General features: G+C 71.5%; 49 protein-coding genes (2 of these 49 only partly in view). 16 read left to right on the top strand and 33 right to left on the bottom strand.

All coding sequences use genetic code 11. The features are described 5' to 3' along the window. From ABZ642_RS17745 to leuA, 7 genes are all read right to left on the bottom strand, one after another. Nucleotides 1–870 carry the 5' portion of an ABC transporter permease gene (locus tag ABZ642_RS17745; RefSeq protein WP_360484150.1) on the bottom strand. It extends 90 nt beyond the left edge of the window, so only the first 870 of its 960 coding nucleotides appear in the window; its start codon is at nt 868–870; the stop codon falls past the left edge of the window. Nucleotides 871–874: 4 nt separating this feature from the next. Next, complete coding sequence (locus ABZ642_RS17740; RefSeq protein ID WP_360484147.1) at nt 875–2,470, bottom strand: ABC transporter substrate-binding protein; 1,596 nt, start codon at nt 2,468–2,470, stop codon at nt 875–877. 298 nt (nt 2,471–2,768) lie between these two features. Further along, the gene (locus ABZ642_RS17735; protein WP_360484144.1) at nt 2,769–3,710 is read right to left on the bottom strand and encodes a hypothetical protein; all 942 of its coding nucleotides are present in this window, start codon (nt 3,708–3,710) and stop codon (nt 2,769–2,771) included. Next, a complete protein-coding gene (locus ABZ642_RS17730) occupies nt 3,707–4,240 on the bottom strand; it encodes a SigE family RNA polymerase sigma factor (RefSeq protein WP_360484141.1) in 534 nt (177 codons plus the stop codon). The genes ABZ642_RS17735 and ABZ642_RS17730 overlap by 4 nt, the downstream gene beginning before the upstream one ends. A gap of 148 nt (nt 4,241–4,388) precedes the next feature. Next, entirely contained in the window at nt 4,389–5,552 is a 1,164-nt protein-coding gene (locus ABZ642_RS17725) for a sialidase family protein (protein WP_360484376.1), read from the bottom strand. 138 nt (nt 5,553–5,690) lie between these two features. Beyond that, the gene (locus ABZ642_RS17720) at nt 5,691–6,386 is read right to left on the bottom strand and encodes a TerB family tellurite resistance protein (protein ID WP_360484138.1); all 696 of its coding nucleotides are present in this window, start codon (nt 6,384–6,386) and stop codon (nt 5,691–5,693) included. A gap of 185 nt (nt 6,387–6,571) precedes the next feature. Further along, nucleotides 6,572–8,293, bottom strand: a complete 1,722-nt coding sequence (gene leuA / locus ABZ642_RS17715; RefSeq protein ID WP_360484135.1) for a 2-isopropylmalate synthase — start codon at nt 8,291–8,293, stop codon at nt 6,572–6,574. Nucleotides 8,294–8,664: 371 nt separating this feature from the next. On the opposite strand from leuA, the gene ABZ642_RS17710 reads away from it, so the two are divergent. The 4 genes from ABZ642_RS17710 (at nt 8,665) to ABZ642_RS17695 (ending at nt 12,733) form a co-directional block, all read left to right on the top strand. Further along, nucleotides 8,665–9,729, top strand: a complete 1,065-nt coding sequence (locus ABZ642_RS17710; RefSeq protein WP_360484132.1) for a M4 family metallopeptidase — start codon at nt 8,665–8,667, stop codon at nt 9,727–9,729. A gap of 21 nt (nt 9,730–9,750) precedes the next feature. After that, entirely contained in the window at nt 9,751–10,017 is a 267-nt protein-coding gene (locus ABZ642_RS17705; protein WP_360484129.1) for a protealysin inhibitor emfourin, read from the top strand. Between the two features lie 71 nt (nt 10,018–10,088). Further along, on the top strand, nt 10,089–11,483 hold the full coding sequence (locus ABZ642_RS17700; protein WP_360484126.1) for a GH1 family beta-glucosidase: 1,395 nt from the start codon (nt 10,089–10,091) through the stop codon (nt 11,481–11,483). Next, the gene (locus ABZ642_RS17695; RefSeq protein ID WP_360484123.1) at nt 11,480–12,733 is read left to right on the top strand and encodes an MFS transporter; all 1,254 of its coding nucleotides are present in this window, start codon (nt 11,480–11,482) and stop codon (nt 12,731–12,733) included. Before ABZ642_RS17700 ends, ABZ642_RS17695 begins: the two co-directional genes overlap by 4 nt. Before the next feature lie 4 nt (nt 12,734–12,737). Here ABZ642_RS17695 and ABZ642_RS17690 read toward each other — a convergent pair whose 3' ends face one another. Then, on the bottom strand, nt 12,738–13,595 hold the full coding sequence (locus ABZ642_RS17690; RefSeq protein WP_360484120.1) for an NAD(P)-dependent oxidoreductase: 858 nt from the start codon (nt 13,593–13,595) through the stop codon (nt 12,738–12,740). A 131-nt stretch (nt 13,596–13,726) separates the two neighbouring features. Between ABZ642_RS17690 and ABZ642_RS17685 the strand changes: the two genes are divergently transcribed. The 3 genes from ABZ642_RS17685 to ABZ642_RS17675 all read left to right on the top strand — a co-directional run bounded on the left by ABZ642_RS17685 (nt 13,727) and on the right by ABZ642_RS17675 (nt 19,632). Then, nucleotides 13,727–14,575 (top strand): helix-turn-helix transcriptional regulator, encoded by an 849-nt coding sequence (locus ABZ642_RS17685; RefSeq protein ID WP_360484117.1) that lies wholly within the window; start codon nt 13,727–13,729, stop codon nt 14,573–14,575. Nucleotides 14,576–14,642: 67 nt separating this feature from the next. Next, nucleotides 14,643–19,133, top strand: a complete 4,491-nt coding sequence (locus ABZ642_RS17680) for a DUF6531 domain-containing protein (RefSeq protein ID WP_360484114.1) — start codon at nt 14,643–14,645, stop codon at nt 19,131–19,133. A gap of 7 nt (nt 19,134–19,140) precedes the next feature. Next, nucleotides 19,141–19,632, top strand: a complete 492-nt coding sequence (locus tag ABZ642_RS17675; protein WP_360484112.1) for a hypothetical protein — start codon at nt 19,141–19,143, stop codon at nt 19,630–19,632. Between the two features lie 60 nt (nt 19,633–19,692). On the opposite strand, the gene era is transcribed toward ABZ642_RS17675, so the two are convergent. Further along, complete coding sequence (gene era, locus ABZ642_RS17670) at nt 19,693–20,661, bottom strand: GTPase Era (RefSeq protein WP_360484109.1); 969 nt, start codon at nt 20,659–20,661, stop codon at nt 19,693–19,695. Nucleotides 20,662–20,803: 142 nt separating this feature from the next. Here era and ABZ642_RS17665 point away from each other — a divergent pair, with 142 nt between their 5' ends. Further along, the gene (locus ABZ642_RS17665; protein WP_360484106.1) at nt 20,804–22,114 is read left to right on the top strand and encodes an ammonium transporter; all 1,311 of its coding nucleotides are present in this window, start codon (nt 20,804–20,806) and stop codon (nt 22,112–22,114) included. Continuing rightward, nucleotides 22,111–22,449 carry a P-II family nitrogen regulator gene (locus ABZ642_RS17660; RefSeq protein ID WP_360484103.1) on the top strand — a complete coding sequence of 113 codons (339 nt, stop codon included), beginning with the start codon at nt 22,111–22,113 and terminating at the stop codon, nt 22,447–22,449. Before ABZ642_RS17665 ends, ABZ642_RS17660 begins: the two co-directional genes overlap by 4 nt. On the opposite strand, the gene ABZ642_RS17655 is transcribed toward ABZ642_RS17660, so the two are convergent. The 8 genes from ABZ642_RS17655 to ABZ642_RS17620 all read right to left on the bottom strand — a co-directional run bounded on the left by ABZ642_RS17655 (nt 22,343) and on the right by ABZ642_RS17620 (nt 29,559). Beyond that, nucleotides 22,343–23,401 (bottom strand): DUF916 domain-containing protein, encoded by a 1,059-nt coding sequence (locus ABZ642_RS17655; protein WP_360484100.1) that lies wholly within the window; start codon nt 23,399–23,401, stop codon nt 22,343–22,345. The genes ABZ642_RS17660 and ABZ642_RS17655 overlap by 107 nt on opposite strands. An 80-nt stretch (nt 23,402–23,481) precedes the next feature. Continuing rightward, nucleotides 23,482–24,816: a beta-xylosidase gene (locus tag ABZ642_RS17650; protein WP_360484097.1), complete on the bottom strand. Its 1,335-nt coding sequence runs from the start codon at nt 24,814–24,816 to the stop codon at nt 23,482–23,484. A 154-nt stretch (nt 24,817–24,970) separates the two neighbouring features. Then, nucleotides 24,971–25,438 (bottom strand): hypothetical protein, encoded by a 468-nt coding sequence (locus tag ABZ642_RS17645; RefSeq protein ID WP_360484094.1) that lies wholly within the window; start codon nt 25,436–25,438, stop codon nt 24,971–24,973. Nucleotides 25,439–25,902: 464 nt separating this feature from the next. Next, complete coding sequence (locus ABZ642_RS17640) at nt 25,903–26,253, bottom strand: cytidine deaminase (protein WP_360484091.1); 351 nt, start codon at nt 26,251–26,253, stop codon at nt 25,903–25,905. Nucleotides 26,254–26,303: 50 nt separating this feature from the next. After that, nucleotides 26,304–26,663: an MmcQ/YjbR family DNA-binding protein gene (locus tag ABZ642_RS17635; RefSeq protein ID WP_360484088.1), complete on the bottom strand. Its 360-nt coding sequence runs from the start codon at nt 26,661–26,663 to the stop codon at nt 26,304–26,306. Then, entirely contained in the window at nt 26,660–27,961 is a 1,302-nt protein-coding gene (locus ABZ642_RS17630; protein WP_360484086.1) for a hemolysin family protein, read from the bottom strand. Before ABZ642_RS17630 ends, ABZ642_RS17635 begins: the two co-directional genes overlap by 4 nt. Before the next feature lie 18 nt (nt 27,962–27,979). Continuing rightward, nucleotides 27,980–28,477 carry an rRNA maturation RNase YbeY gene (gene ybeY, locus ABZ642_RS17625; RefSeq protein ID WP_360484083.1) on the bottom strand — a complete coding sequence of 166 codons (498 nt, stop codon included), beginning with the start codon at nt 28,475–28,477 and terminating at the stop codon, nt 27,980–27,982. Between the two features lie 14 nt (nt 28,478–28,491). Continuing rightward, nucleotides 28,492–29,559 carry a PhoH family protein gene (locus tag ABZ642_RS17620; RefSeq protein WP_360484080.1) on the bottom strand — a complete coding sequence of 356 codons (1,068 nt, stop codon included), beginning with the start codon at nt 29,557–29,559 and terminating at the stop codon, nt 28,492–28,494. A gap of 251 nt (nt 29,560–29,810) precedes the next feature. Between ABZ642_RS17620 and ABZ642_RS17615 the strand changes: the two genes are divergently transcribed. Further along, nucleotides 29,811–30,500 (top strand): FAD binding domain-containing protein, encoded by a 690-nt coding sequence (locus tag ABZ642_RS17615; protein ID WP_360484078.1) that lies wholly within the window; start codon nt 29,811–29,813, stop codon nt 30,498–30,500. A gap of 66 nt (nt 30,501–30,566) precedes the next feature. On the opposite strand, the gene ABZ642_RS17610 is transcribed toward ABZ642_RS17615, so the two are convergent. The 3 genes from ABZ642_RS17610 to ABZ642_RS17600 form a co-directional block, all read right to left on the bottom strand. Further along, on the bottom strand, nt 30,567–31,742 hold the full coding sequence (locus ABZ642_RS17610; RefSeq protein ID WP_360484075.1) for a PfkB family carbohydrate kinase: 1,176 nt from the start codon (nt 31,740–31,742) through the stop codon (nt 30,567–30,569). Nucleotides 31,743–31,838: 96 nt separating this feature from the next. Continuing rightward, nucleotides 31,839–33,128 carry a glucarate dehydratase family protein gene (locus ABZ642_RS17605; RefSeq protein ID WP_360484072.1) on the bottom strand — a complete coding sequence of 430 codons (1,290 nt, stop codon included), beginning with the start codon at nt 33,126–33,128 and terminating at the stop codon, nt 31,839–31,841. After that, nucleotides 33,125–34,075 (bottom strand): 5-dehydro-4-deoxyglucarate dehydratase, encoded by a 951-nt coding sequence (locus tag ABZ642_RS17600; RefSeq protein WP_360484069.1) that lies wholly within the window; start codon nt 34,073–34,075, stop codon nt 33,125–33,127. The genes ABZ642_RS17605 and ABZ642_RS17600 overlap by 4 nt, the downstream gene beginning before the upstream one ends. A 99-nt stretch (nt 34,076–34,174) precedes the next feature. On the opposite strand from ABZ642_RS17600, the gene ABZ642_RS17595 reads away from it, so the two are divergent. Continuing rightward, the gene (locus tag ABZ642_RS17595; RefSeq protein ID WP_360484066.1) at nt 34,175–34,951 is read left to right on the top strand and encodes an IclR family transcriptional regulator; all 777 of its coding nucleotides are present in this window, start codon (nt 34,175–34,177) and stop codon (nt 34,949–34,951) included. 289 nt (nt 34,952–35,240) lie between these two features. Next, nucleotides 35,241–36,422: an MFS transporter gene (locus tag ABZ642_RS17590; RefSeq protein WP_360484063.1), complete on the top strand. Its 1,182-nt coding sequence runs from the start codon at nt 35,241–35,243 to the stop codon at nt 36,420–36,422. On the opposite strand, the gene ABZ642_RS17585 is transcribed toward ABZ642_RS17590, so the two are convergent. The 10 genes from ABZ642_RS17585 to hrcA form a co-directional block, all read right to left on the bottom strand. Next, nucleotides 36,419–37,411, bottom strand: coding sequence for an adenosine deaminase (locus ABZ642_RS17585; RefSeq protein ID WP_360484060.1), 993 nt, complete (start codon nt 37,409–37,411; stop codon nt 36,419–36,421). The genes ABZ642_RS17590 and ABZ642_RS17585 overlap by 4 nt on opposite strands. A gap of 20 nt (nt 37,412–37,431) precedes the next feature. Beyond that, the gene (locus ABZ642_RS17580) at nt 37,432–38,337 is read right to left on the bottom strand and encodes a ribonuclease Z (protein ID WP_360484058.1); all 906 of its coding nucleotides are present in this window, start codon (nt 38,335–38,337) and stop codon (nt 37,432–37,434) included. 6 nt (nt 38,338–38,343) lie between these two features. Then, nucleotides 38,344–38,697 (bottom strand): histidine triad nucleotide-binding protein, encoded by a 354-nt coding sequence (locus ABZ642_RS17575; protein ID WP_360484055.1) that lies wholly within the window; start codon nt 38,695–38,697, stop codon nt 38,344–38,346. 142 nt (nt 38,698–38,839) lie between these two features. Then, entirely contained in the window at nt 38,840–42,064 is a 3,225-nt protein-coding gene (locus ABZ642_RS17570; protein WP_360484052.1) for a S41 family peptidase, read from the bottom strand. 46 nt (nt 42,065–42,110) lie between these two features. Then, the gene (locus tag ABZ642_RS17565; RefSeq protein WP_360484373.1) at nt 42,111–42,605 is read right to left on the bottom strand and encodes a hypothetical protein; all 495 of its coding nucleotides are present in this window, start codon (nt 42,603–42,605) and stop codon (nt 42,111–42,113) included. Between the two features lie 205 nt (nt 42,606–42,810). After that, entirely contained in the window at nt 42,811–43,203 is a 393-nt protein-coding gene (locus tag ABZ642_RS17560) for a VOC family protein (protein ID WP_360484050.1), read from the bottom strand. A gap of 48 nt (nt 43,204–43,251) precedes the next feature. Next, on the bottom strand, nt 43,252–44,010 hold the full coding sequence (locus ABZ642_RS17555; protein WP_360484047.1) for a 16S rRNA (uracil(1498)-N(3))-methyltransferase: 759 nt from the start codon (nt 44,008–44,010) through the stop codon (nt 43,252–43,254). Then, a complete protein-coding gene (locus ABZ642_RS17550) occupies nt 44,007–45,158 on the bottom strand; it encodes a nitronate monooxygenase (protein ID WP_360484044.1) in 1,152 nt (383 codons plus the stop codon). Before ABZ642_RS17550 ends, ABZ642_RS17555 begins: the two co-directional genes overlap by 4 nt. Before the next feature lie 106 nt (nt 45,159–45,264). Continuing rightward, complete coding sequence (gene dnaJ, locus ABZ642_RS17545) at nt 45,265–46,401, bottom strand: molecular chaperone DnaJ (protein ID WP_351691315.1); 1,137 nt, start codon at nt 46,399–46,401, stop codon at nt 45,265–45,267. Then, nucleotides 46,402–47,418: a heat-inducible transcriptional repressor HrcA gene (gene hrcA / locus ABZ642_RS17540; RefSeq protein WP_360484040.1), complete on the bottom strand. Its 1,017-nt coding sequence runs from the start codon at nt 47,416–47,418 to the stop codon at nt 46,402–46,404. A 163-nt stretch (nt 47,419–47,581) separates the two neighbouring features. On the opposite strand from hrcA, the gene ABZ642_RS17535 reads away from it, so the two are divergent. Next, nucleotides 47,582–48,304, top strand: coding sequence for an MBL fold metallo-hydrolase (locus ABZ642_RS17535; protein ID WP_360484037.1), 723 nt, complete (start codon nt 47,582–47,584; stop codon nt 48,302–48,304). Between the two features lie 34 nt (nt 48,305–48,338). Further along, nucleotides 48,339–49,145: a DUF3097 domain-containing protein gene (locus tag ABZ642_RS17530; RefSeq protein ID WP_360484034.1), complete on the top strand. Its 807-nt coding sequence runs from the start codon at nt 48,339–48,341 to the stop codon at nt 49,143–49,145. A 95-nt stretch (nt 49,146–49,240) separates the two neighbouring features. Here the strand turns inward: ABZ642_RS17530 and hemW are convergent, their stop codons facing one another. Together hemW and ABZ642_RS17520 are read right to left on the bottom strand one after the other, a co-directional pair. Further along, a complete protein-coding gene (gene hemW, locus ABZ642_RS17525) occupies nt 49,241–50,473 on the bottom strand; it encodes a radical SAM family heme chaperone HemW (protein WP_360484031.1) in 1,233 nt (410 codons plus the stop codon). 27 nt (nt 50,474–50,500) lie between these two features. Continuing rightward, complete coding sequence (locus tag ABZ642_RS17520; protein WP_360484028.1) at nt 50,501–52,405, bottom strand: SpoIIE family protein phosphatase; 1,905 nt, start codon at nt 52,403–52,405, stop codon at nt 50,501–50,503. Between the two features lie 102 nt (nt 52,406–52,507). On the opposite strand from ABZ642_RS17520, the gene ABZ642_RS17515 reads away from it, so the two are divergent. Together ABZ642_RS17515 and ABZ642_RS17510 are read left to right on the top strand one after the other, a co-directional pair. After that, nucleotides 52,508–56,617, top strand: a complete 4,110-nt coding sequence (locus tag ABZ642_RS17515) for a HAMP domain-containing protein (RefSeq protein WP_360484025.1) — start codon at nt 52,508–52,510, stop codon at nt 56,615–56,617. After that, a complete protein-coding gene (locus ABZ642_RS17510) occupies nt 56,607–57,170 on the top strand; it encodes a response regulator (RefSeq protein WP_360484022.1) in 564 nt (187 codons plus the stop codon). Before ABZ642_RS17515 ends, ABZ642_RS17510 begins: the two co-directional genes overlap by 11 nt. 61 nt (nt 57,171–57,231) lie before the next feature. On the opposite strand, the gene ABZ642_RS17505 is transcribed toward ABZ642_RS17510, so the two are convergent. Further along, a protein-coding gene (locus ABZ642_RS17505) for an AMP-dependent synthetase/ligase (RefSeq protein WP_360484019.1) crosses the window boundary here: on the bottom strand, nt 57,232–57,671 show its 3' portion. It continues 1,435 nt past the right edge of the window; the window shows 440 of its 1,875 coding nt (coding positions 1,436–1,875); its start codon lies beyond the right edge, outside the window — the gene reads right to left on this strand; the stop codon is at nt 57,232–57,234.

Genomic DNA, 57,671 nt, shown 5'->3' with positions numbered 1-57,671 from the left:
GACCACGCCCTGGACGACGGCCGGGTCGCCGTTCTGCACGGCGTCGATCATCAGCTTGCCCATCCCGGGCAGGGCGAAGATGGTCTCGATGACGACGGCGCCGCCGAGCAGGTAGCCGACCCGCAGACCGAGCACGGTCAGGGGGTTGACCAGCGCGTTGCGCAGAACGTTGCGGCCGACCACGACATGGGGTGGCAGGCCGCTGCCGATCGCCGTGCGGACGTAGTCCCGGTCGAGTTCCTCGACCACCGAGGTGCGGACGATCCGGGTGAGCTGGGCGGCGACCGGGAGGGAGAGCGCGAGGGCGGGCAGCGCCATGGTCTTCAGCCAGCCGGTGACGGAGTCCTCCGGGTTGATGTAGCCGCCGGACGGGAACCAGCCCCGGTCGACCGCCAGGTACTGGATCATCAGCAGCGCCAGCCAGAAGGCGGGGGCGGCGACACCGACGAGCGAGAGGACCCGGATGGCCTGGTCCGGCCAGCGGTCGCGGTGGATGGCCGCGGTGACACCGCCGGCCAGCGCCAGGACGACCGCGATGCCGAGGCCGAGGAAGGTCAGCTGGAGGGTGAGCGGCAGGGCGGTGGCGACCTGGTCGAGGACCGGGGTGCGGGTGAGGGCGCTGGTGCCGAGGTCGCCGTGGAGCAGGCCGCCGACGAAGTGGACGTACCGCAGGGGCAGGGGGTCGAGGAGGCCGTTGCGTTCGCGGAAGTCGTGGAGCTGTCGCGGGGTGGGGTTGGCGCCCTGGAAGAACGCGGACGCCGGGTCGACGTCGGAGAAGCGCATCACCAGGAACACGAACAGGGCGATGCCGAGCAGCAGCGGCACCAGCAGGACGACACGGCGCAGCAGGATGCGCAGGACGGCGTTCATGCCGTCAGGCCCACTTGGCCGTCAGGACGTTGATGCCGGGGTAGGGCTGGGCCCTTATGCCGGTGAGCCTGCGCGGATCCCAGGCGGTGATCAGCTCGTTGTGGACGACCGGGTAGAGGACGGCCTGTTCGGCGACGATGTCGACGTAGTCCTGGATCATCGTCTTCTTCTTGTCGGGGTCCGGTTCGCGGGTGGCCGCGTCCATGTCCTTGAAGAGCCGCTTCGCGACAGCGTTGTCGGACCAGCGGGCGTAGCCCGTCCAGAGGTTCTCGGGGCCGTAGTTGTAGCGCATGATCAGGTCGGCGTCGAGGCCGAACTGGTTGGGGTTCGAGACGGCGGCGACGACCTGGTAGTCCTGTTTCTGGTCCATCTTGGTGAACACGGCCGTGGTCTCCTGCGGGGACAGGGTCGTGGCGACGCCGATCGCGTCCCAGGACGACTTGATGGTGGGCAGGCAGTCGACGATCCAGCTCACGTTGACGGCGAGGATGTTGATTCTGAGCCCGCTGACGCCGGCCGCCCTGAGGAGCGCCTTCGCCCTGTCGGGGTCGTGGTCGTAGACCGTCTTCGCCCTGCGGTAGGCGGGGTTGGTCTCGTTCAGGAACGAGCTCGCCGGTTTTCCGTGGCCCTTGAGGGCGACCTCGACGATCTTCGCCTTGTCGATGGCGTAGTGCAGGGCCTGGCGGACCCGGACGTCGTCGAAGGGCCTGTGCCGCGTGTTGAACATGAGGAACAGGTTGTTCATCCCGGCGCCGCCGCCGACCGACAGTCCGCCCTGTTCGAGGCGGGTGATGTTGGCGTAGGGGATGTTGTCGGAGATCTGCGCGCCCGCGTCGGCGCCGGAGATCCTGGCCACCCGTGAGGCCGCGTCGACGATCGTCAGCCAGTTCATCCGCCGGAAGGCGGCCTTGCGGGGGCCGTTGTAGCCGTCGTACGCGGCGAAGGTGGTGTTCGACTTCGGGTGGTGCCCGGTCTGCCGGTACGGTCCCGTGCCCACCGCGAGTCCCCTGATCGCGTCGTCCCAGGCGCCGGGCCGGGAGAACACGTGCCTGGGCATGATCTTGGCGAGGGTGAGGCGGGCGATCCCGTCCGGGAAGGGGAATCCGAGGACCAGGTCGACGGACCGGGTGTCGATCCTGCGGACCTCCTTCAGCCAGCTCGCGAAGAAGCCCTTGGCGAGGGTCTGGGTGCCCGGGTCGAGGATCCGGTCGAAGACGAAGACCACGTCGTCGGCGGTGACCGGCCTGCCGTCGTGGAAGGTGGCGCCCGGCCGCAGGGTGAACCGCCAGGTGGTGGCGTCCGGGTCGGCGGGCAGCCGGGTCGCCAGCGCCGGATAGGGGGCGCGGGTGATCGGATCGGTGTCGACGAGGCCCTCGTAGATGTGGTTGTTGGCGGCCATCGCGAACGCGGACGCGGTCTGGGTCGGATCCCAGCTGCCGTCGTTGCCGTAGCCGATGACGGCCGTCAAAGTGCGGTCGGAGCCGCTGCCGCCGAGGTCGATCGTCGACTTGGGTCCGCACGCTGTCAGTGAGGCGGCCGCCCCCAGTGCGCCGGCGTGTTTCAGGAACGTCCTGCGGCCGTGGGTCGCCTCGTCGCGCACGGTGCCTCCAGCGTGGGGGAAAAGGAGACGTCGGACGTCATGTGTAAGCGCGACCATAAGAGGGCGTTTGGGGGCGGTCAAGGCAGCGCACACGAATGGCGTAAACCGTCAGAGGTCGGACCAATGGCGCCCCTGACCGACATGGGTTGGCGCTGGTCAACACCGTGGTGACCAGCGCCGGGGTACTACGTGGGAGCCATCGGCCGGGCTGCCGGCGAGGGGCCGTCCAGCCAGGCTTTCTCCCCACAGCTGTCCGCCGCCCTGCCGGAACGCCGCTCCGGCAGGGCGGACCGGTGGGCTAGGGCAGCGTCTTCTCGTAGGAGGCGTCCTGGTCGGAGTCGTAGACGAGTTTGCCCGCGGCGTCGTATCCCTTGAGGTGCGGTGACTTCGTGACCTGCTGGTGCAGGGTGCCGACGGCGACGAACCAGCCGTGGTCGAGGACCGTCTCGCCCGTGCTGTCGCCGTAGGACACGGTCATCCTGGCCACCGAACTGCGGTAGCTGCCGATGATCCCCCAGCGGAACGGCAGCTTCCAGTTGCCTTTGTCGAGGTACGACTGCTGGTACAGCTTGCCGCTGTTGATGTCCGGGATCACCGGCATGGCCGAGTCGCCGAAGGGGTCCCCGGTGCTGGTGTTCAGCCCGGCGGCCTTGCCGCCCTTGATGTCGCAGATGAGCCGGGCCGCCGTCGGCTTCTCGCGCACCGCGACCACGAAGTAGCCGTCGCCGGGGGCGTTCGAGTCGCCGGTGCTGCGCATCGCCAGGATGATCCGGTAGTCGGCGGGCCGGCCCAGGTCGATGTAGGACGGGTCCTTGGGAAGCCGGTTCGCCTTGTTGTAGTCCAGGCACTTGCCGAGTCCGCCGGCGGCCTGTTCGAAGGTGATCCCGTCCAGGAGCTGGCTCGCGGAAGCCGGCCGCGCCGGGTCCGTCGGGGTGGCCGACGGTGTCGGTGCCGCCGTCGGACGCGGGCTGGACCGCACGGTGGGACTCGGGCCGGCCGGGCTCGTCGTGGTGCTGCCGCCGCCCAGTGCGTAGGCGCCGACCGGTACCGCCGCGAGGGCCGCCAGCGCCGCTCCGCCCACGCCCAGGCGCCGCCGCCGTCGCTCCAGCACGCCCCGCCGCCGGATCTCCGGATACGGCACGGGCGACGGCCGCAGCGCCGAGGCGTCCCCCGCCAACAGCGCCCGGATCCGCTCCTCGAAGCCCGGCTCGGCCTGTGTGCCCTGCTTCTCGCCGCTCACCTGGTGCCTCCCTGTCCGGATCCCGCGTGACTCATGGTCTGCGCGAGACCCGGAAACGTACGCAACTTCGCCAGGCCCTTGGACGCCTGGCTCTTGACCGTGCCCGGGGAGCAGCCGAGCACGTCGGCGACCTCCGCCTCGGACAGGTCCTCCCAGTACCGCAGCACCACCACCGCGCGCTGCCTGGGCGGCAGTTCCGCCAGGGCGGCGAGCAGCGTGCCGCGCTCGTCGGCCCGGGAGACCGCGTCGTCGTGCCCCGCGCGCTCGGGCGGCGCGGCGGTCAGCGACTCCGCGACCCGCCGTTTGCGGAACCGGTCGCTGTTGCAGCTGACCAGCATGCGGCGGACGTACGCCTCCGGACGGTCGGTGCCGGAGACCCGGCGCCACGACCGGTACGCCTTCGCCAGCGCGGTCTGCGTGAGGTCCTCCGCGTGGTGCGGGTCGCCGGTGAGCAGATAGGCGGTCCGCACCAGATGGGACCACCGCGCTCTGACGAATTCCTGGAACTGGGCCTCGAGTTCGGCCTGCATCAGCCACCCCCTCGCCCTCCAGACCACCGGCCGGGCGGATTCGGTTGCCCGGTTCATGGCAACAACCGGCACACCGCGGCCGGTTCACGGGAGCGGCCGGTACACGGCGGCGGCCAATGCACGGCAGCGGCCCGTGCACGGCCACCGCTCACTCCCGGGGTGCCGCGATCCGCCGGAACTCGATCGTGTCGTACGCCGTCCGCGTCCCCGTCTCGTACAGCACGCCCACCGTGCTCCTGTCCACCTGGACCAGGTCCGAGTAGGCCGCCTTCCGGCCGGACAGGGTGAGGAGCTTGTCGAAGCTGATGCCCTCGTCCTCGCTGGTCCACAGGGCCATGGCCTGGCGGGCCGTCGGGATCGAGGGAGCGGAGAAGAGCAACGGGGCATCGAAGCCCTGGAGTTGGAGGACCGAGCCCTCGACCACCGGGACCCGGCGCAGGGTCGGCTGGACGGTGTACTTGGCGTCCAGGGTTTCCGCGCCGTCGCTCGACCAGGCGTTGAGGCGGTTGCCGGGGCTGGTGCCGTTCTGGTCGCGGGCGTTGAAGTAGAGGCGGCCGTCGGGGAGTTGGGCGGCGGTGGTCTCGTTGGCGTTGTCGTGGCCGGTGTAGGAGCCGTCGACGAAGCCGAGGTGCCAGGTACGGCCGCCGTCGTCGCTGTAGATCGCGTGACCGCCGTAGTACCTGGCCTCCTGGCCGGTGTCGGGGGAGCCGGGACGCGGCGTGCCGGAGTGGTCGGCGGCGACCACCAGGCGGCCGCGGTGCGGTCCCTCGGTGACGGCGACGGCATGGCCGGGACCGGTGGCGTACCAGCGCCAGCCCGAAGGTTTCACCTGTGCCGTGATCTCCCGCGGTGCGGAGAAGGACCGGCCGTCGCTCCGGCTGCGCTGCACGAACACCCGGCGGCTCTGCTCCTCGGTGACCTGGCCGCGCATGATCTGCGCCTCGCTCACCGAGCCGTCGTTGTAGGAGGTCACCAGGACGACGTCGCCGGTGCGCGGGTCGACCACGGGGGCCGGGTTGCCCCGGGTGTTCCCCTTGCCGTCGGTCACCACCTGGAGCGGGCTCCAGGTGCAGCCGCCGTCGGAGGAACGCCTCAGCACGACGTCGATGTCACCGCTGTCGCCGGTGGTGGTGTGCCGGCCCTCGGCGAAGGCGAGCAGGGTGCCGTGCCCGGTGCGGACGACGGCCGGGATGCGGTACTGGGCGTAGCCGCCCTCGCCGGACGTATACGGCACGGCGGACTCGCAGGTCGCCGCCCAGGCCCTGGGTTCGACGGTGAACGCCCCGAGCAGCAGGGCGGCGGCGAGGGAGATCCGGCTCACACGGGTCACAGGAGACACATGGCTCACCCTTCCATGTTCCTCCCCTCCGCCTTCACCGCACCCACGCAACGTCCGAACGGGTCATACGGTTTGGCGCACCGTCAGTTTCCGCGGGGGGCAACCGAAGGCTCAGGAGGGGGTGCGGGCTGCCGCCAGCAGGCGGGTCACGTCGTCGGCGCAGATGGTCAGGGCCGCGCCGACCGTGCCGAGGACCTCGCGTTCGGCGTTGGTGTAGGGGCCGTCGGCGAGCGCGATCCGGGCGGCCTGGAGGAGCAGGGACTCGCGGCCGGCCGGGGCGAGGTGCGGGGCCAGCGGGTCGAGGGCCTCGTGCAGTTCTATCGCGAGGCTCGCCCCGCCCGGCTGCTCGAAGACCCGGCCGGTGTCGGCGGCGAGCGCGTCGACGAGCGCGCCCAGCTGCTCCTCCGTGACGTCCTCGAAGCCGGCCGCGCGGACCGCGGCCGCGGCCGCCTCCAGGGACGTACGGGCACAGGCGCCGCCCGCCGCGAGGACGGCGAGGGCGACGGTGTGCACGGCGTCGCGGAGCATCGCCGAGAAGCGGGAGGTGGTCGGGTGGTCGAGCACGTCGGTGCCGAAGTGGTGACGGCAGGCGGCGCACTCCACGACCGGCCCGGTGGTGCCGCGCGGCAGCACCGGCACGCCGAGCAGGGTGAAGCGGCGGCGGCCGGTGAGCCGCTGGTAGTTGCGGTCGCCTCCGCAGCCGGGGCAGAAGAACTCGCCGTCGCCGACGGGCGTCCATGCGGTGCGGGTGCCCAGAATGCGGGCAGGCCTGGTGGTTCGGCCGTCTCGTCCCCGTACTGGCAGCACGTCGCACCTCCTTAACGCCGTGGCAACATCGCCACCGCTGGCGTGATGTTAGCCACATCGGTGAGGTGGAGTCAGTACCCCGTACGAGACCTTTCCGTGACCTCCACGGTCGGATGGCCGGTAAACGACGGGGCCCTGATCGCCGTACAGCACGATCAGGGCCCTTAAACCGCCGGTCAGAGCGATTATCGCGTCGCTCGGTTGACGGCGGACACGACCGCCTTCAGCGACGCACGCGTCGTGTTCGCGTCGATGCCGATCCCCCACAGAACCTTGTCGCCGATCGCGCATTCGATGTACGAGGCGGCCTGCGCGGAGGCGCCCTCGCTCATCGTGTGCTCCTGGTAGTCCAGGAGCCGTACGTCGATCCCCAGCCCCTGCAGCGCGTCGAAGAACGCGGAGATCGGGCCGTTGCCGGAGCCGGTCAGGACGGTGTCCTCGCCGTCGACGTTGGCCTCGACGGTGAGGGTGTCCACCCCGTCGGTGTCGGTCGTCGACTGGCCCGTCCGCACCTGGATGCGGCCCCAGGGGTTCTCCGGGTTCGGCAGGTACTCGTCCTGGAAGACCGACCAGATGGCGGAGCCGGTGACCTCGCCGCCCTCGGCGTCCGTCTTCGCCTGGATGAGCTTGGAGAACTCGATCTGCATCCGGCGCGGCAGGTCCAGCTTGTGGTCGTTCTTCAGGACGTAGGCGACACCGCCCTTGCCGGACTGCGAGTTGACCCGGATGACCGCCTCGTAGGAGCGGCCGACGTCCTTCGGGTCGATCGGCAGGTACGGCACGGCCCACTCGATGTCGTCGACGGTGACGCCCTTCGCGGCCGCGTCGGCCTCCATGGCGTCGAAGCCCTTCTTGATGGCGTCCTGGTGGGAGCCGGAGAAGGACGTGTAGACCAGGTCGCCCACGTACGGGTGGCGCGGGTGGACCTCCATCTGGTTGCAGTACTCCCACGTACGACGGATCTCGTCGATGTCGGAGAAGTCGATCTGCGGGTCGACGCCCTGCGAGAACAGGTTCATGCCCAGGGTGACCAGGTCGACGTTGCCGGTGCGCTCGCCCTGCCCGAACAGGCAGCCCTCGATGCGGTCGGCGCCGGCCATCAGCGCCAGCTCGGCGGCGGCGACGGCCGTACCGCGGTCGTTGTGCGGGTGGACGGACAGCACGACGTGCTCACGGCGGGACAGGTTGCGGTGCATCCACTCGAAGCGGTCCGCGTGCGTGGACGGCGTCGAACGCTCCACGGTGGCGGGCAGGTTGAGGATGATCTCGCGGCCCGGACCCGGCTGCCAGACGTCCATGACCGCCTCGCAGACCTCCAGCGCGAAGTCCAGTTCGGTGTCGGTGAAGATCTCCGGCGAGTACTGGTAGCCGAACTCCGTCTCCGGACCCAGCAGCTTCTCGGCGTACTCCATCACCATGCGGGTGCCGTCGACGGCGATCTGCCTGATGTCGTCCTTGGAGCCGCGGAACACCACCCGCCGGAAGACCGGAGCCGTGGCGTTGTACAGATGCACGGTGGCCCGCCGGGCGCCCTTCAGCGACTCCACGGTCCGCTCGATCAGGTCCTCGCGGGCCTGGGTCAGCACGGAGATCGTGACGTCGTCCGGGATCGCGCCCTCTTCCTCGATGATCGAGCGCACGAAGTCGAAGTCGGTCTGGCCGGAGGCGGGGAAGCCGACCTCGATCTCCTTGTAGCCCATCTTCACCAGTTGGTCGAACATCCGGCGCTTGCGCTCGGGCGACATCGGGTCGATCAGGGACTGGTTGCCGTCGCGCAGGTCGGTGGAGAGCCAGCGGGGGGCGGCGGTGACGCGCTGCTGGGGCCAGGTGCGGTCCGGGATGTCGACCTGCTCGTAGCGGCCGTACTTGTGGATCGGCATGGTGGTGGGCTGCTGGCGGTTCGCCATGATCGCGGGGCTCCTCAGGATGTCCGGAAGGACGGCCGACGACGCAACACGAAGCTCCGCGGGGAGGGAGTCGACCTGGACTACAGGCCCTCGCCGCGGCAGCTAAGAAGAAGCAGCCCGAAACGCATGATGCAGGCAACTGTAACCGAGCCCCTATGGCCGTGCGGTTCCGTATCAGCATGCGGGACCGCTCGCGCCCCAGGGGCGCGGGGCCGTATCGATATACGGCTCCGCCGCGTGGGTGCGATCGGCCACGGACGACCCGCACCGAATAACACAGCGCAACCGCCCACGGCGAAGTCATCCCCATATTTCACCAATCAAGGTTGCGCCTAGTGACATACTCCTCACTCAGTGCAATGGTGCCGAGCATGACGACCAACGGGGGCTACAGGCCCGTCTTCTGCACCATCGTGCCGCCGCACATCCTCGACCACCTCGCCACCCACGAGGACCAGGCGCTCGCCGACTCCGCACTGCGCACCCTCCAGCAGGACGCCGTGCAGCGCACCCGCCGCCGGATCACCACGGTCCGCGGCGCCGTCGCCCCGTCGGTGACGGCCGCCACCGGCACCCCGCACCGCACGATCTACGACGCCGGACACGGCACCGACCTGCCCGGCACCAAGGTCCGCGACGAGGGCTCCGAGCCAGGCCAGGACGCCGGCGTCAACCGCGCCTACGCCGGCCTCGGCGCCACTTTCGACCTGTACCTGACGGCGTACGAGCGGGACTCCATCGACGGCGAGGGGCTCCCCCTCGACGCGACCGTGCACTACGACGTCGACTACGACAACGCCTTCTGGAACGGCGAGCAGATGGTGTTCGGCGACGGCGACGGCCAGATCTTCACCGACTTCACCAGCTCCGTCGACGTCATCGGCCACGAGCTCACGCACGGCGTCACCCAGTACACCGCCAACCTGGAGTACTACGGCCAGTCCGGCGCCCTCAACGAGTCGGTCTCGGACGTCTTCGGCTCGCTCATCAAGCAGCACTCCCTCGGCCAGAGCGCCGACCAGGCGGACTGGCTGATCGGCGAGGGCCTGCTCGCCCCGGGCGTGCACGGTGTGGCCCTGCGCTCGATGAAGGCCCCGGGCACCGCGTACGACGACCCCCGCCTCGGCAAGGACCCGCAGCCCGCGACCATGACGGGGTACGTGAAGACCAACCGGGACAACGGCGGCGTCCACATCAACTCCGGCATCCCCAACCACGCCTTCTACCTGCTCGCCACCGCCCTCGGCGGCAACGCCTGGGAGCGGGCCGGGCGGATCTGGTACGACGTGCTCACCGGCGGTGAACTGGGGTCGGACGCCCGCTTCACGGACTTCGCGAAGCTCACCGTGGCGGCGGCCAAGGCCCGCTTCGAGGAGGGCGAGGAGACCGAGGCGGTTCTCAAGGCGTGGGCCCAGGTGGGTGTGCAGACGGGCTGATCCCGTACTACACAGGGACCCATGCGTATTCAGGTGAGGCGTACGGGCGGGTTCGCGGGCATCGAGCGGCAGGGCGAGGTGGACACCTCGGGTCGGCCCGACGCCCATGAGTGGCAGGCCCTGGCCGAGCACGTGCTCGCGGCCGGCCGGGGCACGCCGCCGCCCGGGGTGCCGGACGGGTTCGCGTACCGGATCACGGTGGACGGGCGGACGGTGTACGCGGCCGATCCGCGGCTGACCTCCGAGCAACGCGAGCTGATCTCAAGGGTGTTGAAGGAAGGCGCCTAAGCGGTACCGGTAACGGGTAGTTCACGTCCGGACGTTGACTTCTGTTACTGGTGGTAAGGATGATCCCGGCCATGGCGACTGACGCGGTCCATCCGATACCCGGTATCCCCGCCCTCCCCGGTTTCCCCGACGGCTTCCTGTGGGGTGTGTCGACCTCGGCCCACCAGATCGAGGGCGCGGCCAACGAGCGCGAGCCCTCCGTGTGGGACGTGTTCTCGGCCGAGCCGGGCCGGATCAAGGACGGCTCGACGGCGGCGGTGGCCTGCGACCACTACCACCGCTACCGCGAGGACGTGGCCCTGCTGGCCGGCCTCGGCGTGGACGCGTACCGCTTCTCGATCTCCTGGCCGCGGGTGCGCTCGGCGGGCGGCCTGGACTTCTACGACCGCCTGGTGGACGAGCTGTGCGCGGCGGGCGTACGGCCGGTCCCGACCCTCTTCCACTGGGACCTGCCGACGGCCCTGCAGGCCGTGCCCGACAGCGGCTCCGCCGCGGGGGGCGGCTGGCTGGAGCGGGACACCGCCGCGCGCTTCGCCGACTACGTCTCGACGGTCGCGGACCGGCTCGGCGACCGCGTGCGGAAGTGGATCACCCTCAACGAGCCCGCCGAACACACCCTGTTCGGCCACGCCCTGGGCGCCCACGCCCCCGGCGAGCAGCTGATGTTCGACGCCCTGCCGGTCGCCCACCACCAGCTCCTCGCCCACGGCCTGGCCGTACGGGCACTGCGCGCGGCCGGCGCCGTCGACATCGGCATCGCCAACTCCCACGGCCCCACCTGGCCGGCCTCCCGGGAACAGCCGGACCTGGAGGCGGCCGGCTTCTACGACCTCCTCCTCAACCGCCTGTTCGCGGAGCCGATTCTGCTGGGCGAGTACCCGGAGGGCATGGGCGACCTGATGCCGGGCGATGTCGCCGCGGACCTGAAGGTGATCTCCGAGCCGCTCGACTGGTACGGCGTCAACTACTACGCCCCGACGAAGGTGGGCGCCCCGCAGGGCACCGAGATCGAGTTCGGCGGGCTCACCCTCCCCGCCGAACTCCCCTTCTCCGTCCAGGACATCGAGGACGTGCCGGTCACGGACTTCGGCTGGCCCGTGGTCCCGGAGGGCCTGACGGAACTCCTCACCGGCTTCCGGGACCGCTACGGCGACAGGCTCCCGCCGATCGTCATCACCGAGAACGGCTGCTCCTACGAGGGCCTCGACGACCAGGCCCGTATCGCCTACCTGGACGGTCACATCCGGGCGCTGCACCGGGCGGTGGAGGCCGGCGTGGACGTGCGCGGCTACTTCGTCTGGTCGCTGCTGGACAACTTCGAGTGGGCGGAGGGGTACGCGCGCCGCTTCGGCCTGGTCCACGTGGACTACGACACCCGGGTACGGACGCCGAAGTCGTCGTACGGCTGGTTCCGGGACCTGATCCGGGCACAGAGATCCCCGCGCAGATCCCAGGCGGGGGGATGACGACGACGGGGGCGCCGGCCGCGCTGGCGGAACCGTCCGAGAAGGTCGGCCGGGGCTGGACGTCGGCGCTCTCCCTCGCCAACGGGGCGATCTGGGTGGGCTGGTACGGCCCTCTCCAGATCCTCCTGGCCTCCCAGGCCAAGGACTTCGCACCGGGCTCCGGGATGTCCAAGGAGACGATGCTGGCGTGGGTGACCGCCGTGGGCGCGGTGGTGTCGCTGGCGGCGAACCCGGTCTTCGGCGCGCTGTCGGACCGTACGACGTCCCGCCGGGGCCGCCGTACGCCGTGGATCGTCGCCGGCACGGCGGGCGGGGCGCTGTCGCTGCTGCTGCTCGCGGGCGCCGGCGGCATGTGGACGATGATGCTGGGCTGGTGCCTGGTCCAGCTGACGCTGAACGCGGCCTTCGCGGCGGTGACGGCGGCCGTGCCGGACCGGGTGCCGAGGAGCCAGCGGGGTTCGGTGGGCGGCTGGCTGGGGGCCGCCCAGATCCTCGGGGTGGTCGGCGGCACCGGGCTGGCGACGGCCGCCGGGGGCGTCGGGGCGGGCTATGTGGCGTGCGCGGTGTTCACGGCGGTCGGCGTGCTGCCGTACGTGCTCCGGTACCCCGATCTGCGGCTGGCCCCGCAGGACCGGCCGCCCTGGTCCTGGCGGGGCTTCCTGGCGGGCTTCTGGCTGAGCCCGCGCCGCTATCCCGACCTGGGCTGGGCGTGGCTGACCCGCTTCCTGATCAACCTCAGCAACGCCCTGGTCCTGCTGTACCTGCTCTACTACCTCCGCGACCGCCTCCACTACTCCGACCCCGACCAGGGCGTACTGATCCTGACGGCGGTGAACGGGCTGACGCTGATGGCGACGGTCGTGGTCGGCGGGGTCTGGTCGGACCGGGTGGGCCGGCGCAAGCCGTTCGTGGTCTGGTCGGGGATGCTGATGGCGGCCGCGACGGCGCTGCTGGCGGCGTGGCAGACCTGGCCGGGGGCGATCGTCGCCTCGGCCTTCCTGGGCATCGGCTTCGGCGTGTTCACCTCGGTCGACTTCGCCCTGATGACGGACGTCCTACCGAAGGCCCTGGACCGCGGCAAGGACCTCGGCGTCATCAACGTGGCCAACGCCCTGCCGCAGGTGGCGGCGCCCGCCCTCGCCGCACCGATCGTGACCTACCTGGGCGGCTACCGGGTGCTCTACCTGGCGGCGGCGGTGATCGGACTGGCGGGGGCGGGGCTGGTGGGGCGGATACGGGGGGTCGACTAGCCGCTCACAGGGCTCCGGCGTCGCGGGCGGTCCAGACGCTGGGGTGGACGGGACGGAAGCCGAGGTCCCGGCGGATCTTCTGGTTGGACATGATCCCGAACCAGGGGTCGGGGTCGGTGTGGGTGTGCAGGTCCGCGGGCACTTCGACGCCGTTGAGCCGGTACAGCTCCACGGTCGTGACGGGGGCGTCGTCGGCGATGTTGTAGAGCGGGCCGTTCACCGCCGGGGCGTACAGCAGTCGCATCAGGCCCTGGCCGACATCCGCGTGGTGGGCCATCTGGAGCCGCTGGGCGGGCGCCCAGTTCACGGCCCAGCGCAGGACGTCGGCGAGGTGGGGGTCTCCTTCGCCGTAGACGAAGGGCAGCCGCCCGATCCGCACCTCCATCCCGCCCTCCAGCGCGAGCAGTTCCCGCTCCGCGACCGCCTTGGACTCGGGGTACGCGCCCCACAGCTCGCCGCCGGGCCGGCTCTCGTCGTCCTCGGTGAGCGGACGGCCGCGCCCGGTGCCGTACACGTTCCCGGTGCTGACCTGCACGAACCGTCGTACCCCGGCCGAGACTGCGGCCGTCCCCAGGGCCACCGCCGCGTCCCGGTTGACCGCCCAGGCCTCCTCGTCGGGCACCCCGCGGAAGGAGGCCGCGACGTTCACGACGGCGTCCACCCCGGCGACGGCCTTGCCGAGCGCCTCCTCGTCGCGCAGGTCCCCGACGACGACCTCGGCGCCGAGATCGGCGAACGGCTCCCCGCGGGCAGCGTCCCGCACGAGCACCCGCACCCGCTCCCCGGGCCGGGTCTGGGTCAGCAGCCTGGGCACGAACCGCCGCCCGACCTGTCCAGTGGTACCGGTGACAAGAGTGATCATGGCCTTCTCCTTCTGCGCCTTCGCTCCGGTGCCACCAGCCTCGGCCTCCTCGGAGCCGGCCGGGAGAGACCTCCCGATCAGGGGATCGGCAGTCCCTGGATAAGCCGGGCGGCCCGCGCCACCCTGGAGGGGTGAACCGCCCCGAACTGGCCGACTTCCTGCGCCACGCCCGCACCCGCCTGGACCCCACCGACGTGGGCCTGGCCCCCGGCGCCCGCCGCCGCACCCCGGGCCTGCGCCGCGAGGAGGTGGCGTCCCTGGCGGGCATGTCGGCGGACTACTACACCCGCCTCGAACAGTCCCGGGGCCCGCGCCCCTCCCGCCAGATGCTGACGGCGATGGCCCGCGCGCTGCGCCTGACGGAGGACGAGCGCGATCACCTGTTCCACCTGGCCGGCGAGGAACCCCCGCGCCGGGAGACGACGAGCACGCACGTCCGCCCCGGCCTCCTCCTGGTCCTGGACCGGCTGCACGACACCCCGGCGCTGGTGACGACCGACTACGGCGAGGTCCTGGCCCAGAACGCGCTGTCGCGGGCGCTGAGCGGCGATGTGCTGGGCCGCCCGCCGCGTGAGCGCAACCTGCTCCGCCGCTACTTCCTGGACCCCTCGACCCGCGGCCTGTTCCCGCCGGAGGACCGCCCGGCACACACCCGGGACCACGTCGCCAACCTCCGGGCGGTGACCGCGGCCCGCCCCGCCGACCCGGTCCCCGCCGCCCTCGTCGCCGAACTCCTCGCGGGCAGCGACGAGTTCGCCCGCCTCTGGGCCGAACACGAGGTGTCGGTACGGCGCGCGACCACCAAGCGCTTCCTGCACCCCACGGTCGGCCTCCTGGAACTGGACTGCGAGGTCCTCCTCAACGCCGACACCCACCAACAACTCGTCGTCCACACGGCCCGCCCGGGCACGGACTCCCACGAACGCCTGCAGTTGCTACGGGTGGTGGGCCTGCAGGACATGACCCCGAACCGCGGTTGACCCACCAGGTACCTTTGCCGGGACGCACACGCTATGAGTGAAGAACGGCAACGGGGGTTGCGGGGTTATGGCGGGGTATCGGCCGGCGGACTGGCATCCACTCGACCTCGACAGGGACCCGACCCCGGGTGACCCGCAACGCGTCCGCACCCTCGCCGCACAGCTGCACTCCTTCGCCGACGACGTCTCCGACGCCCTGCGCCTGGTCAAGGGCATGGCCGGCGAGGACACCCTCCTGCAGTGGGCCGGCAAGTCCGCGGAAGTGTTCAAGGAGCAGTTCAAGGACGTCCCGAAGAACCTGAAGAAGCTGAAGAAGTCGTACGAGATGTGCGGCGACGCGCTGGCCGACTACTGGCCGAAGCTGGAGCGGGCGCAGGCCCTGGCCGACAAGGCCCTCGCCAAGGCGAAAGAAGCACAATCCGACCTCAGCTCCGCCAAGTCCCATCTGTCGTCTGCCGATTCGTGGGTCACCCGGGCCGGCAAGGAAGCCGACAAGTACAAGGACGATCCCACCGGCAGCAAGTCCAACGGTGACAAGCCTGATGAGGCGAAGGTGCGGGCCGCCACCCGGGACGTGCAGAGCGCCAAGTCCGCGCACACCAAGGCCCAGTCGGACGTCACCACCGCGCAGAACGCCCTCGACGCCGCGAAGAAGATGGCCGAGGACGCCCGGAAGATGCGGGACGACGCGGCGGGCGAGGCGAAGCGGAAGATCGACGAGGCCTCCGACGCCGGGATCCCGAACCGGCACTGGTGGCAGGACGTCGGCCACTGGTTCGAGGACAACTGGGACACCATCGTCACCGTCTGCAAGGTCGTCGTCGCGGTCGTCGGGATCATCGCGATGATCATCGGCGGGCCCATCCTCGGCGCCATCGTCCTCGTCGCCGCCCTCGTCGTGCTCGCGGACACGCTCTACAAATACTCCAAGGGCCAAGCCTCGCTGTGGGATGTCGCGTTCGCCGCGCTGGACTGCATACCCGGCGGCAAGGGCATCACCAGCCTCGGCAAACTCGCCAAGGGCCTCAAGGAGATGAAGAACCTCCGCGGCGGCATGAAGGCCATGAGCCTGGCCGTCAAGGGCCTGGGCAAGAACGCGCGCGGCATGCTCGACGACGGTGTCAAGGGCGCGTACAACCGCCTGAAGAACGTGGTCCGTTCCAAGGGCAGTGACCCGATCGACATGGCCACCGGCACGATGTTCCTGCCGGAGACCGATGTGACACTGCCCGGTGGCCTGCCGCTCGCCTTCACCCGCCGGGCCGCCTCGGACTACCGATGCGGCTGGTGGTTCGGTCCCGGTTGGGCCTCCACCGTCGACCAACGCCTCGAAGTCGACGACGCCGGGCTCGTGTTCGTCACCGAGGACGGCCTGCTCCTGGAGTTTCCGCACCCTACGGAACCACACTCCCCGGTGCTGCCCACGGCCGGTCCCCGTCTCCGGCTGACCCGTCTCGACGACGGCGGCTACCGCGTGGAGGATCCGCAGAGCGGTGTCGTCCGCCGCTTCGGCCCGCCCAAGGACGGCATCGCGCTGCCGCGACGGATCTCCGACCGCAACGGTGACGCGGTCGACTTCGACCACGCGGACGACGGAACCCCGCTCGCCCTGCGGCACTCCGGTGGCTACCACCTCCGGCTCACGGTGGACGACGGCCGGGTCACGGCCCTGCACCTCGCCGGCGCGGGCCAGGACGGCGCGGACGTCATGCTGCGCACCTACGGCTACACGGACGGCTGTCTCACGGCGGTCGCCAACGCCTCCGGCCAGACGATGCGGCTGACCTGCGACGACCGGCACCGCATCACCTCCTGGACCGACCGCAACGGCCGTGGCTACGCGTACACGTACGACGACGCCGACCGCTGTGTGGCCGAGGGCGGCGAGGCCGGCCATCTCACCCTGACCCTGGAGTACGACGGCACCGACCCTGCCTGGCCGGGCGCCAGGGTCACCACCGTCACCACCGCCGAGGGCGCGGTGAACAAGTACGTCGTCGTCGACGGCTGCCGGATCGTCGCGGAGATCGACCCGGTGGGCGGGACCACCCGCAGCACCTGGGACGAGCACCACCAGCTCACGTCGTGGACCGACGAGCTGGGCCACACCACCCTGCGCGGTTACGACGGCCTCGGGCGGCTGTCGACCGCCGTGCGCCCGGACGGCACGACGGTCCGCATCACGTACGGCGAGGTGGGCGGGCCCGTCGAGGTGAGCCGCCCGGACGGGCACACCGTGCGCCGCGCGTACGACTCCCGGGGCAACTGCGTCGGCATCGTCGAACCCGGGGGTGCCGCGACCCGTTACACCTACGACGACGCGGGCCACCTGTCCTCGGTCACCGACCCGACGGGGCTGGTGACCCGGGTCCGGTGCGACAGGGCCGGGCTGCCGGAACAGGTCACCGACCCGCTGGGCGGTGTCACGCGGTTCACCCACGACGCCTTCGGCCGGGTGACGGCGATCACCGATGCACTGGGCCGTACGACCCTGATGGACTGGGGTGCGGACGGCGAACTGCTGCGCCGGACCGGACCGGACGGAGCGGCGGAGGAGTGGACCTACGACGGCGAGGGCAACCGGACCAGCCACACCGATGCCGCCGGCGGAGTGACCCGGTTCGAGTACACCCACTTCAACCTGCTCGCCGCGCGCACCTCCCCCGACGGGGTCCGGTATGTCTTCGACTACGACCCCTCACTGCGGCTGACCGGTGTGGGCCGCCCGGACGGCCGGCGCTGGACCTACACGTACGACGTCGCCGGACGGCTCCTCGCCGAGACCGACTTCGACGGCCGCACCCAGACGTACGGCCATGACGCCAGGGGCCGGGTCGTGGTGCGCGTCAACGCTCTCGGCGAGGAGGTCCGCCTCACCCGGGACGTGTTCGGGCGCACGGTCGGCAAGGACGCCGACGGCAAGGTCAGTACCTACGCCTACGACCTGAACGACCGTCTGGTGCACGCCGAGGGCCCCGACGCGACCGTCGCCCTGCTGCGGGACCCGGAAGGGCGGGTGGTGTCGGAGACGGTCAACGGCCGCACCAGCACGTTCGCCTACGACGCGACGGGCCGGCCACTGAGCCGTACCACTCCCACCGGGGCGACCAGCGCCTGGACGTACGACGGCCGCGGCGACCGGGCCCGCACGCACACGGCGGGCCGGACGCTCGCCCACGTGCACGACGCGGCCGGACAGCCGCTGTCCGTCGGCGTGGACGACGTCCTGTCGCTGACGCGTGCCTACGACAGCGCCGGAAGGGTCACCGCGCAGTCGGTCGTCACGGGCGACGGACGCACGGTGCGCGACCGCTCGTACCGCTACCGGGCCGACGGGCACCTCCTCGGAATCGACGGACCGGACGGAGTGACGCGCACCTTCGAGCTGGACGGGGCCGGACGCACCACCGCCGTCCGGGCGGAGGGGTGGACGGAGTCGTACGTCTACGGCACGGACGGAGGCCAGACGGCCGCCGAATGGCCGGGCGGACATCCCGGCAACGAGGCCGTGGGTCCACGCGAGGCCGAGGGCACCCGGCTGCTCCGGGCAGGAGCCACCCGGTACCGGTACGACGAACAGGGACGGCTGGTGTGGCGGCAGCGCACCCGGCTGTCCCGCAAGCCGGACAGCTGGGCGTACACGTGGGACGCCGAGGACCGACTGACATCCGTCCGCACGCCCGACGGCACCCTGTGGCACTACCGGTACGACCCGATGGGGCGCCGGATCGCCAAGGAGCGACTGGGCGCCGACGGGACCACGGTCCTGGAGCGCACCGACTTCACCTGGGACGGCACCACCCTCTGCGAACAGCTCACCACCGACGGGGCGCAGCCGCATGCCGTCGCGGTCACCTGGGAACACGACGGGATACGCCCGCTCAGCCAGTGCGAGCGTCTGCTCACCGCCGCGCACGAGGAGATCGACGCGCGGTTCTTCGCCATCGTCACCGACCTCGCGGGCGCGCCCACCGAACTCGTCGACGACGAGGGCCGGATCGCCTGGCACGCCCGCAGCACGCTGTGGGGCGTCACCGCCTGGAACGGCGGCAGCAGCGCGTACACGGCACTGCGCTTCCCGGGGCAGTACTACGACCCCGAGAGCGGCCTGCACTACAACTTCCACCGCTACTACGACCCCGAGACGGCCCGGTACCTCTCCCCCGACCCGCTCGGACTCGGCCCGTCGCCCAACCCGTTCCTCTACTTCCTCGACCCGCTGCTCTCCGCCGATCCGTACGGGCTCTACGAGATCGGAAAGCCGGACGCGGCGAGCCAGGCCGGCAATCTGCCGCTGATCGCGGACAAGATAGCGGCGCACGGCGACATCAAGAAGCGCGGCATCCCGGGGGTGGACGACCTGGACGTGCCGGAGCACCTGGAGGACATGATGACCGGGTCCCCGGGGCTGCGGATGCGCAGCACCCCGTCGGGGATCCCCCGTTTCGCCTGGTGGGACGATGCCACCGGGACGATGCTGATCCGCGAGGGCGACAAGGGCACGTTCATGCAGCCCGACGAGGGCTACGACTACTTCCTGAAACAGTTGAAGGAGTGAGTGGGCGGTGAGTGACGTGTTCTGGTCCGCACCGGAGAGCGGAGCCGTGTGGCAGACCCTGCCGCAACCGGTGCTGGACGCGGTCGGACGGTGTGACGCGGCACGGCTGGAGGTGGAGCGGGCGCGGGTCGCGCCGCATCTGCGGGAGCGGATCACCACGCCCGTGTACTCGGTCGCGGACCGCTTCGCGTCCTGGGAACGCCTGGTACGCCGGATGGAAGCCGACCGGCCGGACGGTGACGACTACTACCCGATCAGCGCGTACGGCAACGACCTCGACTCCCGGGACAACCTGGACGAGGTGATGAACACCCTGCCCGCGGCGGCACGCGACGGTGCGCTCGGCAGGCTGCTGGCCGAGTTGGACGCCCGCTTCGACGCGGCGAGCGCTCCCGACCCGGAAGGCTCACTGCGCCCCTGGGTGCGCCCGACGAAGGACCACGCCCAGCTCCCCGACCGCTGGTGCCGCAAGCCACTGCGTGCCCCTTGGGACGGCTGAGGAGACCGCCGTCGCGCCACCGCCCCCTTCGCGGACGCCCCGGCGCAGACCCCCGCCCCCTCAGAACCCCAGCCGCCGCAGCTGCTTCGGGTCCCGCTGCCAGTCCTTGGCCACCTTCACGTGCAGGTCGAGGAAGACCGGCGTGCCGAGCAGTGCCTCGATCTGCTTGCGTGACTTGATGCCGACCTCCTTCAGACGCGTTCCCTTGGGGCCGATGACGATGCCCTTCTGGCTGGGGCGTTCGATGTAGAGGTTGGCGTGGATGTCCAGGAGGGGCTTGTCGGCGGGGCGGTCCGGGCGGGGGAGCATCTCCTCGACCACGACGGCGATGGAGTGCGGCAGTTCGTCACGGACGCCCTCCAGGGCCGCCTCACGGATCAGTTCCGCGATCATGACCTGCTCGGGCTCGTCCGTAAGGTCGCCCTCGGGGTAGAGGGCCGGGCTCTCGGGGAGGAGCGGGACGAGGAGGTCGGCCAGCAGGTTCACCTGCTTGTCGCCGACCGCCGACACCGGCACGATCTCCGCCCACTCGAAGCCCAGCTCCTTGCCCAGCTGGTCGATGGCGATCAGCTGCTCGGCGAGGGTCTTGGAGTCGACCAGGTCGGTCTTGGTGACGATCGCGATCTTCGGGGTCTTGCGGATCCCGGCCAGCTCCTTGGCGATGAAGCGGTCACCGGGGCCGATCTTCTCGTTCGCCGGCAGGCAGAAGCCGATCACGTCGACCTCGGCCCAGGTGGTGCGGACCACGTCGTTGAGGCGCTCGCCGAGCAGCGTGCGCGGCTTGTGCAGGCCCGGGGTGTCGACCAGGATCAGCTGCGCGTCCGGGCGGTGCACGATGCCGCGGACCGTGTGCCGCGTGGTCTGCGGCTGGTTCGCGGTGATCGCCACCTTCTGCCCGACCAGAGCGTTCGTGAGGGTGGACTTGCCCGCGTTGGGGCGCCCGACGAAACAGGCGAAGCCCGCACGGTGGGCGGCCTCCGACGATTCCGACGGCTCGGTTGACTGGCTGCGAACGCTCATGGCCCCCATTCTCCCTGATCCACGACGCCCCGCCGCACCGTGAGATTTCGGTAACCCAGAGGCAACGAAACGTCACGGAAACACATCTGTACGCGGCCGGAAACGCGTTCCGGTGAACCTCTGACGAGCCCCCACGACGTTGGAGACGCCCGTGACCACCGCCGCCGCGCACGCCGACACCGGCGACACCGCCTGGCTGCTCGCCGCCACCGCCCTGGTCCTGCTGATGACCCCGGGCCTGGCCCTCTTCTACGGCGGCATGGTCCGCACGAAGAGCGTCCTCAACATGCTGATGATGAGCTTCGTGTCGATCGCGCTGGTGACGGTGGTGTGGCTGGCGGGCGGGTACTCGCTGGCCTTCGGGGAGGACGCCGGGGCGGGGCTCATCGGCGGGCTCGGGCACGCCGGGATGCACGGGCTCGGCCCGGACAGCGTGCGGGGCACGGTCCCCACCCTGCTCTTCGCCACCTTCCAGCTCACCTTCGCGATCATCACGGCCGCGCTGATCAGCGGCGCGGTCGCGGACCGGGCGAGGTTCGGGGCATGGCTGGTGTTCGTACCGGTGTGGGCACTGCTCGTATACGTCCCGGTGGCGCACTGGGTGTGGGGCCCGGGTGGCTGGATCGTGCGGCATCTCGGCGCCCTGGACTTCGCCGGCGGCCTGCCCGTCGAGATCACCTCCGGCGCCTCCGGCCTGGCTCTCTGCCTGGTCCTGGGCCCACGGCTCGGGTTCAAGAAGGACGCGATGCGCCCGCACAACCTCCCGATGGTCGTCCTGGGCGCCGGTCTGCTCTGGTTCGGCTGGTTCGGCTTCAACGCGGGCAGCGCGCTCGGCGCCAACGGTCTCGCGGCCGCCGCCTTCCTCAACACCATGGCCGCCGGCTGCACGGGCCTGCTGGGCTGGCTCTTCGTCGAGCAGAAGCGGGACGGCCACCCGACCACCCTGGGCGCGGCCTCCGGCGCCGTCGCCGGCCTGGTCGCGATCACCCCGTCCTGCGGCTCGGTCTCACTGCTCGGCGCGCTGGCCGTCGGCCTCGCCGCGGGCGTGGTCTGCTCGTACGCGGTCTCCTGGAAGTTCCGGCTGAACTACGACGACTCACTCGACGTCGTCGGCGTTCACCTGGTCGGCGGAGTCATCGGCACCCTCCTCATCGGCCTGTTCGCGGAGCGGGCCATGACCGGCGGCGCCGAGGGCCTCTTCTACGGCGGAGGGCTCGCCCAGCTCGGCAGGCAGGCGGTGGCGGTGGTGGCCGTGGCGGCGTACGCCTTCACCGTGACGTACGGCCTAGGCAAGCTGCTGGACAGGACGCTGGGCTTCCGGGCGAGCGAGGAGCAGGAGCACACCGGGCTGGACCTTACGGTGCACGCCGAGACGGCTTACGATCACGGAGTCCTGGGCCACGGCGCCCCGGTCAGCGCGTCCGTCCTCCCCTCCGCCCAGAAGGTCAAGACCCGCCCATGAAGCTCGTCACCGCGATCGTCAAGCCCTACCGCCTCGAGGCGGTGAAGACCGCTCTCCAGGAGATCGGGGTGCACGGCCTGACCGTGGCCGAGGCCAGCGGGTACGGCCGGCAGCGCGGCCACACCGAGGTGTACCGCGGTGCCGAGTACCAGGTCGACCTGGTCCCCAAGGTCCGGATCGAGGTCGTCGTCGAGGACGCCGCCTCCGAGCCGACGATCGAGGCGATCGTCAAGGCCGCGCGGACGGGGAAGATCGGGGACGGGAAGGTGTGGGTACTGCCGGTCGAGACGGTCGTACGGGTGCGGACGGGCGAGCGCGGCCCCGACGCCCTCTGAGCAGCCGCGGCAGACCGCGGCCCCGGCGGGTCCGGGCGAGCAGCACGCCACCCGCCACCCCGGCGACGAAGGCCAGCCCCACCACCAGCCACGGCAGGGCGAGGAACGACGTGCTCGCCGACTCCTCGGTGCCGCTCGCACTGGCCGTCAACGTCACCCTGCCCCAGTCGAGTTGGGGCGCGTCCCGCCAGGGCACGGTGAGCCTCACACGGTCCCCCGGCAGCAGTTCGGAGGGGACGCCGGTGAGGTCGCGGCTGAGCAGCGTACGGCCGAAGAGCCCCTCGGCCCGCAGCCGCACCCGGGGGTTCAACGTCACGTTCCCCGTGTTGTGCAGGGTGTAGGAGACGGTGGCGGTGCTGTCGCCGAGGCCGGGCACCAGCGGCTGGTGGTGGGTGAGGTGCACGTGCTCGACGGCGACGGCCGGGAGCGTCGGCCCGCTCACCCGCAGATAGACCCGGGCGCCGACGGCCCGCCGCACACCGAGCGCGAGGGAGCCGGCCCCCGGATCGACGCGCTCGTCCAGTGCCACGACCGCCCCCGGATGGTCGCCGGGCTCGGCGCCCTGGGGCACCCGCAGGGTGAAGGGAACGGTGACGGTCTTGTGCGGTGGCACGGTGACCCGCGTCTTCGCGATCCTCGCCCAGGCCCCCACCCCCCGCATCTTCTCCTTCACCGTCCGGACGGCGAACCCGCCGTCCCGGGCGGTGTTGTAGGCGTCGGCCGCGTACAGCCGGAAGGTCAGCGGTTCGCCGGTCTTGTTGGCGACGGCCACCTTGTCGGTGATCGTCTGTCCGGGGTCGAGGGAGAGATAGAAGTACGGCCGCGCCGCGATCCTGGAGGCGACCGGGTAGACGGACCAGCTGCCGTTGTCGGCGGCGTGCGCGGGAGCCGCCGTGCAGAGGAGTCCGAGGAGCAGGCTCAGGAGGAGGACATACGGCTTGACGCGACGCATGGGTGCGGACCCCCGGTCGGAAGCGGGTCGGGTGACGACCGGGTCTTTCATGGAGGCCCGGTCGCCACTGGGGAGTTGGCTCAGGTGAGCGTCAGGGTCAGGACTCCGGAGTACGACCCCGGAGGCGTGAACGCCGGTACGTCCAGGGAGAGTCCGGCGCCGACGGTGAACTCACCGCCGGTGGCCGTGGAGTCCGGGGTCGACGCGAGGGTCGCTCCGGAACCGCCGACGGCGCCCGCGGAACCGGCCGCACAGGTGCTCGGGCTGCCCGCCTTGGTCGCACAGGACGGGGTCCAGCTGAGCTTCCCGGCGTCGATCTTGGCGCCGGGGCCGGTGAAGTCGGTGACCTTGCCGGTGAGCGACCAGCCGGCCGGACCGCCACGGAAGTCCTTGACGGTGACGGTCTGCAGGTTGCCCGTCGACGCCCCGCCCTGACCGAAGTCGACCGCCGACAGCGCGACGGAGTCCCCGGCCTGGGACATGGACAGGGTCCCCGCCTTGACGGTGGTCGTCAGCTTCTGGCTTCCGTCCGGCACCGGCGTGGTGTCGTTGACGACGTAGGCGGCCGGACCGGCCCCCGCCGTGTCGCTCCACGCGCTGCCCTCGTACGCCACGATCCCGGTCGTCGTCTTGTCGTTGACGGTGAGCGGGGCGCTGAAGGAACCGTCGGAACCCGCGGTCGCGGTGGCCGTGTCCGCGGTCTGGTCGGCCCCGGACCGCCCGGCCAGCGTCACACTCGCGCCCGGCGTGAAGTTCTGGCCGCTGACGGTCACGCTGTCACCGGGGTTCCCGGAGGCCGAACTCAGGCTGATGGCACGGTTGTTGACCGGGGTCGAGTCGGTCGCCGTGACGGTCTCCGACACCGGGGCGGGCGGGTTGGTGACCGTGCAGGGGGTGTCCAGCTCCAGGATGTAGCTGGTGTGGATGTTGTAGTCGCCGGGCGAGAGGGTGATGGCGCCCGGCGAGGTGACGGTGAACGTCCCCGTCATGGAGAACGACGGGAAGGTCCCGTACCCGGGCACCGGGTCGTTCTTCTTCGGCCCGGTCACCGTGACGTTCCCGCTCTGCGCCCCGCCCAGCGTGACCTTCCCGGTCGGCGTCATGATGTCGGCCGGCAGGGCGAGGGCGGTGGGGTTGTTGGCGGCGGGCGTGACCACGGTGTAGGTCACCGTGACCGTGTCGCCGACCTTGGGGGTGGTGTCGTCCACCGAGATGCTCGCGGTGGTGGTGCCGTCGATCGGCGGGAGGCCCGCGACCGCGGGCGGGATGCAGTGCGTGGCGAAGTCGACGTTCGTCCCGGCGGCACCGGCCGGACAGGCCAGCGCGCCCCCCGCCGTGACCGCGAGCGCGGTCGCCCCGAACAGTGAGATCCAGCGCCACCGTCGGGATCTTCGTGATCTTGGGGGTGAACCCATGGAAGCCCCCTCCTGAGGGTTGCGGGCGCAGCGGCTCCTCTGCGCCGACAGGGGGCCATTGATGTGGAGGGCGCGTGAGAAGTCAATGGAGATGCCGCAGAAACCTGACGGTTCATCAGCTTCTGCGGCATCCGGAACGAACCCGTCAGCGGACTCAGAAGACGAACGGGCCCGGGGACTGGGCGGCGCTGGACGTGCAGGTGACGGTGATGCCGAAGATGACCATCTTCAGCGAGCCGCCGTAGAAGTCGAGGCTGTCGCCGGAGGCGACGGTGCCGGGCAGCGGGCCGACGGTGACGGCGCTGCCGGCGGTCATGGCCGGGTTCACGGTGCCGCTGAAGACGACGTTGCCGCCGGTGGAGTTGGCCATGGTGAGCGTGGAGGCGATGGAGTTCGCCGACAGGGCGAGCGGGGTGGTGATCGCGGTGGAGGTGAGCGTGAGGGTGGCCGAGGTACCGCTCTGGGTCGCGGTGAGGGTGGCCGCGCCGCCGCCGAAGATGCCGCAGCTGGCGGTGACGGTGGCGGTGGTGGGGGTGACGGCGGCGGCCGAGGGGGCGAAGGCCAGCGCCGTGGCGGCGAGGGCCCCCGCCGCGAGTGCCGCACCGGTGGTCAAGCGTTTCATGGAGATCGGGCTCCCTTCCCGTTGCGTGGGAATGCCATGTGGGGATGGCGACCCCGGTCCGGGTGGATGCGGGCACACCGCGGGGCCGAATCTGACGCACCATCACAATCTGACGGTCCGTCGGAACTTACGGTCCCATTGATACGCGAGAGACAGGGACCGACAAGTTGAAATTTGGCCGACTGCGACGGGGCGGTGCGGCCGGAGGGCGGGCGCGGGCGAGTGGGCGCGGCCGAGTGGGGGCTGGTCGCGCCCACGCGGCGGAGCCGCAAATCGACGCGGCCCCGCGCCCCTTCGGGTGGGACCAGCGCAGGCGCCCCGAAAGGGGCGCGGGGAACTGCGCGACCAGCCACGACGGCGCCGCACCCGCCCCACACCCCCGCCCACCCGAGTCAACCGACCCCGGCCTCTCCCCCCGACGGAGTCAACCAACGCCTCGCTTCCCAGTCCGGTGGGCGGGAAAGCTAGGCGGGGACAGTCAGCCGTACCTCTCCGTCCGGCCCCGCCAGCAGCACCGGCGTCCCCGGTCCCCCGAGATCCCGCACCGCGGCCAGGTCCTCGGCGTCAACCTCCCCGGCCCCGCTCACGACCGCCGCCGCCTCCAGCGACTCCGCCCCCGACGCCACCGCCATCGCCACCGCCGTCCGCAGCGCGCTCAGCTTCAGCGAGGCCAGCCCCACCGTCCCCGCCACATACGTCCGCCCCGTCGAGTCCCGTACGGCCGCCCCTTCGGGCACCCCGTTACGGGCCCGGGCCGAACGGGCCAGGGTGACGATCTTGCGGTCCTCGGGATCAAGCGCGCTGCTCTCGGTCATGCCCCGAGCATACGAACAACTTGACTGGGTCAGGCACCCCGGCCACCGCGTCACGCCCGGTCAAGCCGCAGCCGCTCCGCTCTCGGCAGGCCGGCCACGACAAGGTCGTACGAGTCCTCGATCAGCTCTTTCACCAGCCGGTCGGGGAGGTCGCCGTCCACGGTCACGGTGTTCCAGTGGCGCTTGTTCATGTGATACCCGGGGATGATCAGGCCCTCGTGGTCGGTACGCAGCCGGACCGCGTCGTCGGGATCGCACTTGAGGTTGACCTTCAGCGGGCGGGCGTCCATCCAGCTCAGCGCGAACATCTTGCCGAGGACCTTGAAGACCGAGATGTCCGGGTTGAAGGGGAAGTCCTCCTGCGCCGCGTTGAAGGAGAGGCAGAAGGCGCGGAGCCGGTCGGCGGTCACTCGGGCTCGTCCTCGGGGTCGTCGGCCACCGGCACCGGCTCCACCAGCACCGTCACGATCTTGTTCCGGCGTCCGGCGGCGGCCTCCGCGGTCAGGGCCAGTTTCCGTCCGTCGGGGAGTTCGACCTGGGCGGCGGCGCCCGCGATGGGCACCCGGCCGAGCGCCTTGGCGAGCAGCCCGCCGACGGTCTCCACGTCCTCGTCGTCGTACTCCTCGAGGCCGTACAGCTCGCCGAGATCCGTGATGTCGAGGCGGGCGGTGACCCGGTAGCGGTCGTCGCCGAGGTCGGTGACCGGCGGGAGTTCCCGGTCGTACTCGTCGGTGATCTCGCCGACGATCTCCTCCAGGATGTCCTCGATGGTGACGATCCCGGCCGTGCCGCCGTACTCGTCGATGACGACGGCGACGTGGTTGCGTTCCTTCTGCATCTCGCGCAGCAGGTCGCCGGCGTTCTTGGTGTCGGGTACGAAGAACGCGGGCCGCATGGCGGTGGAGACCAGGTCGGACTCGGCGTCCCGGCTGATGTGCGTCTTGCGGACCAGGTCCTTGAGATACACGATGCCGACTATGTCGTCCTCGCTCTCCCCGGTGACGGGGATGCGCGAGAAGCCCGAGCGCAACGCCAGCGTCAGGGCCTGGCGGATGGTCTTGTACCGCTCGATGACCACCAGGTCGGTGCGCGGCACCATGACCTCGCGGACAAGGGTGTCGCCCAGCTCGAAGACCGAGTGCACCATCCGGCGCTCCTCGTCCTCGATCAGGGACTCCTTCTCGGCGAGGTCGACCAGGGCGCGCAGTTCGGCCTCGGAGGCGAACGGGCCGCGCCGGAAGCCCTTGCCCGGGGTGAGGGCGTTGCCGATGAGGATGAGGAGATACGGGATCGGGCCCATGATCCTGGCCAGCGGCAGCAGCACGTAGGCGGCGGCCGTGGCCGTGTTCAGCGGGTGCTGGCGGCCGATGGTGCGCGGGGAGACGCCGACGGCGACGTACGACACGAGCACCATCACGCCGATCGCGGCGAGCAGCGCCTCCCAGGTGGTCGGGATCTCCTGGAGGCAGGCGTAGGTGACCAGGGCCGCGGCGGCCATCTCGCAGGCGACCCGGACCAGCAGCGCCACATTGAGGTAGCGGGTGGGGTCGGCGGCGATCTGGGCGAGCTTGGCGCTGCCGCGCCGCCCGGACTTCACGGCCTCCTCGGCGCGGAAGCTGGAGACCCGGGCGATACCGGCCTCGGCGCAGGCGGCCAGCCAGGCCACGACGACCAGGGCGATCGCTCCGGCGACGATCTGCGGACTCATACGAGGACGACCACCCGGCTAGGAGACCGTCGGCGCCGGGGAGGGACCGGTCAGGCCCTTCTCCCCCCGCCAGCCGTCCACGATGGCCGCCTGCAGACCGAACATCTCGGCCTTCTCGTCGGGCTCCTCGTGGTCGTAGCCGAGCAGGTGCAGCACGCCATGGACGGTGAGCAGCTGGAGCTCCTCGTCCATGGAGTGCTGGGTGTCGGCCTCGGCCCCCTGCTTCGCGGCGACCTCCGGGCAGAGCACGATGTCGCCGAGCAGCCCCTGCGGCGGCTCGTCCTCGTCCTTCGACGGCGGCCGCAGCTCGTCCATCGGGAAGGACATGACATCGGTCGGCCCGGGCAGGTCCATCCACTGGATGTGCAGCTGCTCCATGGCGTCGGCGTCCACGACGATCACCGAGAGCTCGGAGAGCGGGTGGATGCGCATCCGTGTGAGGGCGTAGCGGGCGATGTCGAGGATCGCCTGCTCGTCGACCTCGGTTCCGGATTCGTTGTTGACGTCGATCGACATGGCGCTGTGCTTGTCTACTTCCCCTTGTGCCCGGACTTCGGACGGCCGCCCTTGTGCGTGCCGTTCTCGGTGCCGTGCTCGCTGTCGTACTGCTCGTACGCGTCGACGATACGGCCCACCAGCCGGTGCCGTACGACATCGTGGGACGTCAGCCGCGAGAAGTGCACGTCCTCCACACCCTCCAGGATGTCCTGCACCTGGCGCAGACCGGACTTGGTCCCGCTGGGCAGGTCGACCTGGGTGACGTCACCCGTGATCACGATCTTCGACTCGAAGCCGAGCCGGGTGAGGAACATCTTCATCTGCTCGGGCGAGGTGTTCTGGGCCTCGTCGAGAATGATGAAGGCGTCGTTGAGCGTACGGCCGCGCATGTACGCCAGCGGCGCCACCTCGATCGTCCCGGCCGCCATCAGGCGCGGGATCGAGTCCGGGTCGAGCATGTCGTGCAGCGCGTCGTACAGCGGACGCAGGTACGGGTCGATCTTCTCGTAGAGCGTGCCCGGCAGGAAGCCGAGCCGCTCGCCCGCCTCGACCGCCGGCCGGGTCAGGATGATGCGGTTGACCTGCTTGGACTGCAGGGCCTGCACCGCCTTGGCCATGGCCAGGTAGGTCTTGCCGGTACCGGCGGGGCCGATGCCGAAGACGATCGTGTGCTTGTCGATCGCGTCGACGTACCGCTTCTGGTTGAGGGTCTTGGGGCGGATGGTGCGGCCGCGCGAGGACAGGATGTTCTGCGTCAGAACCTGGGCCGGGGTCTCCTCCGGGCCCTCCCCGTTCTCACTCGCCCGCAACATGGCGATCGAGCGTTCCACTGCGTCCTCCGTCATCGGCTGCCCGGTGCGGAGCACCAGCATCATCTCGTCGAACAGGCGCTGGACGATGGCGACTTCACGGGCATCGCCGACCGCGCTGATCTCATTGCCCCGGACATGGATGTCGGCCGCCGGGAAGGCCTTCTCGATCACGCGCAGCAGGGAGTCGCCGGATCCCAGCACGGTGACCATCGGGTGCTGGGCGGGAACCTCGAACTGAGCTCGGGCCTGCTGCTGCGCGGGAGTCTGAGCTGTGGGTGTCTGAGTCATGGGCCGGCGCTTAAGGCCTGCGGTTCCTCCTCTTCACGGCCGCGTAGCTGAGGGCGGCCTCGCGATACCAAGCGTACGACGCGGGGCCGACAACGCCGTAGGCCTTTTCACAGCGGAAGGCGCCCCCATTGCAGCCGTGAGCCCTGCATGCGCTCCGGTGCGCCGGGGCAGAATCCGGGCCGTCACTGCCACGCGTGGTCGGGGGGCCGCGTTCGCTCCACGCCACCTGTCCGTTCAGAAAGCAGGTAGCCGTGCTGCTGCGTCTGCCCACGTCGGTGTCCGAGGCCCGGGACTGCCTGGCCGAGGGGGCGATACCCGTCGGCGGTGCGACCCTCATCTGGGCCGTCTGGCAGCGGGACGGCTTCCCGGAACAGGCGGTGTCCCTGCGGAAGGTGCCGGAGGCGACGGCCATCGGGGACGGCGTGCTGGGGGGTGCGGTGCTTCTGCACCAGGTGGACGACCGGGTTCCGGAGGTGCTGCGGAAGGCGGCGAAAGGGGTCGGCACCGGGTCGGTGCGCCGGACGGCGACGGTGGGCGGGAACATCGCCGGATCGAGCCTGCGGGATCTGCTGCCGGCGGCGGTCGTGCTGAACGCGTGGGCCGAGGTGCTCACGGCCGACGGGGTGGACGAGGTGGACCTGTCCGAGGTGGAGGCGAAGGCGCCGGTGCTGCTGGCGCTGCGCTGGCGGGAGCCGGTGACGGGGGCGTACGCGAAGGTCGCGGACCCGGGGGGCGGCGAGGTGCCGACGATCGCCGCGGCGGCGGTGGACACGGAGGGTGTGCTGAGGGTCGCGGTACGGGAGGGGTACGTACTGAGCAGCGGGAGGGTGGGCGCCGAGGGGGGCGGGGTGGAGGAGCTGTTCGCCGGGGCGTTGTCGGGGGTGTCGGAGCGGGGACGGGAGCTTGTGCGGGAGCAGGTTGCCGGGGTGCTCGGGGAGTAGGCGGGGGTGGCACCCGCCCCAGCCCCCACGCACCCGCACCCGCACCCGCACCCGCACCCGTGATCATCACGCCGACCGGCCGAACCCGATCGTGGGCACCGCCCTCCGCAGCGGCCACGGCCTCGCCTGGTCCTGCTCCGGCACCAGGCCCTCCAGGAACGCGTATCGCCGCAGCGCCGCCGGGTCCTGGCTCGGCACCGACTGGACCTTGCGCCACCACGCCCCGATCTCCGACCAGCCGGGCGCGGACAGGGAGCCGCCGAACTCCTGGACCGAGAGCGCCGCCGTGAGGCCGGCGAAGGCGAGGCGGTCGGCCAGCGGCCAGTCCGCGAGCGTGCCGGTGACGAACCCGGCGACGAAGACATCACCCGCGCCGGTCGGGTCGAGGGCCTCCACGGCGATCGCCGGGACCTCCGCGGACTCCCCGGTCCGCCCGTCGACCGCATAGGCCCCCTCCGCCCCGAGGGTGACGACGGCGAGGGGCACGTACTCGGTGAGGGCGTGCGCGGCGGCGCGCGGGGAGTCGGCGCCGGTGTACCGCCGCGCCTCCTCGGCGTTCGGCAGGAACGCCTCGCAGTGTTCGAGATCGGCGAGCCCGGCCAGGTCCCACGCGCCGGTGTCGTCCCAGCCGACGTCGGCGAAGATCCGGGTGCCCTCGGCGGCGGCCTTGGCGATCCAGGGGTTGCGTTTGCCGGGCGTGAGGGAGGCGACGGCGGCGCGGGCGTGGGCCGGGTGGCCGGGGGCGTTCTGCTGCCGGAACAGCGTGTCGGCGGGCGGCTCGTGGCCGTGCGAGACCATGGTCCGCTCGCCCTCGTACGCCATGGACACGGTGACCGGCGAGTGCCAGCCGCGCACGGTCCGCGACGGGGAGAGGTCGATGCCCTCGCCCTGTTCGAGGGCGTCCCAGCAGTACTCGCCGTAGTGGTCGTCGCCGAAGGCCGCCGCGAGGGAGGTCTTCAGGCCGAGCCGGGCGAGGGCGGTGGCCATGTTGGCGATGCCGCCGGGGCTGGAGCCCATGCCCCGGGCCCAGGACTCGGTGCCGCGCACGGGGGCGGAGTGCAGGCCGGTGAAGATGATGTCGAGGAAGACGGTGCCGGTGAGGTAGACGTCCCAGGGCGGATCGTCCGGCGTGCGCAGGCCGGCCAGCGGGTCGACCTGCGCGGCGCAGTGCGGTGTCGTTGCTCCTCTGTCGTCGTCGAGGTACTCCGGTTCCTCTCCGGCGAACGCGTTGGACGCGGTCACGGTGCGCTCCCTGGACGTGGTGCGGATCCGGCCAGTCTGCACCATGTCGGGACAGCGGCGACGGCTCTCGCCGCACGACCGCCCGAACGGGCGCCGCTACCAGCGCGGTACGGCCGGTGTGGTCCACCCCGGCTCGGCCACCCGCATGGCGGCCGCGTCGTCGCGGTCGCGGAACGTCCCGTCGTCGTCCAGCCAGCGCTGGTGCAGCGCCCGCAGCCGCTCCCGGTCCAGCTCGACCCCCAGGCCCGGCGCGTCGGAGACGGCGACCCGGCCGTCCTCGAAGACGAGCCGTTCGGTGAGGACGTCCTCGGACTGCCAGGGGTAGTGGGAGTCGCAGGCGTGGTGGAGGCCGGGGACGGTAGCGGCCACGTGGGTCATCGCGGCCAGGCTGATCCCGAGGTGGGTGTTGGAGTGCATGGAGACGCCGACGCCGAAGGTGCGGCAGACGGCGGCCAGTTGCCGGGTGTTGCGCAGCCCGCCCCAGTAGTGGTGGTCGGAGAGGACGACCTGGACGGCACCGCGGGTGAACGCCTCCTGGATCTCGCCGAAGGTCGTCACGCACATGTTGGTGGCGAGCGGCACGTCGGTGCCCGCGGCGACCTCGGCCATGGCCGGGGTGCCGAGCGCCGGGTCCTCCAGGTACTCGAGGACGTCCCCGAGTTCCTTCGCGACCTTCAGGGAGGTCTCGACGGACCAGGCGCCGTTGGGGTCGAGGCGCAGCGGATGTCCGGGGAACGCCTCCGCCAGCGCCCGGACGGCCGCGATCTCCTCCTCGGGCGGGAAGACCCCGCCCTTGAGCTTGAAGGAGGTGAAGCCGTACCGCTCCGTGAAGCGGCGGGCCTGCGCCACCACCCCGGCCGGGTCGAGCGCGGACCCCCAGTCGTCCGGCTCCGCCGGGACGCCCTCCGGGTGGGTGGCCCACTTGTAGAAGAGATACGCGCTGTACTCGACCGAGTCGCGGACCTTCCCGCCGAGCAGGGCGTGCACGGGCAGCCCGAGCGCCTTGCCGAGCGCGTCCAGGCAGGCGACCTCGAAGCCGGAGACCACGGACAGCCGCAGCTTGTCGGCGGTCTGGACACCGCGCAGCCCGCCGACGTCGACCTGTCCGGAGACCCGGGCCGCGTCCACGGCGACCTCGTCGGCGACGGTGAACAGCCCGTTGAGATCACTGACCTGGCGCCCGCGCAGCCGCTCGGCGAACGGCCTGGCCAGTTCCAGGTACTTGGTGTCGCCGTAGGTCTCCCCGACCCCGGTCACCCCGTCGGCGGTCTCCACCTCCACGATCAGCCGGGGCGTGTACGGCTGGTGCACGCCCTGCGTGTTCAGCAGGGGTGGGTCGGCGACCAGGATCGGCGTCAGCCGGACGTCGGTGATCGTGAGGTTCACAGGGACGCTCCTGCCAGGTCGAGTCCGGCGGCCAGCAGGGTCTTGAGGTCGGCGAGGTGGGCGGCGCAGGGGTCGGTGAGCGGGGCGCGCACCGGGCCGACGGGGCGGCCGCGCAGCCGGGCCGCCGCCTTGACGAGGGACACGGCGTATCCGGGGACGCGGTCGCGGAGTTCGACGAGAGGCACGTAGAAGTCGCGCAGCAGCTTGTCGACCGTGCCGTGGTCGCCGGCGCCGAGGGCGGCGAAGAAGGCGTCGGCGATCTCGGGGGCGAAGGCGTGCACGGCGGAGGAGTAGGCGGGGACGCCGACGGTGGCGTAGGCGCGGGCCTGGATCTCGGCGGTGGCGGCGCCGTTGAAGAAGAGGAAGCCCTCCGGGGCGGCGAGGGTGAGCCGCTGGAGCCGGTCCAGGTCGCTGTGCCCGTCCTTGAGCCCGATCACGCCGGGGATGCGGGCGATACGCGTCAACGAGTCGGCCGTGAAGGCGACCTGTCCGCGCTGGTAGGCGATGAGCGGAAGGGACGTCCGGGCCGCGATCCGCTCCAGCTGCGCGACCAGCCCGTCCTGCGGGGCGGCGACGAGATAGTGCGGCAGCACGAGCAGGGCGTCGGCGCCGGCCTCCTCGGCGACCCGGGCGAACCGCACGGCCTGCGCCCAGCCGTACCCCACCCCGGCGACCACCGGCACCCGGCCCCCGGCCTCCTCGACGGCGACGGCCACGACCTGCCGGTACTCGTCCTCGTCCAGCGAGAAGAACTCCCCTGTCCCGCAGGCCGGGAAGAGGGCACCGGGCCCGGCGGCCAGCTGCCCGCCGACGTACTCCCGGAATCCGTCCACGTCCAGGGACCCGTCGGCGTGAAAGGAGGTGAGCGGGAACGACAGCACCCCGCCCGCCATCCCGTCCCGCAGCCTGCGCACCACGTCCTCCGGCTGTCCGGCCACCGAATCCATCTCCCCATGTAGACGTCATCCACGTATAGAAACAAAGACTAGATATGCGAACACCCCCCGTCAACGGCGCACACCGCCCCGCCCCTCTACGATCGGCACATGTCCGAGACAGCAGGCGTCCGCGAGGTGAAGTCCGCGGCGCGCACGGTGGAGCTGCTGGAGCTCCTCGCGGCGCGCGGTGACCGCCCGGCCCGCCTCCAGGAACTGGCGGACGAACTCGGCGTCCCGCGCAGCTCGATGTACGCCCTGCTCCAGACACTGATCACGAGGGGCTGGGTACGCACCGACACGACCGGCTCCCTGTACGGCGTCGGCATCCGCACCCTGCTGACCGGCACGACCTACCTGGACTCCGACCCGCGCGTCCGCCTCGTACGCCCGTACCTGGACGAGGCGTCGCAGAAGCTGGGCGAGACGATCCACCTGGCCCGCCTGGACGGCCCGAACGTGGCGTATCTGGCGACACGGGAGTCACACGAATACCTGCGCACGATCAGCAGGGTGGGCCGACGGCTGCCGGCCCACGCGGGCGCCCTCGGCAAGGCGCTGCTCGCGGAACGCCCCGCCGCGGACCTCCCCGAGGGCCCGTACGAGCCCCTGACCCCCAACTCCCACACCACCCGCGAGGCCCTCACCGCCGACCTCGCCGAGATCCGCACCCGCGGCTACTCGATCGACCGGGAGGAAGCCGTCACCGGCATCATCGGCTTCGGCTTCGCCCTGCGCTACGACACCCCGTCCCAGGACGCGATCAGCTGCTCGGTACCGGTGACCCGCCTGACCCCGGAGCACGAGGACCAGATCGTCGCCGTGATGCGGGAGATCCGCGCGAGGATCGAGTCGGGGACGACAGGCGGCACGGTCAACTGGCGCTAGCCGGACGAACCGGCCTGGGGCCGCGGGGCCGTATCGACAGTCGGCTCCGCCGCGTGGGCGCGACCAGCCACGACCAGCCACGGCACCCGCACCCGCGCACCGCCCCCACGGCGCGCGGCGCTCCTACCCCTGCCCCCACACCCGAAACCGAACATGACCCACATCACACCCCCCGCCCTTCTTCCGCACTCCCCCACTTGATACAAATTGCCCGCGCGTTCCTGTCCGTCGACGGCCTGCGCCCAACCCCCCTCCCCCGTCGGTCCTTTCGCATGCCCTGGGAACGCCCGTGTCCGCCCGCACCACCCCCTGGCCCCTCGTCGCCCTTTTCACGGCCGGGTATCTCGCCCCCTACCTGCTCCCGACCACCGTCGGCAGGCTCGAATCGGGGCTCCCGATCTCCGCCACCCAGGCAGGTGCCATCGGCAGTGCCCTGCTGCTCAGTTCCGCTGCGGCCGGTTTCCTGCTGGCGTCCCGTGTGGACCGCATCGGCCCCCGCACCCTCGCCCGCGCCGGCCTTCTGCTCGCCGTCCTCGGCTACGGCGGCGCCGCCCTCACCACCCACGTCCCGGCGGTCGTGGCCGGCGCGATGGTCGGCGGCTTCGGCTCCGGCACGGTCACCGCGGTGGCCGCCACCGGCATCGCCGGGCAGAGGGACCCGCACCGCACCACCACCCTCGGCCTGCTCGGCGTCTCCGCCCTCGCGGGCGCCGTCTATCTGACGGTCCCGCACCTCGGCCCCGGCCATGCGCAGCCCCTCGCCGCGATCGCGCTCACCGCGTCGGCGGTCTGGCCGCTCACCGCCCGCCTGTCCCCCCGTACCGCCCCGGTCCTGCCGCGCGCGGTCACCGGCTCCCGTCTCCCGCACCTGCGCTCGGGTCTGCTGCTGGCCGCCGCGATGCCCTGCTGGTCGGCCGCGCAGAACTCGCTGTGGGGCGTGAGCGGCCGGATCGGCCTGACGCAGGCGCATCTGAGTGAGGTGACCGTCGGCGTGGTGTTCGCGGTGGCCCTCGGCGCCGGTCTGCTGGGCGTGGTCGGGGCGGGCGCGCTCGGCCCGCGGCTCGGGCAGGCCCTGCCGATCGGTCTCGGCACCGTGCTGATCGCCGGCTGTATCGCGCTCAGCGCCTCCGCCACGGACCTGACGACGTTCGCGTCCGGCGAGATCGCCTGGAACCTGCTCTACCCGGTCGTCCTGTCCTACGTCATCGGCCTGGCCGCCGCCCTGGACCCGCGGGGCCGCTGGGCGGTGCTGGTCGGGTCGGCGTCGTCGCTGGGGACGGCCGTCGGCCCGATGACGGGCAGCCTGCTGTCGGCCCGGGCCGGTTTCCCGGCGATGGGGACGGTCCTGGCGGTGGGCCTGCTGGCGGTCGCGGCGCCGCTGACGGCGGTGGCGCTGCGGCGCAGGACCACCACCGTCACGACCTACCCGGCACTCACCGACGAGCCGGTACGGCTGGACGTCGCCGCCTAGCCGAACTCGTAGGCGTCCACCTCGGCGAGGTACCGGGCCCGCAGCTCCTCGTCGTCCTCCAGGAAGGACGCGAGGAAGGAGTTGCGGGCCAGTTCCCGCATCTGCTCCCGGGACAGGCCGAGGGTGTCGCGCACGGCGTGGTAGTTGTCGGCGACGTACCCGCCGAAGTAGGCCGGGTCGTCGGAGTTGACCGTGCACAGCAGGCCCGCTTCGAGCATCGCCGGCAGCGGGTGCTCGGCGAGCACGTCGACCGCGCGCAGCCGCACGTTCGACAGCGGGCACAGCGTCAGCGGGATCCGCTCCCGCACCAGACGGGCGACCAGGTCCGGGTCCTCCATGCAGCGCAGCCCGTGGTCGACGCGCTCCACGCCGAGCACGTCCAGCGCCTCGGTGATGTAGGCGGGCGGCCCCTCCTCACCGGCGTGCGCCACCCGTCGCAGCCCGAGGTCGGCGGCGGCCTCGTACACCTCGCGGAACTTGGCCGGCGGATGCCCGACCTCGGCCGAGTCCAGCCCGACCCCGATGATCCGGTCGAGGTGCGGCCGCGCGGCCTCCAGCGTCTCCAGCGCCGAGTCGGCGGACTCGTCCCGCAGGAAGCACATGATCAGCCGGGTGGAGATCCCGTGGTTCTCGACGCTTCGGCCGAGCGCCCGCCACAGCCCCTCCACGACCGTACCCAGGGGCACGCCCCGGGCGATGTGCGCCTGCGGGTCGAAGAAGATCTCGGCGTGCCGCACACCCTGTGCGGCGGCCCGGCCCAGATAGGCGTTCGCGAGGTCCTCGAAGTCCTGCTCGGTGCGCAGGACGGCCATGAGCTCGTAGTACAGGTTCAGGAAGGACTGGAGATCCTTGAACTGGTAGGCCGTGCGGAGGGCGTCGGTGTCCGCGTACGACAGCTCGACGCCGTTGCGGGCGGCGAGCCGGAACGCCAGCTCCGGTTCCAGGGTGCCTTCGATGTGGAGGTGCAGTTCAGCTTTGGGGAGGGGCATCAGAGCATGGTAAGGCCGCTTCACCTGCGCTTCGGAACCGGCACTCGGAGCAGGTCGTACGCGACGGTCAGCTCCCCCTGGTAGCCGGCGGCCCGCGCCTGCCGTTCGAATTCCTCGGGTTCGGAGTAGCGCTGGCTGAAATGGGTCAGCACGAGGTGCCGTACCCCCGCGTCCCGCGCGACGGCCGCCGCCTGTCCGGCGGTCAGATGGCCGTGCTCCGCGGCGAGTTCGGCGTCCTCGTCGAGGAACGTGGACTCGATGACCAGCATGTCGCAGCCCTCGGCGAGCGCGTGCACGCCGTCACAGAGCCGGGTGTCCATCACGAACGCGAACCGCTGCCCGCGCCGCACCTCGCTGACCTGGTCGAGGGTGACGTCCCCGAGGACGCCGTCGCGCTGGAGACGGCCGATGTCCGGGCCCTTGATGCCGTACGCGGCGAGCCGGTCGGGCAGCATGCGGCGGCCGTCTGGCTCGACCAGCCGGTAGCCGTACGACTCGACCGGGTGGGACAGCTTCCTGGCCTGGAGCGTGTACGACGAGGTCACGGCGAGGTCGCCGTCCGCGTCGACCGGGGCCTCGGTGATGCCGACGGTCTCCCGGTAGGCGGTGGCGTACCGCAGCCGGTCGAAGAACCGCCGGCCGGACTTCGGGTAGTGCGCGGTGACCGGGTGCGGGACCTTGTCGAGGTTGATGCGCTGGATGACCCCGGCGAGGCCGAGGGAGTGGTCGCCGTGGAAGTGGGTGACGCAGATCCGGTCGAGGTCGTGCGCGGCGACCCCGGCCCGCAGCATCTGCCGCTGGGTGCCCTCGCCGGGGTCGAAGAGGATGCCCTCGCCGTCCCAGCGCAGCAGGTAGCCGTTGTGGTTGCGGTGCCGGGTGGGAACCTGGCTGGCGGTGCCGAGGACCACCAGTTCACGGACGGACACGACGACTTACCCGGGCGGCCACTGCAGGCCACGGCCGCCGATGATGTGCGCGTGGGTGTGCCAGACGGTCTGGCCGGCGCCGCTGCCGGTGTTGAAGACGACGCGGTAGCTGTCCAGCTTGTCCTCGTCGGCGACGGCCTGCGCCTCGCGCAGTATGTCGGCGGCCACGGCGGGTTCGCCTGCGGCGAGCTCGGCCGCGTTCTTGTAGTGGACCTTGGGGATCACCAGGACGTGGGTGGGTGCCTGGGGGTTTATGTCCCGGAAGGCGACGGTGGTGTCCGTCTCCCGGACGATCGTCGCAGGGACGTGGCCTGCGACGATCTTGCAGAACAGGCAGTCGTCCTGGGGTTCCCCTGCCATGACTTCTCCTCGACCGGTGATCAGTTCCGGGGGCATCGTATCGTCGTCGGGTGCGGGGCCGGTGGGGGCTTGTCGCGCCACGCGGCGGAGCCGCATGTCGACACAGCCCCACGCCCCTTCGGGTGGGACCCGGCCCCCCTCCTTACATCGGCAGCGTCGGCGGGACCTTCGCAGGCGCCGTCTCCAGTGCCTCAAGGGCGAGGCGGATGGCCTCGTCGAGCTGGGGGTCCCTTCCCGCGGCCCAGTCCTGCGGGGTCTGGACGACCTCCACGTCCGGGTCGACGCCGTGGTTCTCCACGCCCCAGCCGTAGCCCTCCAGCCAGAACGCGTACTTCGGCTGGGTGACCAGCGTGCCGTCGACCAGGCGGTAGCGGCTGTCGATGCCGATCACACCGCCCCAGGTGCGGGTGCCGACCACCGGGCCGATGCCGAGCGCCTTGATCGCCGCGTTGACGATGTCCCCGTCCGAGCCGGAGAACTCGTTCGCGACGACGACCACCGGGCCCCGGGGCGCGTCCCTCGGGTAGCTGAACGGGCGCATGCCGCGCGGCAGGTCCCAGCCGACGATCCGGCGGGCCAGTTTCTCCACGACGAGCTGTGAGGTGTGCCCGCCGCGGTTCTCCCGGACGTCCACGACGATGCCCTCGCGGGCCATCTCCACGCTCAGGTCGCGGTGGATCTGCGCCCAGCCCGGTGCCTGCATGTCCGGCACGTGGAGGTAGCCGAGGCGGCCGCCGGAGAGTTCGTGCACACGGGCTCGGCGGTCGGCCACCCACGCGTGGTAGCGCAGTGGTTCCTCGTCCGCGACCGGCACGACCACCGGGTGCCGCAACTCGCCGCCGCCCGCCGGGGACACGGTCAGTTCGAGCGCCTTGCCGGCCGTGCCGACCAGCAGCGGACCGGGTCCGGTCAGCGGGTCGACGGAGCGGCCCGCGACGGCCACGATCGCGTCACCGGGGCGTACCGCGACGCCGGGTGCGGCGAGCGGGGAGCGGGCGCCGGGGTCGGAGGTCTCGGCGGGCAGGATCCGGTCGATGCACCAACTGCCGTCCGGATGACGGGAGATGTCGGCGCCGAGCAGGCCCTGGCGGGGGCCGTTGCCGTGGCCGCCGCGCGGGGTGACGTAGGCGTGCGAGGTGCCCAGTTCGCCCTGGACCTCCCAGAGCAGGTCGACCAGGTCGTCGTGGGTGGCGACCTGCTCGACGAGCGGGCGGTAGCGGTCCAGGACGCCGTCCCAGTCGACGCCGCCGAGGTCCGGCCGCCAGAACTGGTCCCGCATGATGCGGCCGGTCTCGTCGAACATCTGCCGCCACTCGGCGGCCGGGTCGAGGGTCTGCCGGACCCTGGACAGGTCGACGGTGATGTTGGTGTCGCTGTCGTCGTCGTTCGAGGCACGGCGGTCGCTGGGTACGACCTTGAGCTTGCCGTCGGCCCACAGCAGGACGCGTTTGCCGTCGCCGCTGACCTCGAAGTGGTCGGCGTCGGAGGCGAGGTACTCGATGCGCTGCTGGGCGAGGTCGTAGCGCTCCAGCTCGGTCTTGGGGTCGGGGTCCTCGGGGTGGGCGCGGGAGGCGCCGAGCACACCGCGCACCGGGTGGCGCAGCCACAGGACGCCGTCCTTGGCGGCGCGCAGCCCGGAGTAGCGGCCGGCCTCGACGGGGAAGGGCACGATCCGGTCGGCGAGGCCCTCCAGGTCGATCCGGGTGGCGGGGGTGCCCTCGGCGTCCGGGGTCTCGTCCTTGTCGGGCGCCTCGAAGGGCCGGCCGTGCCGCTGCGGACCGAACGGCGAGGGGGTGGTCGCGGCCAGGGTGATCAGGTGCGGCCGGTCGCCGACCACGAAGGCCAGGTCGAAGACGTGCTCGTCGTAGACCGGGTCGAAGGAGCGGGTGGAGAGGAAGGCGAGGTGTTTGCCGTCCCGGGTGAAGACGGGGTCGTAGTCCTGGAAGCGCAGCGGGGTCGCCTCGGTGACGGTGAGGTCGGTGGTGTGGGCGACCCGGAGCTGGGCGAGCCCGCCGGCCCCGGGGTGGGACCAGGCCAGCCAGCCGGAGTCGGGCGAGAAGGCGAGACCCGACACGTCGCCGTCCTCGCTGCGGTCGACCTCGCGCACCTCGCCGGTCTCGCGTTCGACGAGGAGCAGCCGTCCGTCGTGCGCGGCGACCGCGACCCGGCCGCCGTCGGGGGCGACGGCGAGGTCCAGGACCCGGCCGAGCTGCCCGGCGGCGAGCCGGCGCGGGGTGGAGCCGGGCACGGCACCGGTGGCGGGGGCGAACTCCAGGGCGTCGTCGCCCTCGGCGTCCGTCACCCACACCACCCACTCCTCCGCGTCCGAGCGGAAGGTGACGGGCAGCCGGGCGCGCACCCCGGGCTGGGTGGCCAGGGCGCGGGCCGGGCCGGACCGGTGGGTCACCCAGTGCACGCCGCCGCGCACCAGGACGGCGCTGCCGCGCGCGGTGTGGTCGGGCGAGGCGGAACTGAACCAGCGGGCCGCGTTGACCGGGTGCGGCTGCCGGTCCACCCGGGCCCCGCCCAGCCGGATGTCCAGCCGGCGCGGCTCGGCGCCCTCCAGGTCGTCGAGGAGCCAGAGTTCACCGGCCGAGGCGTAGACGACCCGGGTGCCGTCACCGGAGGCGTGCCGGGCGTAGAAACCGTCCAGTGGGGTGTGCCGGCGCAGGTCGGAACCGTCGGCGAGGGACGAGTACAGCGCGCCCGTCCCCTCGTGGTCGGAGAGGAAGGCGATCCGGTCCCCGGCCCAGACGGGGTGTTCGAGGTTCCCGTCCAGCTCCTCGTGCAGCCGTACGAACTCCCCCGCGCCTTCGCCGTCGTGGACGTCCCGGTCGATCCACAACTTGCCCGCCGTACCGCCCCGGTACCGCTTCCACCAGGCCGCCTCCCGGCCCATCGGCGCGGAGAGCAGCACGGTCCGGGGCCCGAAGGCGACATGGCCGACCGGGCCGTACGGCAGGACGGTGGACGGGCCGCCGTCGAGCGGGACGGTCCGGGCCCAGCTGCGCCGGAGGCTGGACTGTCCGTAGGTGCTGATCGCGAGGACCTGCCCGTCGGCGGTCCAGCCGCGCACCTGGGTGCGGGAACTCCCCCAGTGCGTCAGGCGGGTGGCGGAGCCGCCGTCGACGGGGGCGGTGTGGATCTCGGGGGCGCCGTCGCGGGTGGAGGTCCAGGCGACCGTGGTCCCGTCGGGCGAGATACGCGGCAGCGTCACGGGGACGTTGTCGGCGCTGACCCGCCAGGCCCGGCCGCCGTCCAGGGGCGCGAGCCACACGTCGTCCTCGGCGGTGAAGGCGACCAGGTCGCCGTGGACATGGGGAAATCGGAGGTAGGACCGCGGTCCTGTCGCTGCACCCTGAGTCACCCGCTCAGCCTATGCATCGCGGCACGCTCGCGGTGGCCGATTTCGATCACTTGCCCTGGACCGGCCGGCACTTGGGGTCGCTCTGGCACCAGATGGTCCGCGTCACGGTCACGGTGGGGCCCGGCTGCTGCCCGTAGGTGGGCGGCCGGTAGGTGCTGTACGCCGGTCCGGGTGTGGCGTCGCAGTTGCCGAGGCCCTTCACCCGGAACCACTCCTTGCCGCCCACCTTCGCGACGAGGTTCCCGCGCACACAGGCGCCGCTGACCGCCTTGGTGACCCGTCCGGTGACGGTGATCTCCCGGCCGTCCTTGGTCCTGCCCCGGCAGTCCACGGAGACGACGGAGGTCTCGGACGCCGAGGGCGTCTTCGGCGCCGACGAGCCGTAGTTGCCGGTGCAGGTGAGCCAGCTGACGTCGACGTGCTGCCGTTTCAGCTCGGCGGTGGCGGTCTGGTCGGTGGTGTACGCGACGGTCGCGGAGTTCAGGTCGGTCGGCCGGCAGCCCACCGCACCGCCCACGGCGATCACCGCGAGCCCCGCCACGGCCGCCACCCTGGTCAGGCGCGGACGTCGCGTCACGAGCGGCCATCGCGTCACGAGCGGCCGTCGTGTCACGAGCAGCCGTCGCCAAATCGGCCTCAATGCCCCCATGGAGGGCAGCCTGCCACCGTCGCGCCCGTGACGGTAGGGGGCATGCGGCCACTCACGTGTTCGGAGTCGTCCCCCCGGAGGCGGACGGACGGACTCCTCAGGTGCGCAGCAGGAGCCACTCCTGGAGCTCCACCAGGTTGCCCTCCGGGTCCTTGAGATGGGCGACGCGCATCCGTTCCGTCATCGGCGCCGGCCCGTGCACCAGGACCGCGCCCCGGGCGGTGATCTGCTCGCAGTAGGCGTCCAGGTCGTCCACGCGCAGCACCACCAGCGAGCGGTGCCCGGTCGCGGTGTCCCCCAGCTCGCCCAGCACCTCGGCCATCATGGCCCGGTCCTGCAGGGCTATCCCCGCCGACCCGGCGTGCGGACTGAACTTCTCGTACGGCCCCTCGCTCGCCCCCGACTGCGGCTTCAGCCCGAGCACTTCGGCGTAGAAGCGGTAGCAGGCGGCGAAGTCGGAGACCAGGAGCCGGACTTGGGCGAGTTCCACGGCGCGTTCCCCCTGTGGTGTCGTACGGGTCAGGACCAGTCGTACCGGTCAGGACCACCGGCCGGTACGGCCGAGGAGCAGGGCCGCGGCCGCGGTCCCGGCGGTCGACGTGCGCATCACGGTAGGCCCCAGGGTGCAGGCCTTGGCGCCCGCCTCCTCGAAGAGCGCCACCTCGTCCCGGGCGACGCCTCCCTCGGGCCCGACGACCAGCACGATCTCGCCCTCGGCGGGCAGCGCGGCGGTGGCGAGCGGCTCGCTGCCGTGCTCGAAGTCGGAGTGGAGTACGGCGGCCAGCGCGGCACCGGCGAGAAGTGCGGCGACCTGCCTGGTGGTCGCCGCGTCCGCGATCTCCGGGAAGCGCACCCGGCGGGACTGCTTGCCGGCCTCGCGGGCGGTGGCCCGCCACTTGGCGAGGGACTTCAGGCCCCGGTCGCCCTTCCACTGGGTGATGCAGCGGGCGGCCTGCCAGGGCACGATCCGGTCGACGCCGACCTCGGTCATGGTCTCCACGGCGACCTCGCCGCGGTCGCCCTTGGGCAGCGCCTGGACGACGGTGATGCGGGGCCGCGGGAGGGGTTCCTCGTGCAGGGTCTCCAGGTCCGTCACGACTAGCCGGTCCTTGCCCTCGGCGGCCTTGACGACGCCCTCGCTCCAGCGACCGCGCCCGTCGGTGAGGATGACGCCCTCACCGGGCTGCAGCCGCTTCACGGAGACGGCGTGCCGGCCCTCGGGGCCGTCCAGGACGACCTCTCCGCCGGAGAAGTCGGGCACCACCAGCGGGTCGAGCACGAACACCGGGGCGGTCATCGCCCGTCCCCCCGGCCGGCCCCGCCGGTCCAGTCGCCCTCGGCCTTGCCCGACAACGCTGTCGACGCGGCGGCGAGTTCCTCCGCGAGGACCTCCACCAGCCGCCCGGCGGGCAGCACCCGGGCCATCCGGTGTCCCTGCCCGGCCCACAGGGCCATGCCCTGCGCGTCCCCGGCCTTGGCGGCGGCCTTGCGCAGCGGGGCGGTGAGGTGGTGGACCTCCGGGTAGGCGGCGGGCGCGTACGGGCCGTGCTCGCGCATGAAGCGGTTGACCAGGCCGCGGGCGGGCCGCCCGGAGAACGCCCGGGTCAGCGCGGTCCGGGTGAACAGCGGGTCGGTCAGCGCCCGCTTGTGCGGGTCGGCGGCGCCCGACTCGGGAGTGGCGAGGAAGGCGGTGCCCAGCTGGGCCGCGCTCGCCCCCGCGGCGAGCACGGCGGCGATCTGGCTGCCGCGCATGATGCCGCCCGCGGCGACGACCGGGATGCTCACGGCCTCGCGTATCTGGGCGACCAGCGACAGCAGGCCGATCCCGGAGCCGTCGTTCTCCGGCACGTCCCGGTGGGTGCCCTGGTGCCCGCCGGCCTCCACGCCCTGGGCGATCACCGCGTCGGCACCGGCCCGCTCGACGGCGAGGGCCTCCTCGACGGTGGTGGCGGTGACGAGGGTGAGGGTTCCCGCCCGGCGCAGGGCGTCCAGTGCCTCGGGGCTCGGCACACCGAAGTGGAAGGAGACCGCGGCCACCGGGTTGTCGAGGAGTACGGCGAGCTTCGCGTCGTACCCGTCGTCCCGGCCGCTGTCCGGGTCGCCGAGCTCGGTCTCGTACCAGGCGGCCTCACCGGCCAGCTGATGCGCGTAGATCTCGACCGCGCCGGAGGAGGGCGCGGCGACAGCCACTCCGGTGGAGCCGGTGCCCGCACCGGGATGCTCCGGCTGCGGCATGAAGAGGTTCATCCCGAAGGGGCGGCCGGTCAGCCCGCGCAGCTGCTTGATCTCCTGGTACATCCCGTCGGCGGTCTTGTACCCGGCGGCCAGGAACCCCAGCCCGCCCGCCTCGGACACGGCGGCGGCGAGCTGCGGCACGGAAACCCCGCCCGCCATCGGGGCCTGCACGATCGGAAGCGGGAAGAGATCGGTCAGTGCGGAGGACATGACGGCATGTTGTCACGTCCTCCGAACAAGACCGAATCGGGCCGTCCCTTTGGCACATGCCAGATATTTCCGGGCCGAAGGGACGGCGCCCCGGCCCGGCGAGCCGTCAGCGCCCGTTGAACGCGTCCTTCAGCCGGCTGAACAGACCCTGCTGCCCCGGCTGGAACTGCCCCGTGGGCCGTTCCTCGCCACGCAGCTTCGCCAGCTCGCGCAGCAGCCGCTCCTGCTCGGGGTCGAGCTTGGTCGGGGTCGTCACCTCGACGTGGACGATCAGGTCGCCCCGGCCGCCGCCCCGCAGATGCGTGACACCGCGCCCGTGCAGCGGGATCGACTGCCCGGACTGGGTGCCCGGCCGGATGTCGACCTCCTCCATCCCGTCCAGCGTCTCCAGCGGCACCTTCGTACCGAGCGACGCCGCCGTCATCGGAATCGTCACCGTGCAGTGCAGGTCGTCGCCGCGCCGCTGGAACGTGGAGTGCGGCAGCTCGTGGATCTCGACGTACAGGTCGCCGGCCGGACCGCCACCGGGCCCGACCTCGCCCTCGCCGGCGAGCTGGATCCGGGTCCCGTTGTCGACACCGGCCGGGATCTTCACGGTCAGCGTCCGCCGCGACCGCACCCGCCCGTCACCGGCGCACTCCGGACACGGCGTCGGCACGACCGTACCGAAGCCCTGGCACTGCGGGCAGGGCCGCGAGGTCATGACCTGGCCCAGGAAGGACCGGGTCACCTGCGACACCTCGCCGCGACCGCGGCACATGTCACACGTCTGGGCGGAGGTGCCCGGCGCCGCGCCCTCACCGTTGCAGGTGTTGCAGACGATCGCCGTGTCGACCTGGATGTCCTTGGTCGTGCCGAAGGCCGCCTCGTCGAGCTCGACCTCGATCCGGATCATGGCGTCCTGGCCGCGCCGGGTGCGCGACCGCGGGCCGCGCTGCGACGCGGTACCGAAGAACGCGTCCATGATGTCCGAGAAGTTCCCGAAGCCACCGGCCCCGAAGCCGCCCGCGCCCGCGCCGCCGCTCTGCGAGAGCGGATCGCCGCCGAGGTCGTAGACCTGCTTCTTCTGCGGGTCCGAGAGCACCTCGTAGGCGGCGTTGATCTCCTTGAACCGCTCCTGGGTCTTCGGATCCGGGTTGACGTCCGGGTGCAGCTCGCGCGCGAGCCGACGGAAGGCCTTCTTGATCTCTTCCTGCGACGCGTCGCGGCGCACGCCGAGAACGGCGTAGTAGTCCGTGGCCACTTACGACTCCGCCAGGATCTGTCCGACGTACCGTGCCACCGCTCGTACCGCTCCCATCGTTCCCGGGTAATCCATGCGGGTCGGTCCGACCACGCCGAGTTTGGCGAGTGCCTCGCCGCCCGAACCGTAGCCGACCGACACCACGGACGTTGAGTTGAGTCCCTCGTAGGCGTTCTCGTGACCGATGCGTACGGTCATGCCCGAATCCCCCGCCTCGCCCATGAGCTTGAGGAGCACGACATGCTCCTCCAGGGCCTCCAGGACGGGCCGGATCATGAGGGGAAAGTCATGTCCGAAGCGGGTGAGATTGGCGGTGCCGCCGATCATCAGCCGCTCCTCGTTCTCCTCGACGAGCGTCTCCAGCAGAGTGGAGAGCACCGCCGAGACCGTACCGCGGTCCTCGGCCTCGAAGGCGTCCGGCAGGTCCTCCACCAGCCGGGGCACGTCCGAGAACCGGCGACCGGCGACCCGGCTGTTGAGCCGTGCCCGCAGATCCGCCAGCGACGACTCCCCGAAGGGCGCCGGGCAGTCGACCATCCGCTGCTCGACCCGCCCGGTGTCGGTGATCAGCACCAGCATCAGCCGGGCCGGCGCGAGCGCGAGCAGCTCCACGTGCCGCACGGTGGACCGAGTCAGCGACGGATACTGCACGACCGCGACCTGCCGCGTCAGCTGCGCCAGCAGCCGCACCGTCCGCGCGACGACGTCGTCGAGGTCGACGGCGCCGTCGAGGAAGTTCTGGATGGCCCGCCGCTCGGGCGCGCTCATCGGCTTCACACCGGCGAGCTTGTCGACGAACAGCCGGTAGCCCTTGTCGGTCGGGATCCGCCCGGCGCTGGTGTGCGGCTGGGCGATGTACCCCTCGTCCTCCAGGGCGGCCATGTCGTTGCGCACGGTCGCCGGGGAGACGCCGAGGTTGTGCCGCTCGGTCAGCGCCTTCGACCCCACCGGCTCCTCGGTGCCGACATAGTCCTGGACGATGGCGCGCAATACCTGAAGCCTGCGTTCACTCAGCATCCAGCGCCACACCTCCAGAAAGTCGTCCCCGCGGCCTTTCGGGTCTTTCGCCTGGCACTCTGCGAGCCCGAGTGCCAGCATCCCCGGCCCAGTGTACGGCCGTCGGGTACCGACTGGGCAAGGTCGGCGAGGACCCGGGGCGTTCTACCGCTAGCGTCGCGGTGTGACGGTGACTTGGGAAGAGCTGGGCTGGGAGCGGGTGGCCGAGGGGGTCGGCCGGTGCCGGCTGCCGGGCTGGGACTGCACGGCCGGGCTGGTCCTCGGGGCCGGGCCGGTCCTGATGGTGGACGCGGGGTCGAGCCTGGCGGAGGGCGCGAGGTTGCGCGGGGAGGCGCAGCGGCTGGCCGGGCGCCGTGTGACCCATCTCGCGCTCACCCATCCGCACTTCGACCACGTCTTCGGCACCCCGGCGTTCGCGGGCACGGACGTGTACGCGGCGGCGGGCGCGGAGGCCGTCCTCGCGCACGGCCGCGAGGCACTCCGCCTGGACGCGGTCCGCAACGGCCTGCCGGCCCCGGAGGCCGAGGAGGCGGCCGACGCGCTGCCCCTGCCCCGCCGTCCGGTCTCCGGCGAGTGGGCTCTCGACCTCGGCGACGGCCGCCGGGCCCTGCTGGCCGACGTGGGCCCCGGCCACACCCGCCACGACCTCGCCGTCCTCGTCCCCGGCGACCCGCCGGTGGTTTTCTGCGGCGACCTGGTGGAGGAATCCGGCGACCCCCAGGCCGGCCCCGACGCCGTACCGTCCCGCTGGCCGGCCGCCCTTGACCGGCTGCTCGCCCTCGGCGGCGACGACGCCCGGTACGTACCCGGTCACGGAGCGGTGGTGGACGCGGCCTTCGTACGACGGCAGCGCGACGCCCTGGCCGCTCGTTTCGGCGTGTCGTGACCACGCCGCCACCGCTTCTCCTATCGTCATCCGAATGCGCCAGTACTCCGCCGACCTGACCCCGCCGTGGAAGAAGCCGAAACCGGCACCGGAGGTGGCCGCCGAACCCGGCCTGGTCGTCGAGGAACCCGGCACCGGCTTCTGCGGCGCGGTGATCCGCTGCGAGGCGGGCACGGTGACGCTGGAGGACCGCTTCGGCAAACACCGCGTCTTCCCGCTGGAGCCCCGGGGCTTCCTCCTGGAGGGCCGGGTGGTCACCCTCGTACGCCCCGCCTCGGCCGGCCCCGTACGGCCCGCGCGCACCGCCTCCGGTTCGGTCGCCGTGCCCGGCGCACGCGCGCGCGTGGCCCGCGCCGGCCGCATCTACGTCGAGGGCCGCCACGACGCGGAACTGGTCGAGAAGGTCTGGGGCGACGACCTGCGCATCGAGGGCGTGGTCGTGGAGTACCTGGAGGGCGTGGACGACCTCCCGTCGATCGTGGCCGATTTCGCACCGGGCCCCGACGCGCGCCTCGGTGTCCTGGTGGACCACCTGCTCCCCGGCACCAAGGAGTGGCGCATCGCGCAGTCGGTCACCAGCGAACACGCCCTGGTGGTCGGCCACCCGTACATCGACATCTGGGAGGCGGTGAAGCCCGCCGCCCTGGGCATCGAGTCCTGGCCGCGCGTCCCGCACGGCCAGGACTGGAAGACGGGCGTGTGCCGCGCCCTGGGCTGGCCCTCGGACAACACGGGCGCGGTGTGGCAGGCGATCCTGGCCCGCGTGGGGTCCTACAAGGACCTGGAACCGGAGCTGCTGGGGCGGGTGGAGGAACTGATCGACTTCGTGACGGCTCCGTAGCCGGGCATCCTTCCCGCCCCCGGCCGCTCAGTCCACCAGGTCCCTTCCCGCCCCTGGCCGCTCAGTCCACCAGGTCCCTTCCCGCCCCCGGCCGCTCAGTCCACCAGGTCCCTGACCACCGCGTCCGCCAGCAGCCGCCCCCGCAGCGTCAGCACGGCCCGGCCGTCCTCGTACGGGCCGGTCTCCAGCAGCCCCTCCCCCAGCGCCCGCCGCGACGCCACCAGCCCCTGCTCCTTCAGCAGCGCCAGCGGCACCCCCTCCCGCAGCCGCAGCTCCAGCAGGATCCGCTCCACCCGGCGGTCCTCGTCGGTGAGGAGCTCACGCCCGGCCCCCGGCGACCGCCCCGACGCCAGCGCCGCCGCGTACGCCCCCGGGTGCTTGACGTTCCACCAGCGCACGCCGCCCACGTGCGCGTGCGCGCCCGGTCCCGCGCCCCACCAGTCGGCGCCCCGCCAGTACAGCTCGTTGTGCAGGCAGCGGGCGGCCTCGGAGGTGGCCCAGTTGGACACCTCGTACCAGTCGAACCCAGCCGCGGACAGCATCTCCTCGGCGATCAGATAGCGGTCCGCGTGGACGTCGTCGTCGGTCATCGGGACCTCGCCCCGGCGGATCCGGCGGGCCAGCTGGGTGCCCTCCTCGACGATCAGCGCGTACGCCGACACATGGTCCGGGCCGGCTCCGAGCGCCGCGTCCAGCGAGGCCCGCCAGTCGTCGTCGGACTCGCCCGGCGTGCCGTAGATCAGATCGAGGTTGACGTGCTCGAAGCCGGCCGCGCGGGCCTCCGCGACACACGCCTCGGGGCGCCCCGGGGTGTGGGTGCGGTCCAGGACGCGCAGCACATGCTGCCGGGCGCTCTGCATGCCGAAGGAGACCCGGTTGAAGCCGCCCTCGCGCAGGGCCGTCAGATACGCGGGGTCGACGGACTCCGGGTTCGCCTCCGTGGTGACCTCCGCGTCGGCGGCCAGACCGAACTCGTCGCGGATCGCGCCCAGCATCCGTACCAGATCACCGGCGGCCAGCAGCGTCGGCGTACCCCCACCCACGAACACCGTGCGGACCTCGCGCGGGTCGTCGCCGAGAACCTTGCGGGCCAGCCTGATCTCGTCGATCAGGGTGTCCGCGTAGTTGTCGCGGGAGGCGAGGACCCCACCGGTGCCGCGCAGCTCGGTCGCCGTGTACGTGTTGAAGTCGCAGTAGCCGCAGCGGGTCGCGCAGTAGGGGACGTGCAGATAGAACCCGAGGGGGCGGTCGGCGGCACCGGCCAGCGCGTGCGCCGGGAGCGCGCCGTCGTCGGGGACCGGTTCACCGTCGGGAAGTGCGGAAGGCATGTCCTCCATTGTCCCGTACGACGCCGGTTACTCCGCCTGCAGGACGAGCAGCGCCAGATCGTCCTCCGGCTGCCCGCCGCCGAACTCGTGCACGAGCCGCCTGATGCGCTCGGCGATCAGCTCGGCGCTCAGGCCCGTACAGCCCGCGAGCGCCCGCGCGAGCCCGTCGCCGTCGTCGAACTGCCGGGACCCCGAGCGGCGCTCGGTGACCCCGTCGGTCACGCACAGCAGGCTGTCGCCGGGCCCGAGCTCGATGGTCTCGCTGGTGTACGTCTCGTCCTCCACGACCCCGAGCAGGGTCTGCGGCCGGGCGGCGGTGCGGACCGCGCCGTCGGGGCCGAGGACCAGCGGCAGCGGATGCCCCGCGGAGGCGAGGGTGCAGCGGATGCCGCCCGCTTCGAGGGGGGTGAGTTCGCCGTAGAGGAGGGAGAGGAAACGGGTCTGGGGGCCGTCGCCGGGCGGCACGGCGCGGCCGCCGGCGGCGACCAGGGCGCGGGCGGCGGCGTCGGCGGCCTCGGTGGCGTCGTCGAGGAGGAGCTGGTTGAGCCGGTCGAGGACGTCGGCGACCCGGTACCCCTCCCGGGCGAGCAGCCGCAGCCAGGGCCGGGCCAGACCGATGACGACGGCGGCCTCGGGGCCCTTGCCCTGGACGTCGCCGATGGCGAAGCACCAGCGGCCGTCGCCGGCCGGGAAGAGGTCGTAGAAGTCACCGCTGGGGCCGCCCTTGTCGCAGGGCTCGTAGACCAGCGCGCTGCGCACGCCCGGGATCTCGGCGACCGCGCCGGGCAGCAGCCCGCGCTGGAGGACGGCGCTGATGGTGGCCTGGCGGGCGTACTGGCGGGCCGCGCCGATGGCGAGGGCGACCCGGCGGCCGAAGTCCTCGACCAGGCCGGTGATCTCGTCGGGGAAACCGGCCGGGCCGCAGCGTCCGATCACGAGCGTGCCGAGCGGACGGCCGCCCGCGATCAGCCGGTAGGAGAGCGCCGACCCGTGGGCGGCCTGCGGGCCGAGCGCCTCGCCGGGCCAGGGATACGGCTCGGGACCGGACCGTAACCCGTCCCTTGCGCACGGCGGGTCCTTCTCCAGGGCGCGGCGCAGCTCCTCGATGCGGTTCTCGCTGCCGTGCCAGACCCGGGCCAGCCGCGGCCCGCCCGCGCCGTTCGCGTCGCCCCAGCCGCCGGACCGCACCGTCGACTCGTCCTCCAGCCACACCGCGCACCAGTCGGCCAGCCGCGGCACGATCAGCTGGCCGGTGAGCGCGGCCACCAGGTTCTCGTCGAGCTGTCCCGCGAGCAGGTCGGAGGCCTCGGCGAGGAAGGACAGCGCGCCCCGGTCGAGCCAGTCCCGGTCCCGGTCGGGGCGATGAGGGTCGGGCGCGAGGATCTCGGCCACCTTCAGCTCCTGCGCGTCGGGGAGCGTGCCGCCGTGCCCGGTCAGGCGCGCCCACACCGTCTTCGCGCCGACGCGGTAGGTGACCCCCCAGGACTCGGCGAGCGAGGCGACCAGGCGCAGCCCGCGCCCGTACTCCGGGGTCTCGTACGGCGTCTCGCCCGGGTGGTCGCGGGGGGCGCGGGAGGGGTGGTGGTCGGTGACCTCGACGACGAACGCCGTCTCCTGCCGTGCCTCCTCCAGCCACCAGTCGACCTCGATGTCGGTGCCGGCGTGCACGACGGCGTTGGTGACGAGTTCGCTGACGACGACCATGGCGTCCTCGGCGACCCGCTGTCCCGGCTCCAGCAGGCCGCAGTCGGTCCACTCGTCGAGGCAGGCGCGCACCAGCGCGCGGGCGGAACCCGGCGCGAGGGGGCTCCCGGGGAGGGTCGCGCGCCCCTGCGCGTACGCGCCCGCGGTCTCGTGCGCGGGCGCCTCGTCGCGCGCAGGCGCCTCACGGACCCGGGAGACGGTCTCCCGTTGCGTGGGTATGGCCCCCATGTCGAGCTCCCCGAGCAGTTCGCACGAATACATCCCGATCGATGCGGACAGAGTGACAGACTGGCCGCGCCCATAAGCACCGAGTTACCGAAGTGGGCCGCCATGAGTGAGAACAGTGCTACGCGTGTGCTCGAAGACGGACAGAAACCGGAACAACTCCGAGCATCCGAACTGCGCCCTCTGCTCGCCGCGATGACCGCCGCCCGCGACGGCGACTTCACGAAAGTGCCGGAGACCGGGGAGGGGATCGTCGGCGAACTCACCGCGGTCTTCAACCAGATCATGGACCGCAGCGTTCACTTCAACACCGAGGTGCAACGCGTGAAACGCGAGCTGGTGCGCCACGGCCGCCTCGACGAACGGGTGTCGGCCAGCCCCGGCCAGGGCGCCTGGACGTCCCGGGTCAACGACGTCAACCAGGTACTCGACGCCCTGGTCGCCCCCGCGGCGAACGCCACCCGCGTCCTGGACGCGGTGGCTGGCGGCGATCTGACCCAACGCGTCGATCTGCACGACGGCAGCCGCCAGTTGCGCGGGGACCTGCGCAGACTGGGCCGCGCCGTGAACAAGATGGTCGACCAGCTGTCCCTGTTCACCGGCGAGGTGACCCGGGTCGCGCGCGAGGTCGGCACCGAGGGGCGGCTCGGCGGCCGGGCCAAGGTGCAGCGCCTGTCCGGCAGCTGGCGGGACGTGACCGAGGCCGTCAACACCATGGCGTCCCGGCTGACCGCCCAGGTCCGCGACATCGCCCTGGTGACGACGGCGGTGGCCCGGGGCGACCTGACCCGCACGGTGACCGTCGAGGCGACCGGTGAACTGCTGGAACTGAAGCTCACCGTCAACACCATGGTCGACCAGCTGTCCGCGTTCGCCGACGAGGTGACGAGGGTCGCGCGCGAGGTCGGCACGGAGGGCCAGCTGGGCGGCCGGGCCCAGGTGCGGGGCGTCTCCGGCGTCTGGAAGGACCTCACCGACAACGTCAACTTCATGGCGTCGAACCTGACCTCGCAGGTCCGCAACATCGCCCAGGTGACGACAGCCGTCGCCAACGGCGACCTCTCGCAGAAGATCACGGTCGACGCCAAGGGCGAGATTCTTGAACTGAAGTCGACGATCAACACGATGGTCGACCAGCTGTCGGCGTTCGCCGACGAAGTCACCCGCGTCGCCCGCGAAGTCGGCACCGAAGGAAACCTCGGCGGCCGGGCACAGGTCAGAGGCGTGTCCGGGGTCTGGAAAGACCTCACCGACAACGTCAACTTCATGGCGGACAACCTGACGTCGCAGGTCCGCAACATCGCGCTCGTCTCCACGGCCGTCGCCCAGGGCGACCTCGGCAAGAAGATCACCGTGGAGGCGAAAGGCGAGATCCTCGAACTGAAATCAACCATCAACACGATGGTCGACCAGCTGTCGGCGTTCGCCGACGAAGTCACCCGCGTCGCCCGCGAAGTCGGCACCGAAGGAAACCTCGGCGGTCAGGCACAGGTCAGAGGCGTGTCCGGGGTCTGGAAAGACCTCACCGACAACGTCAACTTCATGGCGCTGAACCTGACCTCCCAGGTCCGCAACATCGCCCAGGTGACGACGGCCGTCGCCAACGGCGACCTCTCCAAGAAAATCACCGTCGACGCACGCGGCGAGATCCTCGAACTGAAGGACACCGTCAACACGATGGTGGAACAACTGCGGGCCTTCGCCGACGAGGTGACCCGCGTGGCCCGCGAGGTCGGCACCGACGGCCGGCTGGGCGGCCGCGCCCAGGTGCTCGGCGTCTCCGGCGTCTGGCGAGACCTGACCGACAACGTGAACTACATGGCCGACAACCTCACCTCACAGGTGCGCAACATCGCCCAGGTGGCGACGGCCGTGGCGCAAGGCGATCTGTCGAAGAAGATCGACGTGGACGCGCGCGGCGAGATCCTCGAACTGAAGACGACGATCAACACGATGGTCGACACCCTGTCGTCGTTCTCCTCCGAGGTGACCCGCGTGGCCCGCGAGGTGGGCTCCGAAGGGCAACTGGGCGGCCAGGCGCGCGTGGAGGGCGTGTACGGCACCTGGAAGCGCCTGACGACCAACGTGAACGAACTCGCCCTCAACCTCACCACCCAGGTCCGCGCGATCGCCGAGGTCGCCTCGGCCGTGGCACAGGGCGACATGTCCCGGTCGATCACCGTGGAGACGCAGGGCGAGGTCGCCGAGCTGAAGGACAACATCAACCTGATGGTCGCCAACCTGCGTGAGACGACCCGCGCGAAGGACTGGCTGGAGTCCAACCTGGCCCGGCTCGCCGCGCTGATGCAGGGTCACCGGGACCTGATGGAGGTCGCCGACCTGATCCTGCGCGAACTGACCCCGCTGGTGAACGCCCAGTACGGCGCGTTCTTCCTGGCCGACCCCGACGAGGACGGCGCCGCCGTGCGGACGGCCGTACCGGCGAAGGGCCTGGCGTTCATCGCCGGCTACGGCTCGGCACAGGGCGCGATCGTCGAGACCGGCGGCCTGCCGGTGCACGGCCTGGTCCGCCAGGCGGCCCGCGAGAAGACGCGGATCCTCGTCGAGGAGGCACCACCGGACTACATCAAGATCAACAGTGGCCTCGGCGAAGCGGCGCCGACGACGATCGTCATCATCCCGATCCTCTTCGAGGACAAACTCCTCGGCGTGATCGAACTGGCCTCCTTCTCCCGCTTCTCGGACGTCCACCTGGCCTTCTTCGACCAGTTCGTCAACACCATCGGCGTGGCCATCAACACGATCATCGCCAACTCCCGCACGGAGTCCCTGCTCGGCGAGTCGCAACGGCTGGCGATGCAGCTCCAGGAACGTTCGGACGAACTTCAGAAACAACAGGCGGAACTACAGCGCTCCAACGCGGAACTGGAGGAGAAAGCCGCCCTCCTGGCGACTTCTTCCCAGTACAAGTCGGAGTTCCTGGCCAACATGTCCCACGAACTGCGCACTCCGCTGAACTCCTTGTTGATTCTGGCCCGACTGCTGTCCGACAACCCGGACGGCCGTCTCTCGGACCAGGAGGTCCAGTTCGCGACGACGATCCACCGCTCGGGCTCCGACCTCCTCCAGCTCATCAACGACATCCTGGATCTGTCGAAGATCGAGGCCGGCCGGATGGACGTACGCCCCAAACGCCTCCCCCTGATCAAACTGCTCGACTACGTCCACGCGACCTTCCGCCCGCTGACCCTGGACCGGGGTCTGGCCTTCGAGGTGGCGGTCGGCGAGGAGGTACCGCGCGAGATGTACTCCGACGAACAGCGCCTCCAGCAGATCCTGCGCAACCTGCTCTCCAACGCGATCAAGTTCACCGCCAAGGGACGGGTGGAACTGCGGGTCTCCCGGGTGAAGGACCCCGACCAGCACTACGTCCACGGCAGCGACGAGGTGATCGCCTTCGAGGTGACGGACACCGGCATCGGGATCGCCGCCGAAAAAATCCCGGTGATCTTCGAGGCGTTCCAGCAGGCCGACGGCACCACGAACCGCAAGTACGGCGGCACCGGCCTCGGCCTGTCCATCAGCCGCGAGATCGCGGGCCTGCTCGGCGGCCGTATCGTCGCGGCGAGCGAACAGGGCAGGGGCTCCACGTTCACGCTGTACGTCCCGGTCGTCAGCCCCGGCCACACGGCGGCGGGCCCCACCCCCGAGGACCACACCCTGCCGCTCCCCGACCCCGCCAGGCCCGGCGCCCCCGACACCGACGACTCCTGGCCGGCGCCGGCCAAGCTGGAGGCCTGGCAGTCCGGCCGCGCCGGCCAGATCCTGCCCGGCCGGCGTGTCCTGATCATCGACGACGACATCCGCAACGTGTTCGCGCTCACCCACGTCCTGGGCCGCGTCGGCATGCCCGTGCTCTACGCGGAGAACGGCCGGGAGGGCATCGAGACCCTCGAACGCAACCAGGACGTCGAACTGGTCCTGATGGACATCATGATGCCGGAGATGGACGGCTACGAGACCATCGCGGCCATCCGCCGCGCTCCTCGCTGGACCGGCCTGCCGATCGTCGCGCTGACGGCGAAGGTGATGCCCGGCGACCGGGAGAAGTCCATCGCGCGCGGCGCCAACGACTACGTACCCAAACCCGTGGACGTCGACCGGCTGCTCACCGTCGTCTGCGCACTCCTGGACCCCGACGGCACGGAAAGCGACGAGACCGCCGACAAGGAACGGACGGGCGATGATCACTGACGAGCGGGCCGGCATCCTCCTGGTCGACGACATGGAGGACAACCTGATCGCACTGGAGGCCGTACTGGGATCGCTGAACGAGCCGATAGTGCGCGCGCGTTCCGGCGAGGAGGCGATGAAGGCCCTGCTGCGCCGCCGCTTCGCCGTGGTCCTCCTCGACATCCGCATGCCGGGCATGGACGGCTTCGAAACAGCCGCGAACATCAAACGCCTCGACCAGACCAAGGACGTCCCGATCATCTTCCTGACAGGAGCGGAGGAGGACGCCGGGTACGCCTTCCGCGGTTACGCGACGGGCGCGGCGGACTATCTGACCAAGCCCTTCGATCCGTGGGTGCTGCGGGCGAAGGTCAACGTGTTTTTGGAGCTGCACCGGAAGAACCAGCAGCTGCAGTCACTGCTGGCACGCGAACAGGCGGATCTCGGCGAACTGAGCAAGCGATTGGAGGGCTTGGAGGATCGGCTGTCGGAGGAGCCTCTCGACGTGGCGACGCTGAAGGAAGAAGCCAGGCAGCTGCGGCGACTGTTGAGCAAGGCTGAGCGGTCCCGCTAGGGGGCGCGGGGAACTGCGCGAACAGCTCCCACGCACCCGCGCCCGACAACAGACCCGCCGCCTAGGCCTCCCGGGTCCCCGAGTACATCTCGTCGATCAGGTGCTTGTAGCCACGTTCCACAACCGGCCTCTTCACCTTCAGGCTCGGCGTGATCTCCCCGTGCTCCACATCCAGATCCCGGGGCAGCAGCCGGAACTTCTTGATGGTCTGCCACCGCTGCAGCCCCTCGTTGAGCTGCTTGACGTAACCGTCGACCATCTCGACGGTCGCCGGCGCGGCCACCACCTCGGCGTAGGACTTGCCCTCCAGGCCGTTCTCCTTGGCCCATTCCAGGATCGCGACCTCGTCGAGGGCGATCAGGGCCGTGCAGAAGTTACGGTCGGCGCCGTGCACGAGGATGTTGGAGACGTACGGGCAGACCGCCTTGAACTGTCCCTCGACCTCGGCGGGCGCGATGTACTTGCCGCCGGACGTCTTGATGAGGTCCTTCTTACGGTCGG

It is taken from the genome of Streptomyces sp. NPDC007157 (assembly GCF_040634235.1).
Lineage (GTDB): Bacteria > Actinomycetota > Actinomycetes > Streptomycetales > Streptomycetaceae > Streptomyces.
Note: the sequence above shows the minus strand (reverse complement) of the source record. Positions and strands in the feature narration are given on the sequence as shown.

What these genes read in the sequence shown, in the direction of transcription:
- ABZ642_RS17660 (WP_360484103.1), top strand. Translation starts at nt 22,111, where the DNA reads ATGAAGCTCGTCACCGCGATCGTCAAGCCCTACCGCCTCGAGGCGGTG.
- ABZ642_RS17600 (WP_360484069.1), bottom strand. Translation starts at nt 34,075, where the DNA reads ATGGATTCGGTGGCCGGACAGCCGGAGGACGTGGTGCGCAGGCTGCGG.
- ABZ642_RS17690 (WP_360484120.1), bottom strand. Translation starts at nt 13,595, where the DNA reads ATGATCACTCTTGTCACCGGTACCACTGGACAGGTCGGGCGGCGGTTC.
- ABZ642_RS17550 (WP_360484044.1), bottom strand. Translation starts at nt 45,158, where the DNA reads ATGTCCTCCGCACTGACCGATCTCTTCCCGCTTCCGATCGTGCAGGCC.
- ABZ642_RS17700 (WP_360484126.1), top strand. Translation starts at nt 10,089, where the DNA reads ATGGCGACTGACGCGGTCCATCCGATACCCGGTATCCCCGCCCTCCCC.
- hrcA (WP_360484040.1), bottom strand. Translation starts at nt 47,418, where the DNA reads ATGCTGAGTGAACGCAGGCTTCAGGTATTGCGCGCCATCGTCCAGGAC.
- ABZ642_RS17510 (WP_360484022.1), top strand. Translation starts at nt 56,607, where the DNA reads ATGATCACTGACGAGCGGGCCGGCATCCTCCTGGTCGACGACATGGAG.
- ABZ642_RS17650 (WP_360484097.1), bottom strand. Translation starts at nt 24,816, where the DNA reads ATGGGTTCACCCCCAAGATCACGAAGATCCCGACGGTGGCGCTGGATC.
- ABZ642_RS17520 (WP_360484028.1), bottom strand. Translation starts at nt 52,405, where the DNA reads ATGGGGGCCATACCCACGCAACGGGAGACCGTCTCCCGGGTCCGTGAG.
- ABZ642_RS17645 (WP_360484094.1), bottom strand. Translation starts at nt 25,438, where the DNA reads ATGAAACGCTTGACCACCGGTGCGGCACTCGCGGCGGGGGCCCTCGCC.
- ABZ642_RS17630 (WP_360484086.1), bottom strand. Translation starts at nt 27,961, where the DNA reads ATGAGTCCGCAGATCGTCGCCGGAGCGATCGCCCTGGTCGTCGTGGCC.
- era (WP_360484109.1), bottom strand. Translation starts at nt 20,661, where the DNA reads ATGGGGGCCATGAGCGTTCGCAGCCAGTCAACCGAGCCGTCGGAATCG.
- hemW (WP_360484031.1), bottom strand. Translation starts at nt 50,473, where the DNA reads ATGCCTTCCGCACTTCCCGACGGTGAACCGGTCCCCGACGACGGCGCG.
- ABZ642_RS17680 (WP_360484114.1), top strand. Translation starts at nt 14,643, where the DNA reads ATGGCGGGGTATCGGCCGGCGGACTGGCATCCACTCGACCTCGACAGG.
- ybeY (WP_360484083.1), bottom strand. Translation starts at nt 28,477, where the DNA reads ATGTCGATCGACGTCAACAACGAATCCGGAACCGAGGTCGACGAGCAG.
- ABZ642_RS17595 (WP_360484066.1), top strand. Translation starts at nt 34,175, where the DNA reads ATGTCCGAGACAGCAGGCGTCCGCGAGGTGAAGTCCGCGGCGCGCACG.
- ABZ642_RS17695 (WP_360484123.1), top strand. Translation starts at nt 11,480, where the DNA reads ATGACGACGACGGGGGCGCCGGCCGCGCTGGCGGAACCGTCCGAGAAG.
- ABZ642_RS17620 (WP_360484080.1), bottom strand. Translation starts at nt 29,559, where the DNA reads ATGACTCAGACACCCACAGCTCAGACTCCCGCGCAGCAGCAGGCCCGA.
- ABZ642_RS17515 (WP_360484025.1), top strand. Translation starts at nt 52,508, where the DNA reads ATGAGTGAGAACAGTGCTACGCGTGTGCTCGAAGACGGACAGAAACCG.
- ABZ642_RS17705 (WP_360484129.1), top strand. Translation starts at nt 9,751, where the DNA reads ATGCGTATTCAGGTGAGGCGTACGGGCGGGTTCGCGGGCATCGAGCGG.
- leuA (WP_360484135.1), bottom strand. Translation starts at nt 8,293, where the DNA reads ATGGCGAACCGCCAGCAGCCCACCACCATGCCGATCCACAAGTACGGC.
- ABZ642_RS17640 (WP_360484091.1), bottom strand. Translation starts at nt 26,253, where the DNA reads ATGACCGAGAGCAGCGCGCTTGATCCCGAGGACCGCAAGATCGTCACC.
- ABZ642_RS17655 (WP_360484100.1), bottom strand. Translation starts at nt 23,401, where the DNA reads ATGCGTCGCGTCAAGCCGTATGTCCTCCTCCTGAGCCTGCTCCTCGGA.
- ABZ642_RS17530 (WP_360484034.1), top strand. Translation starts at nt 48,339, where the DNA reads ATGCGCCAGTACTCCGCCGACCTGACCCCGCCGTGGAAGAAGCCGAAA.
- ABZ642_RS17730 (WP_360484141.1), bottom strand. Translation starts at nt 4,240, where the DNA reads ATGCAGGCCGAACTCGAGGCCCAGTTCCAGGAATTCGTCAGAGCGCGG.
- ABZ642_RS17585 (WP_360484060.1), bottom strand. Translation starts at nt 37,411, where the DNA reads ATGCCCCTCCCCAAAGCTGAACTGCACCTCCACATCGAAGGCACCCTG.
- ABZ642_RS17575 (WP_360484055.1), bottom strand. Translation starts at nt 38,697, where the DNA reads ATGGCAGGGGAACCCCAGGACGACTGCCTGTTCTGCAAGATCGTCGCA.
- ABZ642_RS17555 (WP_360484047.1), bottom strand. Translation starts at nt 44,010, where the DNA reads ATGACCGCCCCGGTGTTCGTGCTCGACCCGCTGGTGGTGCCCGACTTC.
- ABZ642_RS17710 (WP_360484132.1), top strand. Translation starts at nt 8,665, where the DNA reads ATGACGACCAACGGGGGCTACAGGCCCGTCTTCTGCACCATCGTGCCG.